Origin of the sequence: Enterobacter cloacae complex sp., from assembly GCF_900322725.1 — a bacterium.
GTDB lineage: Bacteria > Pseudomonadota > Gammaproteobacteria > Enterobacterales > Enterobacteriaceae > Enterobacter > Enterobacter quasihormaechei.
Map to the genome: position 1 here is coordinate 4,737,497 of NZ_LT991957.1, position 45,762 is coordinate 4,783,258.

A 45,762-nucleotide genomic window follows, 5' to 3' on the forward strand; every position below is an offset into this window, starting at 1 on the left:
TTTTTAGCCCTCAGGTCGTTGATCTGCACATCCTTGCCGTCGTTAAGCTGTGTCAGCCTGTCGTTAGTCGCTGTCAGCTGTTGGTTGCGGGCATTAAGCCCCCACAGGCAGATAGCGACAAGGATGATGAACGCGCAAGGAATGAGAATGTGCGCATTATTTTTGAAAATGCGGAATAAACTGATTAACCCGAACATAAAACCCCCTTAGCTTTAGTCAAGCGGGCTTTCCTGTCCTCCAGTCCGTTGGTACCACCGTTGATGATTCTGGTGATGCGGCTAACATCATCTGAGTCAGCGATAGCATTAAGTCCGTGATTGCTCCACCAGGCAGCTGCGGATTCAGCGGCATATTGAGGCTGAGTAAGTAGTTCCGGGCTCTTCACGATATCAACGCCAAGCTGATTCACCAGCGCGGCGTAATTCGCTTTCCCCGTCACCTGAATCAGGCCGCGCCCGCGGTAACGATATCCATCACCACTGTTGCGATCGCCGTTCCCGTTCCGGTTGGCGTAGATGATGCTGCCAATCATTTTCTGGTCGGCCGGGTGAGCATTCTGGCCCGAGTCAACACGGCCATATTTGAAAGCGTCTTCCTGGCTAATTCGATTGCCGAACATCGCCAGCAACGCGCCGTATCGGTAATTCAGGCTCTCTTCCACATGAACGAAGCCAGATGATTCATGCCCCACCTGTGCGAGGAAGTGCGCCTGCCTTAACGGTGTGCTTATGTCGTACTTCTGCATTGCTGCCAGCACGACAGGAAACCACTTCCCGGCCAGTGCCGCACTGGTGCCGGTTGCTTGCTGGAATTTACTGAGGGTCAGCATTTGCCTTGTCTCCCGGTTCATTCAGGCCAAGGCGACGGCGCGCATAGGCAAAAAGCGAATCCACCCCCACATACCCGACGCCAGCCGAGATAGGCCAGCAAAGCTCAGGGGGGAAATTCCAGTTGAAGATTGCCCATATAGCCGTGAGTGTCGGCTGAGCGAAGAAGCAAAGGATCCCGCACATCGTTGCGCCGGCGATCCGGTCTTTCCACTTTGATTTCGCGCCGCGCGAGGTAGCGAGTATCGACATGACAAAAGCCAGTACCGAATAGCCAGCTTCGTTTTTGTGGTTTACAAGCCACGCAAGCATCACCGCCCAGGTATCTGGTCTGTCTTGCATAGTGGTTTTCTTCATGTTCGCACCTGCTTGGTGCTGGTTGATTAGGTCAGGCCCTCGGGACGATTTAACAAGTAGGCGTGTCGATGATGGTTCCCGGAGCCTGGAATAAAAAACCCGGCGACAGGCCGGGAAGATGAGGGTAAGGCAATGTCGGCTCTCTGGCCGAAGGGTCCCAGGTAGTGGGTTCTGTGTGTGATGACCGGCACTGTTTTTCCGGCATTGGGAGCCACCCCATCATTTTAGGCACTTCTCTGGTCGCTACCCGGCGATCAACCCGGACGACCATCTCATATCCAGCGCATCAGCCTGCGCATTCACCACAACGGTTAGAGCACTGCGCGGCACCTTTCACCAATCCGCGAGGTCTACGGGTTCAATGCTCTTACCTGTTGTGCAGATACGAAAAAGCCCAAGGCGTTAACCTCGGGCTTGAATTCTTTGTGTCGACAATCAAAGCTATGGCGACGATATCAGATTTACATGAAATATATGCGTTTCAGTTCGGTTTTGCAAGACTTACATCTAAATTTGCCGCCTTTTGTTGTGAACGTGATCGCGTTACTGAGATAAGCGCACCGCTATCGAGTCGCTTAAAGCTGTTACGCATAGCCAGCCAGTGAGGCAGATAGGTTTCTGTCCAGGTGGATTTCGCCACGCCCGCCAGTTCCGCGAGCGCCTGGTATTCGTACGTCTCACGCCCTGCAAGATCAGCTTTGACGTCCTGCGCCGCCAGCCATATCAGTTTCTTCAGCCGCTGCATTGTCTTTCCGGCCACCTTCTTAGTTCCGAGCTGCTCCTGGAACTCTGCCCACGCCCACTGGGTGATCGCCACCTGGTGCTCGAAGCTAACGTTCTCACTGTAGTTCCACAGCAGCCAGGCTTTCTGGTGGTCTTCCAGAGACAGCACAGCTCGGCGCCATGACGCGGTACCGAACTCTACCGGGCTGATCAGCGCAATAGATGAGCCCTTAGCGCGGGACTGACTGCCGCTCATCGCCGGGCCATCAGGGTTAACTTTCCGACCGGTGACCGGGTCGGTGATTTTCTTCCGGCCCCGACTGCGCGCCGTCGCGGTGAACTGCGCGTTCTCGGCGAAAGCTACCAGTTGCCCTTTCGTCGCCCCGCTCAAATCTGCGGTCGCCACAATAAGCTGCTGACGTACGTATTCCAGTTGCTGACTGTTCATGCGGCTTCCTTCTGTGGCTGGTTGGTTTTGGTCTGGCTGTGCTTTGCTACTGGCGGCATGCTGGCGCGCTTAACGCTTTCTGCCTGATACCGGAGGAAGTCGGTATAGTTCATGCTGCCTCCCGCTGTTTCAGTGCTTTGAGCTTGGCGCGGTACTCATCGCGGATCCGGATGAAGTCTTCCCGGCGGTAGTTGGTCATTTCGTGGGGACCGTTGAGCCAGTCGACGTATTCCTGACCGTAACGAGCGACCAGGCCAGCTTCGTATTGCTGCGCGACCGTCGCCTCTTTGGCGGTGTACTTGCCGGCCCCGGCATTGCAGGATTTGCACTGCTTATGGGCGTTGCGTTCTTCAAATCGCAGCTCAGGATTAGCGCCGACCGTTTTGAAGTGGCCGCAGTCCCACTGGCCGCCATGCAGATCAGGAGGGTTGGTCTCGCCGCAGCTGATGCATGGCAAACCAGCATCACGCGCGCGGATGTAGGCGTTGAATGCCTGCTGAGCCTGCGCTTTGTAGTAACCTGCTGGCCGTAGCTCTGCCAGCCTCTCCTTACGTCGTTTGCGCCCAGCCTTCTCTGCCTCTTTCTGCTCCTTAATGCGCTTAGCGGCGGCTTTAACCTTCTCCTTCTCGCGTTCTTCCATTGCGAGGATTGCGCCGTGTTCCGGGCAGCACCAGCGGATCCGGATGTCATGGAATTTCGGCACGAAGTATTCGCCGCATACTTTGCACTTACGGCGTGATGGTTTACGCATGATTCCTCCGTGCCGCGAGACGCAGCCATTTCTGATCCACCAGGCGGGCGGTGTAGTCTTTCATCGTCGGGATGTCGGACGGATTAACCGCGGGCTTACGCTTGCGGCGCGCCGGAACGCGGAATATTTCGTTGGTGATGACGCGAGCGAGAGGATTACCCACGGGAAGCCCTCCACTCTTGCGCCCAGGCAATGCGCTTACTGGATGCTTCGGAGAACTTCACGCCGCGGTCGGTGCCGAACCAGTAAATCGCCTCGATGACATCGACCATGTAGCGCTTGCTGGATTTGGATGTGCGGACGCCGAAATAAACGCGGCCGCCGTTGATGCCCGGCGCGGATTTCTGCTCCTGGTCCTGAGTCTGATTCACCAGAACGGTGATGAGGTCCTTCCATTCCTCGCGGGTCAGCTTTTCGCCGTGCCAGACAACCTGGTCAGACAGGTCCTTCAGCAGCGGCCACATAAGACGGTTTTGCTTATCGGTTCGCGTCTCTTCCCGGGCCTCGACCACCATCGGCGCGCGAGGGTTTACCGGCAGGGTGCGAATGTACGCGATGAGGTTCTCTTTAACGGTGTCATTGACGATGCAGTAGTGCTGCTTCATACGCCACCTCCGAGAGGTAACGCAGAATGAAGAAAATCGCAGGTGCATTTCTGCATCTGTGACAAGGTGAGGAGTTCAGATTGTGGTCGCATTTAAGTCCCCTTAAATGCGCAGAAGTCGCAACCGGGTGTTCAGGCCGAATGCGACTTAATTATGGCTAGATGATTTCAGAAAATCAATTATTCTGGGTTAGTCTGAAAAACATACCCATCGGCTGTATCGTGGACGAAATAATAATCTCTATACCCATCTTCGGACCCAACCACGTTCAAACTTACACCCATTTTGTAGGGCGTATCCTGGAAAAGCCCATCACTTAGTTCACTCTTTTCTATAGTGATTTGATGATTTGCTACCGGCCCATTCCTACCCTGCCGGGTAGAATAGATATATTCAGCATCCATATAGTCGCTGAAATGTTCTCGCGTGAAAACCTTCACTTTTTGCATCATTAACTCTCCTGCTTTAGGTAAACCGGATCGGTACCTTTCGGTAAAGTTATCGACTTCTCACGATAAAACTTCAGGCGTTCAAGGAAGTAATCGCGTAAATGCTCGGGCTGCTCGCGCATCACAACTTCGGCAATAACCGGCATGTTCAGGCGCTCTTTGTACACTACTCCGGAGGCCGCGAGGTCAACATTAACCTTGTCACGTTCTTCCTGGCTCTTTGATGCTATGTTGATTTCTGACATGATAAAGGCTCTCAAAAGTCCTCAATTTCATACATATCATCATAAGGAAAATGACATGGCCATTAAGGCAAAGGATATAGAAATTCTACACCAGTATGCCCAAGGAGTAATGGAACGATCCGAACATCACGCTAAAAATGTTGGTGTCGTTGCCCTTACGCTAATTGGCGGCGTCATTTGGAAAGCGATGCCTGGCTCTATGGAAATTAGAACCCATAAAGGCAGCCTTGCAAATATGGTGTGGTGGAAAAGCGAAGATACCAACAAAAAATACGCAATTTCATACAACCACGATACTCTTGAAATCGAAATAAGGGGTGACTCAGCAAAAGGCGAGGTTTTATTTAGCTTAAGCAACAGCACTAAACCTGAGGATGTATTAAAAATGCTGTCGCAACTTTAAAAAAAGGCGGCATATGGCCGCCTTTAGAACATCCTAGTTCGGTGCCGCAGGCAGTGGCATCCAGTGGGTTATCTCATTGCTCTGGAATTGCGCTTGTAATTCGCTCTTGATGAACCACACAGGTCCTTGCCGTTTGCTTTCGCTCCACCACCCCCAATAACTTCCGTCATCGTCCGGCATCCACTCACTGCAAGCCACCAAACCGTCTGGTAACTTGTTAGCCGTCGTTACAGGTTCGGCACCCCGAAGCATGGAGGCGCGGCAGGATAAGATGCCGGCCTTAGCCTTGTGCCATGCGTCGTGGTCACGGTCTGAGATATGCAGAACTTCTTCCATTGCTGATAGCAGTTCATCATGCTCAGATACCGGCGCTGGCGGGGCGGTGTAAAGCGGCGTTTTACCCATAGGATGATGATTGCATTTCGGGCAGACGTCGTTTTCTCGCCAGTCCTCAATTGTTTCCCAGCCACAGCAACCGCAGTCATAGCGCATGTAATCTGGCTCCGCTTCGAGCGATGCCAGCGCCAGCTTCATCGCAGCCAGAGCATTGGTCGCGTCTTCGTTTACAGCGCCTGGCGTCGCATCACGCTCTTCTTCAAGCTCCGCGATGGTCGTCAGGAGCCATTCTTTGGTTAATGTCATGGGTTAGTCCTCAACCTTTCTACCGCACATTGGGCAATGGTTAAACTTATTGGCAAAACCCGGGTGAGGGATCGCGTAATGACGCGTGCGCTCATTCCAGTCGGCGATTTTCTTTTCAAACAAGGCAACGCTTTGCTCCCAGTCGCCCTGATAAATCTTCGTCGCGCCGATCATCCCTGTTACACAGCGGAGGCATTTTTCAGCCATATCACTCTCCTTTACCGGCTGCGGCGGCCACCTTCACGCCAGCTGCATGAATCTCGTGAATGGCATTGTCGTTACCAGAACACCACCCCTCGGCATAATCCCGACTGAATCCGCTCATGTGCATCACTTCGCCAACGCTGAGCTTTGGAAGGTTCACCTCCCGCGCCTCCAGCTCAGCAATCCGCGACTCTGCGGCTTCCAGCTCATCCAGCAGCGCCAGGATGTAGTCATCTCCATGTTTTTCGGCGGTTTTACGTAATGCGCGTTTGTCGATGTTGCTCATGACTGCACTCCTTTTCGAAGCTGAAGTGCATAGATTTCCATAGCGTCAATTGCCGCTACCATCCCATCACCTTCTCGCTCATCCCAGGTTTGTTTCTGTATCTCGGCTGAGCACATCTCCACACCCTGCGCACGCACTTCAGCCAGGAAGGCGTCGGTCGCCGGGGTTTCATTCAGGGCACGACAGACATCATCATTTCCGGATATGTTTTCTTCCCCACAAGCTTCGCAGACAGTAAATCCAGCGGCATGGCAGCTAATGGCATCTTTTAGCCCAGCGTTCTCAGAAGCCAGCTTTTCGTAATCTGCATAACTCACCAAGCCGCCTTTGTCGTCTGCAACAAGGCCAGACTGAAAATCGTATCTATAACGTTTCACGCTCATACCCCTACCCTCCCCCAAACCATCAATACCCTTCTCATCGCCGGACTGTTGCGGCACTCCTGGCAGATCACGTTCGTCTCTGTGCGCTGCACCAGCTTCGAATTTCCCTTTGGCATGGCCGGTATGGTTTCCGGTGCGTATTTCATGCCGTAATCGGTCAGCCGATAAAGCCGCTGGCCGTGCTTTCCCTCACAGGTGATCAGGCCGTCTGCCAGGAGCGAGCTGACCGTGCCTGACATCTTTTTGGTGGTCATGCCGATCATCTTGGCAATACGCCCACTGTTCAGGCCCGGATTATTACGAAGGGCTGCAAGAATCTGCCCACGGATTGTTATGGTCATCAGAACCCCCCTTTCTTTTTCGGCTGCTGCTCACGCCCGCGGCGTTCTGCGGCGGCGGCCTGCTGGTCTGTGTCGTAAATTGCCCCGTTGATCTGATTGCAATAAACCGTGCCGGTACTGCCATGGCGGTTGAGTCGCAGGATTAACTCTGTTTCGCCAGGCGGAACGCTGTCATCGAAAGCACCTTCTCGGTGGATACCAACCCAGTAGTCGCAGTCCTGCTCAATCTGTCCTGTGTCGCGGGAATCACTCGGCAACGGGCGTTTATTCACTCGCTTCTCCAGTTCGCGGTTGAGCTGGGTCAGCAGCACGACGACGCAGCCAAGCTCTTTGGCGAGATTCTTCAGACCTTTGGTGATCATCCCGTAGGCCAGGTCATTACGGTCGGCTTTTTCGGCGGTCATCAGAGTCAGGTAGTCAACCAGAATCATTCCTACGCAGCCCTTCTCGCGCTTGATTCGGCGGCTTTCGCTAACGATGTGCGCCAGTGACAGGCCAGGAGTATCGTCGATGTACAGCATGTCGATTTCACTCAATCGCCCGGCGGTGGCGATCGCCTTCTTAAAGTCGCCGTCGTAATCGCCCTGGTACTGGTCATCGGCGTCATCCGTGGCTGGCATGTAAAAAATGCTCGGGTTAACTCCAGACTTCTGACCAACCAGTTTTTCGAGGATCTGGTCGCCTGGCATTTCCAGGCTGAACATCAGAGCTGGCTTTTTCTCACGAACCGCGCAGTTGATCGCCATCTGCCCGTACAGGGTTGTCTTGCCCATCTTTGGCCTTGCGCCAATTACGAACAGAGAGCCTTTAACCAGACCTTTCGGCGCCAGCAGTCGGTCGAGTGACGGGATGCCGGTGCTCATGCCGCGCTGTTCGCCTGAAGGGTCAAAGCGTTTCTCCAGATCTGCTACCCAGTCATCCATAACCTCGCCAAACGATCTCAACCCTCGGCGGCTGCCGGTTTTTGAATGGTCTGCGAGCTGGGTGAAAATACCCTGAATGGCCTCGTACTTCTGCGTGGCGGTCATGCCGTTGCGGGAATACAGCAGCTCAGTAGCTTCGGTCAGGCGGCTGATACCGTAGCGCTCCATTGCAGCTTCCCGGACTGATGCAGCGTATGCCACGATGTTTGCAGCGCTCGGTGTGTTTTTTGCGATCTGCGCGATGTAGGCGAAACCGCCGATCTGCTCCGTAAGTCCTTTGCTCTCCAGAGCGTCGAAAAGCGTCAACCCATCGACTGGCTTGTTAGCTCGGAACATGTCACGTAATTCAGCAAAGACGATCTGATGAACCCGGATGTAAAACGACTCAGGCTTGAGCATTGTCAGCACTTTTTGAACACGCTCGCTGTTGTCATCGTCCAGCAGGAGTCCGCCGATGACGCTCTGCTCTGCTTCGACGTTGTGAGGTACGGTCAGGATTTCAGAGGTCATCACAGGCCCCCTCTCGCGTTTTTGCGTAGACATCGACATTCAGGAAGTATTCGAGAGCCTTGCGGCGCCATGTGCGCCCGGTGCGCTGGTCTGGGCGGTTCTCCAGCATCCAGCGGCAGTTGGTGGCGATGTAGCTCAGATAGGATTCCCAGTCACTCAGGGTGAATTTATGGCCATCCAGTTGCTGAGTTACTTTCCCGGCCTTCTGCCAGAACGAGCGAATCAGGGCCCGGCGTTTGTCAGTAAGGATTCTGATGCTCTGTGCTTCCGGCAGTACGCGATGGTAAACCTCGACCACCTGCTCGCAACTGAGAGACGGTTTTTTCTGCTCTGGTTTTTCTGCTGCTGATGCACTCTCTCTTACGTTAGTAAGAGAGTTATTTAATATATTGTTATCTGTGGACACTGGCTGGACATCGGCTGGACACTCCACCTCCACAGGCATTGGTACGACTGCGTTTGCGCTGGACACTGGCTGGACATCGGCTGGACAAAAATTTGACTGATATTCATCATATTTGACCACTTTCAGAACAGTAAAACGGTTGTTCGATTTGGTGGTGATCATGCCCAGGTTCTGGAATTTACGGAGCAGTGATTTAACGCGATCAGCGGTTAAACCGGTTTCCATTGCCAGTGTGTTGCGCCCAGTGATGAACTCTCCGCGTTCGCAGATCACATCGCCGACATCAGTCGATACCAGTGTCTGTTCGTGATTAGCGCGCAGGAGCAGGTGAACCCATAGATGAGCCGCTTCAGCGTCCTTGTAGAACGGCACATCCATAATTTTACGGTGCAGCAAGGCAAACCCCTTACCGCCATTCGTACGCGGTTTCTGGAGCCTTCTGGCCTCTCTGGCTTCGGCTAAATTGGATACGTTACCCACGGCCACTCTCCTTACGTTTCAGTTCTTCCAGGATGGCGCGCATCTTCTCTGCAACAATCGGGTTAACCGAGCGGATGAAGCGGTCGCGGGTTATGTTTTTATGTACAGCGGTATGGTAATAGCGTGGATTTTTTGCCATTATTCCTCCTGCAATGAGTGCACACGATTTGCATCTGAAGGCCAGTTCTGTTCGCGCAGACTGGCTTTCGCCATTTTTGATACTTCCCATCACATAACCCCCAGCATCGATGTAACCATCGTCATCAGTGGGCCTACCTGCTCCGGCATGAGGCGGAACAGCGACGCTATACCCTCGCTCACCTCTTTCAGCTTCTGATGCTCTGGAGCGTCCAGAAGCACGGCCTGTTTAGCCTCTGCGAGTTCTTTCTCGGCCTCAGCCAGGCGAGACATTTTGCAATCGGCACCGATCAGGCGAGTGCGATACTCAACCGGCAGGACCGCCATGATTGCGGGTGTCAGCTGGCGCACGTTCTCGCGGTACTGTTCGGAGTCGAAACGGTTATCCAGGAAGCGAAAAAGTTTCTGGCGCGCCCGGCTAATGTCTTCCGGAAAGCTGATAGCGGTCCCGCCCTGCTCCCGGTATTCGTTGATGATCAGCGCCGAAACGACGTCCTGATTGTCCAGCGCCGACGACCATGCCCGGACCGCATCGCGGATCTTTTCGTGGTTCGGCGCCGATTTAGCTTGAGCGCGGTTTATCATCGCTCCCGGGTGTATTCCGGTATTGTGTTGATACGCAAGTGAATGCATTGCTTTCCCTTTCGTTGTTAGGGCCGCCGTTAAGCGGCTGTGTTATTCGCCCCAAGCAGTTGGGCGAGATCAGGACGGATATCTGCTGGTTTAAGCTTGCCGTTGGTTGCAGTGACAATCTTCATTACGTAGCGGGCATCAATGCCGCCACCGTGCAACCAGCGCCATACCGTCGGCTGCGCCACACCGCACAGGTCGGCTAATTTCTTCTGGCTACCAGCTATATCAATGGCGCGCTGGATGGTTTTGTTCGTCATATTCCAATTCCTATGAGTATTGGTGTGGATTGATAATAGCAATGCGTATTGATTTAGGCAATAGCTAAACGTGTTTTGACCATCAATACGCAAGCGTATAAATTTAAACTCATGAAAAAAGAAACTCTTGCAGAACGCCTGAATCAGGCGATGGAACTATCTGGCATGTCTCAGGGTGCTTTGGCTAAGGCGTCTGGAGTAGCTCAGCCCACTATCTGGAGGCTGACCAGTGGCAATGCCCGTGGTTCAACTAAAATCGTTGAGATAGCCAACGCGCTTGGCGTTCGCTCTGAGTGGCTTTCAACCGGAGTTGGCCCGATGCGTGACGATGGTCAAATGCCCGCAAGTTCTCAGCCAAAAACCGAGCCTGGACCTACTGACACATTCCGTATTGAGGCGCTAGACTTCTACGTAAGCGCTGGGCCTGGAGCCATCAACAGCGAGTTCGTAGAGGTGCTTAGATCCGTGGAATATTCAGTCGAAGACGCTCGCCGGATGTTCAATGGCAGGAAGGCAGAGCAGATCAGAATTATCAACGTTCGCGGTGACAGCATGTCTGGGACAATTGAGCCAGGTGACTTACTGTTCGTAGACATCAGCGTCCAGCACTTTGATGGTGATGGCATCTACGCCTTCATCTACGACGACACATCTCACGTGAAGCGCCTGCAGAAGATGAAGGATAAGCTCCTGGTCATTTCCGACAACCAGACTTATCGCCCGTGGGAACCGATAGAAAAAGAAGAAATGAACCGGATACTCGTGTTTGGCAAGGTGATAGGCAGCATGCCGCAGACGTACAGAAAACACGGATAACATACCCAGCTACCAATCAAGCCCAGCCATAGCGCTGGGTTTTTTATTGCCTGCAGCTAGCCCGCTCATCACAGCAATCCCCGGCCCATTGAAAACACGGCCCGAATCTCACTCACACGAAAAAATATCAAATTAAATTCCTTTAGCTATCAACACATTAATAGCAATTGCTATTATTTAATATCAATACGTATTGCTATAAACAATACTCATCGCTATTATCAACTCATCGAAACGAAACATCGACAGCTGAGCGAAGTTAGCCAGCGGCGGACAGCAAGTCGCCTGCTTTTTAACAACATGCAGATTTACAGCGTCAATGACCTGTTAAGACCCCTACACGTAAACGTGCTGTATCACCGGGTGCGATCCGGTCGGTGAGAGAGTATCCCCGCGCGAGAGCGAGAACGGCGTGAGAACGGGCAACACTGGCAGGGAGTTGGCGCTGACCAAAACAGGGAATGTTTTGGGATTAGATGAATGCGCAGGCTGATGCGCGGGGTGGAGCGGCCCGGGTGGCTAGTGAATCAAGACAGGCTGTAAGACAAGCTGTGTAAATAACTGGTAAGCCGTAGTAGCCAATAAAGCAGGTGAAAATCATAACGTCTATCCCGCTTCGGCGGTGGCAGCTAACACCTGTGATAGTCAATGCTGGAGATCAGCGCCGGCCATCCAATCACCAAAGCATTTCGATTCATCAACCCACGCAACAAAGGAGCTTCTATGCGACGGCAAAGCTATATCGCTCACAAATAATCGGTACCACAAATGCTTTCGGAAACCCCGGCGATGTCGGGGTTTTTGGTGAGTGCTTTGGGCTGGCAGACGGTTATCAGCTAGTTGGTGAGGTAATGGCTCACCAAGGCGACGACGGCCTTCCCTGCTTCATTGTGGGGAGCCAGCACCAAAGCATTTATCCCGCATCAGCGGGTAACGACAGAGGATAAGGCGATGAAAACAAGTAGCGGACAAGAGATTTTAAAGGGCTTCAATGTTCGGGATATCTCTGCTGATTATGACGAGCCAAGGTTTGATGTTTTGTTTGTCCATGATGATGGCAAATGCCGGTATTCAAACGATGTTTTTGGTTCTGAGCAAGAAGCCATCAGTTACGCAGAAACATGTAATGCCAACACAGCAGACGATGAGTGCTGGGACTACTACCAGCACTCTTCAACCAGCAACGACTGGAAGCTGATTCAACACATTGAAGCTAAAGCCGCCTAACCAGCGGCTTTTTTCATACCTCACCGTTCTCGATGAGTGCGGTTAGTTATGACAACCGGCGGCCATCCACCGCCCATTGAAACACTGAATAAATGCGTTGAAGTCTTGTATTAACCGTTCCGTTCGCCGCGATAAGGCCAAGAGGAAATCATGGTAAATCAGCAGCAGATCAGAGAGGCCCAACGGCTCGCGTCGTTCGCGGTACTCCATCGCAATGCTCCGGCGTGGGAAGAAGCAAAGCGCCTTTACGCCGTCGCTATCGGGAGGACTCTTCACTGATGGAAACTTTATTCGCTCTCGTCCTGACCGTGGCAATGACCAACGGTGATTATCAGGATGTCATTCTTGGCGTTTACGACAGCCCGCAGGAATGCAGCCAGGCAGCTTCAGAGCAAAAAGTAACAGCCGAATGCTGGCCGGTAGAAAGCATTCTCCGCAACGGCGAGTTCCCGGCGAAAGACATCGCGCAGCAGTAACCACCCTATTCAACCGATCGGCCTGGCATTACGCGGGCGGGATCTGCACATCCAAATTTCAGGAGAAACCATGAGCGAAATAACGGACTTAACTGTCATCGAAATCAAGCCGGAACAGGCGCCGGTGCTGTACGTAGCGGGCGGCCTTGATGCTTACCTCGAGCAAATCCGCCAGGCAGTAAACGAAGTGCCGGACCTGTCTACGAAGAAAGGTCGTGACCGTGTCGCTTCTCTTGCGGCGCAGGTGTCCCGCAGCAAGACGGCAATTGAAAAGCCGGGGCGAGAGTACCTGAAGCGGCTGAAAGAAGCCGTGCGCCCGGCTGAGGCAGAAATTAAGCGATTCGTTGATGCATGTGACGAACTGCGCGATGCAACCCGCCGCCCACTCACCGAATGGGAAGCCGAGCAGGAACGCATTAAGGCTGAAGAAGCCATGAACGCGCTGCACGCCGAAGCGCTGGAAATGAACGAAGAGTTCGACCGCCAGCGCGCCGCGCAGATCGAAGCAGACCACGAAATGGCTCTGCTGATGAATGACAAGTTTGACCGCGACCGGGAAGAGCAGAGCCGCCTAGCGGAACAGGAACAGCGTGACCACGAAGAACGCATTAAGCGCGAAGCGGCAGAACAGGCCCGCCGCGATGCCGAAGCGAAGCACAAAGCGGAGATTGAAGCCGCAGCGCGCCGTGAAGCCGAAGAGAAAGCCCGCGCTGAACTGGCGGAACGTCAGCGCATCGAAACGGAGCAGCGTGCAGCACGTGAGAAGCAGGAAGCGGAAGAGCGTGCACGACGTGAAAAAGAAGAAGCCGTTGCCGCCGAGCGCCGCCGCCTGAAAGAGGCAGAAGCAGCCCGTCTGGCCGAAGAGCAGCGTATAGAGGAAGAAGAAGCGCGCCGCGCCGCAGACAAAGAGCACCGCCGCACCGTCAACCGTCGCGTCATCGCCGACCTTATAGCTCAGGGTATCCCCGAAGAATTCGCGCAGAAAGCACTGCTGGCGATTGCTGGCGGCAAAGTGCAGGACGCGCACATCAAATATTGAGGTGAATCATGAATATCACATGCGAGTGCGTAGACATGCGCACGTCCGTTGGCCCCCACAACACCATCAAAGTTGAGATGGAGGGAGTTGTGCTGGCCGGTACCGTTAAAACCCGTGACGTCCTCCCCCAGCTCGACGGAGCAGAAGTCATCGAGTGGCTGGCTGAGCAGGGTTACGTCATCACTCATCAGGAGCGCGCAGTATGACGGCCGCAGAACGGTGGGATGAAGAGTCATTCCTGCGCCTTATGCGCGACGTGCTGCCGGAAAAGCCGGAGGGTGATGACGAGCCAGTTAACCTGGCCGCCGAACGGCAGAACCCTGTCATTAGCTGGGATGAATTTGCGGGGAATTACACATGAACCTTGATGATTTAGATGCGCCATTTGCCAGTGAGGATATTGAGTGGCGCATTCAGCAGGTGGGTAAAAACAATAACGGAATCTGGGCAAAGGTGCTGGCCTATGTAACTAACCGCGCAATCATGAAGCGGCTGGATGAAGTATGCGGCAAAGCTGGCTGGCGTAACGAATACCGCGATATTCCGAACAATGGCGGCGTTGAGTGCGGTATTTCCATCAAGGTTGAAGGCGAGTGGATCACCAAGTGGGATGCGGCAGAAAACACACAGGTTGAAGCTGTGAAAGGTGGTCGCTCTGGCGCCATGAAGCGCGCCGCCGTGCAATGGGGGATCGGTCGTTACCTCTACAACCTGGAGGAAGGGTTCGCAGTGGTTTCAGCAACGCGCGCGCCCGGGTTCCAGTACGCCAAATCAAAAGAGGTTGGTCAGTTCTACTGGAAAGCTCCCGCACTGCCTGCCTGGGCACTGCCATCAGGAACTCCAATCGAGCAGGACCAACAACCGCATGATGGTCACCAGCAGCGAGACCAGGCACCGCAGTCAGTGGATGCGGACAAAATCCTCGCCGAATTCTCTGACTACGCCAACTCGGAAAATGATAGCGATCGGCTTAAGCATCGTTATGAAGAAACATGGAAATTGCTGAACGGCTTTGCTGAGCACCAGGGCAAATGCAAAGACGTAACTGGCATTCGACTCAAAGAACTTAAACAGGCGGCGTAAATGGCTAGCAAAGGCGTAAATAAAGTGATCCTCGTCGGCAACCTCGGGCAAGACCCCGAGGTCCGTTATCTTCCGTCCGGCGGCGCAGTGTGCAGCCTGACGCTGGCGACATCTGAGTCATGGCGAGATAAAGCCACTGGCGAGCAAAAAGAGCAAACGGAATGGCATCGCGTTGTTCTGTTCGGAAAGCTGGCTGAGGTGGCCGGGGAGTACCTGCGCAAGGGCTCTCAGGTTTATATCGAGGGTCAACTGCGCACCCGAAAATGGACAGATCAGGCTGGCGTGGAGAAGTACACCACGGAGGTAGTGGTAAACGTCGGCGGCACAATGCAGATGCTTGGTGGCCGTCAGGGCGGTGGAGCGGCACCGGCGGGTGGCAGTCAAACGCAGGGCGGGAATCAGTTCAGCGGCGGCGCACAGTCTCGTGCACAGCAGCACTCGGCACCCGCCCAATCTAACGAACCGCCAATGGACTTCGACGACGATATACCCTTTTGAATCATCTCCCGGTCAGGAGAAACCAATGAACAAATTTACCCCCGAATATCGAAAACATCTTCTCCGGCCAATCCCTGACCGGAAACTTAGCCCGCAAGAACGCGCCGATCGCAAAGAGCTTTACCAGATCATCCGTGAGGAGCGTGAGAACGATACATCACCGGCAAAACCATCGACTTACAGGCCATGTGATCCATATCTGAATGACAACCGCAAAGGTCTTGGCGGTGCTTCAAGGAGTGACTAATGACTCACGCTCACGACGACATCAGGGTTGGCACACTCTGCCTTCCCTTCATTGGTAACGGCTGGCTAATGCCATGGGGTGAAGTGGTCAGCAATCCATTAAAGGCGCAGCGGCTCGCTGAGGAATATCGGGTAAGGCAGGAGGTGGCATGACAGCGAAATACTCACTTCTGTATGTTGACCCGCCATGGGCTTACGGCAACACCATCAGTAACGGGGCTGCCGCCGATCACTACTCCACCATGAAGCTCATCGACATCAAGCGCCTGCCAGTCTGGGAGCTTGCCGCCGAAAACGCGGTGCTGGCGATGTGGTACACCGGCACGCATAACCAGGAGGCCATCGAACTGGCCGAAGCCTGGGGCTTTACCGTTCGCACGATGAAAGGCTTTACCTGGGTGAAGTTGAATCAGAATGCCGAACTGCGCATCAACAAGGCGCTGGCCGAGGGTGAAGTCACCGACTTTTACGACTTCCTCGATCTGCTTAACGCCGAGACGCGCATGAACGGCGGAAACCACACCCGGGCCAACACCGAAGACTTGCTGATTGCTACCCGCGGCGCCGGGCTGGAACGAACGCACGCCGGGATTAAGCAGGTGGTCTACAGCCCGCTCGGCGCGCACAGCGAAAAGCCGTGGGAAGTGCGCAACCGGCTGGAGCTGCTTTACGGTGATGTGCCGCGCATTGAGCTGTTTAGCCGCAGCGCGGTTCCGGGCTGGCATCACTGGGGAAATCAGGCTGAATCACCGGATGTTGAGCTTTTCCCAGGTAACATCCAGCCCATCTTCAAAGACGGGTGGAGGGCAGCTTGATGCACACGACCCCAGAAACAGACAACGCCGTCCGCGCCGCCTGCCGCCGCTGCACCGAAGAGATCCAGCAGGCCATGCGCAAGAAGCCAAAGCCTAACTGGAACGAAACTGTGCCTCCCATCATCAACAAGCATCACAAGAAAATTGAAGCTCTGGGAGTTAGCCTCCTGGAGTTCGTCGTATACACAGGGCGGCTTAATCGCCGCTTCGGAGTTGAGTCGTGACCAAATACGCGAAACTGGATAGCGAGGTGTTAAGCGCTATCGGTGCTCAGCCAACCTCGTTTTCGGAGCTATTTAGCCCTTCTGTCAGACAGGAATGCCTCGTCATTGCTGAAGCAGAAGGAAAGCATCCAATGGACGTCTTCCGCATCCTTGACCGCAGGCTCCAGTCACTCAGGAAGCTTGGAGTTATTCAGCACGTCAAAGGTAAAGGGTGGATACAGCCATGAAATCACAAATCACCAGGTCGCTAAAGCGGCCTTTTTTATTGCTGGCATTCACATTCAACCGAATTAACCGACAGTTCGCGGAGTGAGTATGGAAGAGTTTAAAGGCACTAAAGGTCGCTGGGTTTATAGCGCAGAGACAGGAACAATCCGCAGCGATGGTGGGCTTCTCGCTGAGTTACTGATCAATGGCTCAGAAGACGATAACGGCGCGCTCATGGCCGCCGCACCAGATTTACTGGAAGCGCTACAGCTAACCGAAAAAGCAATGGCAGAAGGTCGAAACATTACATACCCGGAATGGTACGGCGTAATCAACAAAGCCCGCGCGGCCATCCACAAAGCCCTCGGCAAGGAGTGACCATGGCAGATATCATCGATACCGCAGCAGAGATTGAAGAGCTTCAGCGTAATGCTGCCCTTTCCGCTCACCGGCTCAACCGCAACGCAGTATCAGCTGAACATTGCGCGGAGTGCGACGAACCAATTCCCGAGCCGCGGCGCGCTGCCGTACCCGGCTGCCACACCTGCGCGGAGTGCCAATCCGTCATTGAACTGAAGAATAAGCAGAGGGGGATGTGATGGAGTACAGCAAGCTAAGCGACTTTGAAATTAACAAACGAGTGGCGATCGCAAATGGGCTTTTGGTTCAGGAAATTGACGATAGCAAAGCCACTGGCATGACGAGCAAATATCACGAACTCCGCCCACACACTGTTTGGGTGAGTGATGGTGAAAACCCATGGGAGCAATATTCGCCACCTCTTTGCTGGGAGGATGCGGGTCCGATCATCCTGAAGAATCGCATTAGTCTGGTTTGGGATTGCGCTGAAGATGCCAGTTCTGAGTGGTGGAATGCTGTTGACCAGTTCGATGAATGCCGCGTTCAGTATCAGTCCAACCCGCTGCGTGGTGCAATGATCGTGTTCCTCATGCTTCGGGAGCAAGCCAATGTTCAGGATAATACAGCCTAATACCTGGTACGCCGATCCCCACGGCGCGCCCTGCAAAATACTCCGCGTTACCCACGAAGTCATCCACTACATCCGCAACGGTCGCACCTGCATCGCCAGCATGGGACGCTTTCAACACGAATTCGAACCGCTGACCAAAGCACAGGCCGAGCGGATCGCCGGGGAAATCGAAACAGCAGTACACCTGAAGAAACTGCGCGCCCAGCGTGCGGCATGAGGAGAGATTATGAACTTAACGATTAAGCAGATTTATGACCTGGCATCTTTCGCCGGGCTAATGTGTAGCTCACCAGAAGAATCTCAGGTTGATGAGAAAACAGAAATCAGCATCGACAACGGCGTAATTCATGGTGATGACGGTCAGGTAGAATATGAAGGACTGCGGGCATGCTGCGCAGATTACCCAGAAGAAGGCTACATACCACTTGAAGACTAACGCAACTGATAGCCAGTTATGAGCTGGCTATTGGGTGCGAAAGCACCACCTCGTGATCCCTTTTGCCCGGCCCCGCGCCGGGCTTCTTTTTACCTGATTTCGATTAATCAACACGTCAACGCGGCCTCGCATATAATGCCAGGTGGCTAAGGAGTTCTCATGGCTAAGCTTCTCAACTTGCAGGAATGGGCTGCTGAGGTCTACACGACTCCGCCCTCCCTTTCTACTCTGCGTCGATGGACGCGGGAGGGGCGAATTTATCCCGCGCCGGAGCTGCACGGAAAGGAATATAAGGTTCAGCCTGACGCTATCTACGTGGATCCGCGCAAGAAGAATCTGCGCGCTAAACCGAAACACACCAAACTGCCGTCCGGCGGCACCTTACTGGAGAGACTGACTCATGGCGAAAAGGCCAGTACGTTACGACGCTAACCTGCCCCGTAACCTGACCTATCGTAAAAGAGACAGACTTTACAGCTGGCGCAATCCGGTGACCGGGCAGGAGATTTCTCTTGGCCGGATTGATCGCAAGGATGCTGTTGCCCAGGCCATTGAGGCCAACAACTACATTGACCAGAATTACCTTCCCTCTTCTCTCCTGGATCGCATAAAAGACGTGCCCACTTTCACAGTGGCCGCATGGTTGGAGCGTTACGAGGTAATTCTCGAACGGCGTGAGCTGAAACCAAACACGATGAAGGTCAGGCGAAACCAGATCGCCACCATTAAGGAAGAGTTCGGCAAAATTCCCCTCGCTTCTGTCACGACAAAGGACATCGCCTCATTCCTTGAAGCGTACATTCTCTGCGATAAAAAGAGCATGGCTTCCGGGCTCAGGTCTGTGCTGATGGATATCTTCAGGGAGGCGATTGTGGAAGGACATGTCGACAGGAACCCGGCAGAACCGACGCGAACGCCGACACCGAAAGTTAAGCGAGAACGCTTGCTGCTCGAACAATTCACGCTCATCCGCCAGGCTGCATTAACTCATTCTGAATGGGCGCCCAACGCATGCGATCTGGCACTGGTCACCGGCCAGCGGCGGGAGGATATATCACTGTTCAGGTTCAGTGACATTAAAGATGGGAGGCTTTTCGTTACGCAGGAGAAAACAGGTCACAAACTGGCACTTCCACTTGATTTGAGGCTGGACGTCGCCGGGCTTGTGTTACAGGATGTCATTGATCGATGCCGGGTGAACAACCCTTCCGACTTCATGCTTTACTCTCCGGTCCGCCGCGGGGGAAGAAAGCCGGGGCCGCTAACTCCTGACGGACTCACCCAGGCCTTTGCAGAGATAAGGGATTCGACCGGGTTAAAATTCGGACCTAATCCACCTCCTTTCCATGAGATCAGAAGTCTGGCGAGCAGGCTCTATGAAAAGGAGCGCGGGGAGGAATTTGCTCAGCGCTTACTCGGCCACAAAAATTTAACAATGACCAAAAAATACCTGGACGCACGTGGTGCAGAGTATGTTATGGTTTAGACAGGATATGGAATATTCGAGTAATTTTCGGGGGATTTCGTGTTAATACCTGAAAAACCTTTGAAAAACAAATAGATAAAAAGAGACCGAATACGATTCCTGTATTCGGTCCAGGGAAATGGCTCTTGGGAGAGAGCCGTGCGCTAAAAGTTGGCATTAATGCAGGCTCAATCGCCTTGCCCTTTAAGAATAGATGACGACGTCAGGTTTTCCAGTCCACAGTAAAAGTGGCCTGAAAAAAAGCGTTAAAACATCACTAAATGTGAAAAACCGCAGAGCTATTACAAGCACCTGCGGTTTTTTTTATTGGAAACCTGACTGCTAACAGAGTTTTTCAGCGCGCTCAATAAACGGCGCCAGGCTCTTCTTCTGCCCGGGGTTTGCCGGATCGTCGACCTGGATCACGCTGACAGGCTGTCCGTTACTTTTGCCGCTGGCAACCTGCTGCTCCGCAACGTCATTTAACGGATACTGCACAAGCGTGCTGGGATTAATGACGTACAGCGCGTGGCCGGGACGGCAGGTGAGCATGACCTCTTCACGGTTGAAAGCCCAGTTGTCCTTGCCCACCTCGAACCGGCTGACGGTGATGACCTGCGGCGCGGCCAGCGCACTGCTGGCACAGGTGAGAAGTAAAAGAGAAAGCAGCGTCTTTTTCATATGTTATTTAACCTTGTCAGAAGGGTTCCCAGGTCGCGAACAGGCTGACGGCCGCCAGTACCAGCGCGCCCAGCACCACTTCTGCCTGTGTCATCCTGATAAAAATCTGTTGTTCCCGCCCGGCATCAGGGCGAAAGCGTGGCACAAGAAAATACCGATTCGCCAGCGCAATTGCCACCATCATGATGACCAGCGCACATTTGAACAACAACAGCCGTACATAAGGCGCCTGCCACGGCACGTCTATGCCCACAATAAAGAGCGTGTTGATGATCCCGGTCAGCAGCACGCCGCCAACGGCGTAATGCCCCACGCGGGAGAAGCGCATCATGGTGAAGATAGCGGCTGGCTGCCAGCGGCCTTTCGCCAGACGCATACAGAACAGCAGCGGCAGTAACCCGCCCACCCAGGTCGCGGCGCACAGCAGATGAAGCGCATGGTTCAGACGATGCAACGCTCCCGGTGCGCCGCCGTTCATTGCGGCATGTCCGACGCCCGCCAGCAGCACAAGTTGCCCCATGGCAAGCAGTAACAGCCGCGAGCCTTTCTGTGGAGTAAGCCATGCTGCGCCCACGGTCACAGCGGCCAAAACCATTTGCCACAGCCAGACGCCACCAAACTGCGTTCCCAGCACGCTGCGCCAGACCGACGGGCTAATGACGTCGCCCCAGCCGTTACCCATTAACCCACTTTGCAGGCCGAACATCAGCAGAGCAGCCATCAGGCTGATTAAAGCCGCGATTTTCTGCTGGCGCTGGAAACGTTGCGTCATGAGGCGCTGCAACGAAGACGGTGCAAACCAGACGCTGTAAAGCGCGTTGCCGAAAAGCAGCATCAGCGCAGCAAAATGGATAAAGCGTAACGCTACGTAGCTCAGGGCCAGCATACTATTTCACGCTAAAGTGATAGCTGCCCTTGGTTTTGTGGCCGTCCACGGAGACCACGTGCCAGTCCACCGTGTAGGTGCCGGTCGGTAACGGTTTCTCAAGGGGAACAATCAGCTTTGCGTTATCCTTCTCGTCACGCTTCACCGCACCGGTCTGGATCGTGTGCTTCTGCGCGTCCGTCACCACAACGCCGCTAAAGGCTGGCTCAATGCCTTCCGAGAAATTCAGGGTAATGACGTCGGGTGCCGTCGCGACGGTATTCTCCTGCGGGGATTGTTGCTTGAGGTGCGCATGGGCCAGAGCTGAGGGCGCGGTTGCTGAAGAGAGCAGAAAAACCAGCGCGCACGCGACGCGGGAAGGGGTAAAGTGCATCACAATCATTCCTTTTCGTTATGCCTGAATGCTAAAGAATAACTCTGTATAATTAACGAGTCGAGGAACATCCTTTGCTCCCTTGTCATCGTTGAACAATCGCGGTAACGTTGCCGCCGCAGAAAAAGGAGAAGGAAATGAACGTTAACCTGGCCGCCCTTCCTCAGGACGAGATGGACAAAGTGAATGTCGATCTCGCCGCCGCGGGTGTCGCATTCAAAGAGCGTTACAACATGCCCGTCGTGGCTGAAGTGGTAGAGCGTGAACAGCCTGCGCATCTGCGCGACTGGTTTCGCGAACGTCTGATCGCGCATCGCCTCGCTTCCGTCAACCTCTCACGCCTGCCGTACGAACCTAAAGTTAAATAAGCTTAACGTCTCGTTACACTTCCTTACGCGTTATGTGGCAGGATAAGAAAACCCTGATAAATTTAGGTGTAATCTTAAAATCCCAGCGACTTAGTGTATAAGGAAGTCACGATGTCACGATGGAATATAGCCGCGGCCCAGTATGCTCCGCGGCACAACTGTGTTGATGAACACGTAAAACACCACCTGCACTTCATTGACGAGGCGGCCTGCCAGGGGTGCGATTTAGTGGTCTTTCCCGAGCTTTCCCTTACCGGCCCTGGCGGGGCAACTTTACCCCCACCGCCTGACGATTTGCAGCTTGCTCCCCTCCTTCACGCCGCGCAGTCACGTTTCATCACGGTGATTGCCGGTATTACGCTCCAGCAACACGGCCAGCGTCAGAAAGGACTCGCGCTTTTCACGCCCAGCCTGTCGACCATCCGGCGTTATCCGCAGGGCAACGGTGCGGGTGTGATCCCTGGCGATAAACGACTATCCATCGTTGATAAGCAGGCTGACGCCCCGGAACTGGACCCGGAGGCAACCCTGTTCACCAGCAGCCTGGCGGTGGGCGAGCACCGCTGGCGGCAGTCCATCGGTTCGTTACAACGCTTCGCGCATAAATACTCCATCGCGGTGTTAATGGCGAACGCGCACAGCGGCAGCGCGTTATGGGATGAAAAAGGTCAGCTTATCGTGCGTGCCGACAAGGGCGAACTGCTGTTAACCGGTTCTTTAGGCCGACAGGGTTGGCAAGGCGATATCATTCCATTAGGCTAAGCCCTTTAGGATCAGGAGCGATCAATGCTACGCGTTATTGATACCGAAACTTGCGATTTGCAGGGCGGAATTGTGGAAGTCGCTTCTGTCGACGTGATTGACGGAAAGATAGTCAACCCTATGAGCCACCTGGTGCGCCCGGATCGTCCCATCAGTGCGCAGGCGATGGCCATTCATCGCATTACGGAATCGATGGTGGCGGACAAGCCGTGGATTGAAGAGATCATCCCCCTCTACCACGGCAGCCAGTGGTACGTCGCGCATAACGCCAGTTTTGACCGCCGTGTGCTGCCGGAGATGCCCGGCGAATGGATTTGCACCATGAAGCTGGCGCGCCGCCTGTGGCCAGGGATCAAATACAGCAATATGGCGCTGTATAAGTCGCGCAAACTCAGCGTGCGGACGCCGGAAGGGCTACACCATCACCGCGCCCTGTATGACTGCTACATCACCGCGGCGCTCCTGATTGATATCATGAATACATCCGGCTGGACGCCAGACGATATGGCGACCATTACCGGCCGCCCCGCACTACTGACCACCTTCACGTTCGGTAAATACCGGGGGAAACCGGTAGCGGAAGTGGCGGACAACGATCCGGGCTACCTGCGCTGGCTGTACAACAACCTCGACAGAATGAGCCCGGAACTGCGCCTGACGCTGAAGCATTATTTAGGCGAAGCCTGAGTTCCCGCGCGGCCTGGCAGCGTATCCTGCGCCAGGCCAATCAAAAAGGCATACTCCAGCGCCACCCCTTCATAGGATTTAAATCGCCCTGATTTCCCCCCGTGCCCCGAGTCCATATCGGTACACAGCAGCAGCAGATTATCGTCTGTTTTCAGCTCGCGCAGCTTCGCCACCCATTTCGCTGGCTCCCAGTACTGCACCTGGGAATCGTGCAGGCCGGTGGTCACCAGCATATGCGGATAGGCTTTCGCCTCGACGTTATCGTACGGGCTGTACTCTTTCATGTAACGGTAATATGTTTCATCCTGTGGGTTCCCCCACTCCTCAAACTCACCGGTGGTCAGCGGAATAGACTCATCCAGCATGGTCGTCACCACGTCCACAAACGGCACCTGGGCGATAACGCCTTTAAAAAGTTCAGGCCGCTGGTTAATCACAGCGCCCATTAGCATGCCTCCGGCGCTGCCCCCCATGCCAAAGCAGAGCTGCGGATCGCCATACCCCTGGGCGAGCAGCGCATCGCAGACGTCCAGGTAATCATTGAAGGTATTTTTCTTTTTGAGAAATTTTCCGTCTTCATACCAGTGCTGCCCCAGCTCGCCGCCGCCGCGAATATGGGCAATCGCATAAACAAAGCCACGGTCGAGCAGGCTCAGCCTGCTGCTGCTGAAATCGGCGTCCATGCTGGATCCGTAGGAGCCGTAACCGTAGACGAGGATGGGGTTTTTGCCTTTGTTGAAGTGGTCCTTGTGGTAGACGAGAGACACGGGGACTTCGACGCCGTCGCGCGCGGTCACCCACAGGTGCTCACTGCGATAATTCTCCGACTCAAATCCCCGAACCTCCGCCTGCTTAATCACCTGACGCTGCCCGGTGTCCATATCCAGTTCAAACAACGTGTCCGGGGTAGTCATCGACGAATAGCCATACCGCAGGCGGGACGATTCCGGTTCCGGGTTAAAGCCAATCCACGTGACGTAAGCCGGGTCATCAAACGCAATACCCACCACCTCGCGGGTTTTGCGGTTGATTTGTCGGATACTGGTCAGCCCGCGCTGGCGCTCTTCCACCACCAGCCAGTCTGTAAACAGGGTGAACCCCTCCAGCATCACCTGATCGCGCGCGGGAATTAACACTTCCCACTTCCGTTCATCGCGCACTTTGGTTTTATAAAGACCAAAGTTTTTGCCCTCGCGATTTGAACGCAGGTAAAAGCTGTGCTGGAAGTGATCCAGGCTGTACTCATGATCTTTACGGCGCGGCAGGAAGCACAGCGGCTGCGCATCCGGCAGTTCGGCATCCAGCAGCAACACCTCAGAGGTGGTGGCGCTGGCAAGGAAGATAGTCACGTAGTGGCGAGATGAGGTTTTATGCAGGCTGACGTAGAACGTCTCGTCTTTTTCCTCGTACACCAGCTCGTCGTCGGCGGAATCGGTCCCCACCGTGTGGCGCCAGACCTGATAAGGCAGCAGCGTTGAGGCATGCTTTTTAACGTAGTAGACCGTTTCTGAATCGTTGCCCCAGACAAAATCGGGGGAAACATTATCCAGCATTTCGGGATACCAGTTTCCCGTTTCAAGATTGCGGAAGCGCAAACCGTACTGCCGGCGGGAAAGATAATCCTCCGCCAGCGCCATAATGGCGTTATCAGGGGAAATCGACATGCCGCCCAGCGTGTAAAACTCACTGTGGGCCGCACGTTTATTAGCATCAAGCAGGATATCCCATTCGTCCCACTCGGCACTCAGCACCGACTGGCGCTGATAGATGGGATATTCGTTTCCCGGCTCGTAAATATGGCGATAGCGATAGCCGTTTTTGCACCACGGGGCTGAGACATCGCGCTGGGGAATACGCTGCACCATTTCGCTCAGGAGCCTGTCCTGAAGCGCCTGCTGGCTGGCCATGACCTTTCGGCCATAGTCGTTTTCCTCGTGCAGATAGTCGAGCACCTCTGGCCGGGAACGAGAATCGTCCCGCAGCCAGTAGTAGTTATCTATACGCGTATCGCCATGCGTGACGATCGCATAAGGAGTACGTCGGGCTTTTGGAGGCATGGCATTCTTACTTTTTCGTTTTACATCCTATAAGGTTGGCAAAACGCGCGTATGATGCAAGCGAAACATGCCCTTCTAGCCCGCGAGGGTCTGTTTCTGCTGCTGAATATCCTGCTCGATCCCCTCACGAACGTCCTGCGGGATCTTCAGCGCATCGCCGAGGGCGTTCAGGTAGCTGCGCTCCATAAAGTGATCGACATCGATGGCGGCACAGCTCAGAAAATAGAGTTCCAGCGCCTCTTCTTCGTTTTTCACGCTTTGCGCCAGGCGCTGCGGATCGAGCGGCTGTTCAATGGCCTGCGCCACCAGCGCCCTGCCCTGCTCCTCGACGCCCGCTTCCCGCATTTGCTGTTCGATCGCGGCGCGTTCACTGGCATCGATATGCCCGTCGCTTTTGGCCGCGAACACCAGCGCGAGGATCAGACGCTCGGTGCGTACGTCTAGCGACGTCGCCTGCTTCCCGTACTGCGGTTCATCCTGATGCGCGTTGCGCACTTTGTCCTTGTATTTATTCCATAAAACGCTGCCCGCAATAGCTCCTCCGCCCGCCAGCAGCGCGCCGGTGCCATATTTCGTCAGCAGCTTCCGCGATGATTTATTGGCAACCAGCAAACCGGCCAGCCCGCCGAGCGCTCCCGGCACCAGCAGCTTGCTTAGACCCTGCTCGCCGGACGACGAGCCTTTTTGTCCCAACAGGGATTGCAGTTGATTCATCCAGCCTGACATATTTTTCCTCACGTTACGGTGCGTACTTTCACAGCCTAAGCGAGCAGGTGTCAGGAAATGTCTGTCAGTGCTAAAGAAGCGCAAATTTCTCCCCTGCCCTGGCTATCCCCATACAAGACAGACGCAAACGTTTTCGTTTATACTGCCCGCAACTTTTTCAGGGGGATTTTATGACTCGTTTAGGAACCGCGCTGCGCCCTGCCGCGACGCGCGTAATGCTGTTGGGATCGGGTGAACTGGGTAAAGAAGTGGCCATTGAATGCCAGCGTTTGGGCGTGGAGGTGATTGCGGTGGACCGTTACGCGAATGCCCCAGCGATGCACGTCGCGCATCGCTCGCACGTCATTGATATGCTTGACGGCAATGCCCTGCGGGCGTTGATTGCCGAAGAAAAACCGGATTTCGTGGTGCCTGAAATTGAGGCCATTGCCACTGAGGTGTTGGTGGCCCTTGAGCAGGAAGGCCAGCGCGTAGTGCCTTGCGCCACAGCAGCAAAACTGACCATGAACCGGGAAGGCATTCGTCGCCTGGCCGCAGAAGAATTACAGCTCCCGACGTCAAGCTACCGTTTTGCCGGGGATAAAGCTGCGTTTCTCCAGGCCGTCGTAGAGATTGGCTACCCGTGCATCATTAAGCCGGTAATGAGCTCCTCCGGCAAAGGGCAGAGCTTTATCCGCGACAGCAGCACGCTGGACAAGGCCTGGGACTATGCCCAGCAGGGTGGTCGTGCCGGTGCCGGGCGCGTCATCGTGGAAGGCGTGGTGAAGTTTGATTTCGAAATTACCCTGCTTACCGTCAGCGCCGTGGACGGCGTTTATTTCTGCGACCCGATTGGTCATCGTCAGGAAGACGGCGATTATCGCGAATCCTGGCAGCCGCAGCAGATGAGCGCGCTGGCGCTGGCGCGCGCGCAGGAGATCGCCCGCAAGACGGTGCTGGCGCTGGGCGGCTATGGCCTGTTCGGCGTGGAACTGTTTGTTTGCGGCGACGAGGTGATTTTCAGCGAAGTCTCCCCTCGCCCGCACGATACCGGGATGGTCACGCTGATTTCACAGGATCTCTCCGAGTTTGCGCTGCACGTGCGCGCTTTCCTCGGCCTGCCGGTTGGCGGCATTCGTCAGTACGGCCCGGCTGCCTCCGCGGTGATCCTGCCGCAGCTGACCAGCCAGAATGTCACTTTTGATAACGTCGAAGGTGCGGTTGGCGCAGGCTTGCAGGTTCGACTGTTCGGCAAACCGGAGATCGACGGCACCCGTCGTCTGGGCGTGGCGTTAGCAACCGGGGATAACGTGGACGAAGCCGTTGCAAGAGCGAAAAGAGCGGCTGCGAACGTCAGCGTTGCAGGATAAAAAAAACGGGCCACGTGGCCCGTTTTTCTTACTGCGAATCGCTTACTGTTTCGCGCCTTCTACCGCTTCGCGAGCCAGTTTAGTGATGCGATCCCAGTCGCCCGCTTCCAGCGCATCCGCAGGAACCAGCCAGGAGCCGCCGATGCACAGCACGCTTTTCAGCGCCAGGTAGTCGCGGTAGTTGGCTGGAGAGATACCGCCCGTTGGGCAGAAACGCACCTGCGAGAATGGACCCGCAATCGCCTGCAATGCTTTGGTGCCGCCGTTCGCTTCAGCCGGGAAGAATTTAAACTCTTTCAGGCCGTAATCCATGCCCAGCATCAGTTCAGAAACGGTGCTGATACCCGGGATCAGAGGAATAGTGCCTTCGGTTGCGGCTTTCAGCAGCGGCTCGGTCAGACCCGGGCTGATGGCAAACTGTGCGCCCGCTTCGGTCACTTCCGCCAGCTGCTGCGCATTCAGAACCGTACCTGCACCAACGATCGCGTCCGGCACTTCTTTGGCGATAGCGCGGATCGCATCCATCGCACAGGCAGTACGCAGGGTCACTTCCAGAACGCGAACGCCACCCGCAACCAGCGCCTTCGCCATCGGAACAGCGTGCTCCAGTTTATTTACCACAATAACCGGCACGACAGGGCCAGTGGTCAGGATTGCTTCTGCACTTGTTTTCCAGTTTTTCATCAGAGTTTTCTCTCGCCAGATCGTTAAAATCAAGTCGTCTTAAAACGTAATACAGGTTGCGCCCTGCTCCGCACCGGAGAGTTTCTCGCGCAACGCACCAAACATTTCACGCCCGGTACCCACGCGCGACGCGCTCAGGTCAGGAATATGTGGCTGACGTGCCGCCAGCTCTGCTTCATCCACCAGCAGGGTTAACTCGCCTGTCTGACCGTTAACGCGGATCATGTCACCATCACGGACTTTCGCCAGCAGGCCACCGTCGTAGGCTTCCGGGGTGACGTGGATAGCTGAAGGCACTTTACCGGATGCCCCGGAGAGGCGTCCATCGGTGACCAGCGCAATTTTGAAACGGCGGTCCAATAATACACCAAGCGGCGGCATAAGTTTATGTAATTCTGGCATCCCGTTCGCTTTTGGTCCCTGATGACGCACAACGACCACGCAGTCTTTATCCAGCAGACCCGCGTCAAAGGCAGGTAAAACGTCGTGCTGGCTTTCGAACACCACGGCCGGGGCTTCAATCACCTGATTCTCTTCCGGCACGGCAGAGGTTTTCATCACCGCACGCCCAAGGTTACCGCTCAGCACTTTGGTGCCGCCGTGAGGAGAGAACGGTTTCTCGAAGGTGGCAATGACCTGCGGATCGAGCGAGTCGCTCGCCCCTTCACGCCAGTCCAGCTCACCGTTGTTCAGCCATGGCTCAAGGGTATAGCGATGCAGGCCAAAGCCCGCCACCGTGTTGACATCCTCATGCAGCAGGCCGCCTTTCAGCAGCTCGCGCATCAGCACCGGCACGCCGCCCGCCGCCTGGAAGTGGTTGATGTCCGCCGGACCGTTCGGGTACAGACGCGCCATCAGCGGCACCACGGAGGAGATATCGGAGAAGTCATCCCAGTTGATCAGAATGCCCGCCGCGCGCGCCATTGCGACCAGGTGCATGGTGTGGTTGGTTGAACCGCCGGTTGCCAGCAGGGCAACGATACCGTTGACGATGACTTTTTCATCCACCATTTTGCCCATCGGCATCCATTCGTTGCCGTTACCGGTCAGGCGGGTGACCTGACGGGCTGCGGCTTCGGTCAGCGCCTTACGCAGCGGCGCGTCCGGCTGAATGAACGAGGAGCCCGGCAGCTGCATTCCCATAAACTCCACCACCATCTGGTTGGTGTTGGCCGTACCGTAGAACGTACAGGTGCCCGGCGCGTGGTAGGACGCGGCTTCCGCTTCCAGCAGCGCCTTACGATCCGCTTTTCCTTCGGCATACAGCTGGCGAATGCGCACTTTTTCCTTATTCGGCAAACCGCTTGCCATCGGGCCTGACGGCACAAAAATCGCTGGCAGATGGCCAAACGACAGCGCGGCCATCACCAGCCCCGGGACGATTTTGTCGCACACGCCCAGATAGAGCGCGCCATCAAACATATTGTGCGAGAGGCCAACCGCCGCAGACATGGCGATCACTTCGCGGCTCAGCAGCGACAGCTCCATGCCGTCCTGCCCCTGGGTGACGCCGTCGCACATGGCCGGCACGCCGCCCGCAACCTGGCCCACCGCGTTTACGCTATGCAGTGCGTTGCGAATGATGTTCGGGTAAACCTCGTACGGCTGGTGGGCAGAGAGCATGTCGTTATAGGAGGTAATAATGGCGATGTTGTTACGCAACATGCTTTTCAGCGCGTCTTTATCGCCAGGCTGACAGGCGGCGAAGCCGTGGGCCAGATTCCCGCAGGCCAGCTGCGAGCGGTGGACCGTTTCGCTCTTCGCCTGTTCAATGCGGGCGAGATAGGCAGAACGGGTCTCTTTCGAGCGCTCAATTATGCGTTGTGTTACGCGTAACAATGTCGGATTCATAAAAGCTCCTCTAATTTATCTGTCCGGGCTCGGGAGTTTACACAGGTTCTGACGGTTGTTAACAACGCTGAAACGCCTGTTATCCGGAGCGCAGGGGCAAAATGTCTAAGAGGAGTGTAATAAAAAAAGCTCCGCGGGTGAATCCACGCGGAGCTTAAAAAGTAAAAATGATGCCACTTGCTGTGTTAGATCATGTTACCGGTAAAATAACACCAATGGGCTAGAGAGCTTTACTCAAACTCGTTCCAGGAGCGGCCATCGCGGGTGATCATCGCAACGGAGGCAACTGGTCCCCATGTTCCCGCCTGATACGGTTTTGGCGCATCCTGATCGGCAGCCCACGCTTCGGTAATGGAGTCGACCCATTTCCACGCCTCTTCCACTTCATCGCGACGGACGAACAGCGCCTGGATACCGCGCATGGTTTCCAGCAGCAGACGCTCGTAAGCATCGGCCAGATGCGTCTGGTTGAAGGTTTCAGAGTAGCTCAGGTCCAGCTTGGTGGTTTGCAGGTTGTGCTTGTGATCAAGACCCGGCACTTTGTTCAGGATCTGAATATCCACACCCTCGTCCGGTTGCAGACGGATGGTCAGTTTGTTCTGCGGCAGCTCCTGCCAGGATTCTTTGAACAGGTTCAGTTCCGGGTTTTTGAAGTAGACCACCACTTCGGAGCATTTTGCCGGCAGACGCTTACCGGTACGCAGGTAGAACGGCACGCCGGCCCAGCGCCAGTCGTCGATATCCACGCGGATAGCCACAAACGTCTCGGTATTGCTGGACTTGTTCGCGCCCTCTTCTTCCAGATAGCCAGGGACTTTTTTCCCCTGGGCAAAACCTGCGGTGTACTGACCGCGAACGGTTTTCTCACGCACGTTGGAGCGATCGATACGGCGCAGTGATTTCAGCACTTTCACTTTGGCGTCACGAATGCTGTCGGCCGTCAGATCCGACGGTGGAGACATGGCAATCATGCACAGAATTTGCAGCAGGTGGTTCTGGATCATGTCGCGCATCTGGCCGGCCTGGTCAAAGTAACCCCAGCGGCCTTCGATACCCACCTCTTCCGCCACGGTAATTTCCACATGGTCGATGGTGCGGTTGTCCCAGTTGTTCACAAAAAGGGAGTTAGCAAAGCGCAGCGCCAGCAGGTTCAGAACCGTCTCTTTGCCCAGGTAGTGGTCAATACGGTAAACCTGGCACTCCTCAAAGAACTCGCCCACCTGGTCGTTGATTTCACGAGAGGTTGCCAGCGACGTGCCCAGAGGCTTTTCCATCACCACGCGTGCCGGTTTGGCGTTCAGCTTCGCTTCGCCCAGACCTTTGCAGATGGCGCCGAAGGTGCTTGGCGGCATGGCGAAATAGTTAATGGTGACGCGATTTTCCTGGTCCAGCATTTCACCCAGACGGGTAAAGGCGCTGACATCATTGACGTCCAGGTTACAAAAATCGAGGCGCCCGCTCAGCTTATCCCACAGGCTTTCATCGATTTTTTCTTTCATGAACGTTTCGAGCGCCTCGCGCACGACTTTGGTATAAGCTTCTTTATCCCAGTCGGCGCGCCCTACCCCAAGGATTCGGGTGTCGGGATGGATCTGGCCCGCTTTTTCCAGCTGATACAGGGAAGGCAGCAATTTTCGGCGTGCAAGATCGCCTTTCGCGCCGAAAATGACCAGGTCACATGCCTGGGCTGTTTGCGTTACCGCCATGTCATTCTCCTCAGTTAGATCGCCTGGTACTCTGCCAGGTATCGTTGTAATTTTATTACAATGCACTGTACTGCTTTTACGCATTTCCTGAAACCATTAGCGCTTAACGTCACGTGCGATACGGCGATTTTTCGTCGTCCAGACCTTTAAGCCCGCCTAATGACGCAACAAACGTCGATTCTTTGCGCAACGGAGTCAGGGCAAAACCCGACGTCGATCAAGTAATGAAAAAAAACAACAACATTTCTTGTCGACGGTTACCCTTTCGGAAGTCCCGGGGGTAATATCGGCTAAATCGAATCAGGGTTTCATCTCTGTATGAAATCGTTTATGCCCTCATGAGCGTCTTGTTAACAATGAACATGCTGGAAAAAATCCAGTTTCAACTGGAACACCTTAGCAAATCCGAGCGCAAAGTGGCTGAAGTTATTCTCGCCGCCCCCGCTCAGGCGATTCATTCAAGCATCGCCGCTCTGGCACAGGAATCGGGCGTCAGCGAACCGACGGTTAATCGATTCTGTCGTAGTCTGGACACGCGCGGCTTTCCTGATTTTAAACTGCATCTGGCCCAAAGTCTGGCAAACGGCACCCCGTATGTTAATCGCAATGTGGATGAAGACGACAGCGTTGATGCTTACACTGCGAAAATATTTGAGTCGGCTATGGCGACGCTCGACCACGTGCGCCAGTCTCTGGATATGAGTTCGGTGAACCGCGCGGTTGATTTACTCACGCAGGCCAAACGGATTGCCTTCTTTGGCCTTGGCTCGTCGGCTGCCGTAGCACATGACGCCATGAATAAATTCTTTCGCTTCAACGTGCCGGTGATTTATTCCGATGACATTGTGCTGCAACGCATGAGCTGTATGAATTGTAGCGAAGATGATGTCGTGGTCCTCATCTCCCACACGGGCCGCACCAAGAGCCAGGTCGAGCTGGCGCAGCTCGCGCGTGACAACGATGCGATGGTCATCGCCCTGACGACGGCGGGTACGCCGCTGGCCCGGGAAGCGACGCTCGCCATTACCCTGGACGTACCGGAGGACACCGACGTCTACATGCCGATGGTCTCCCGCCTGGCGCAGTTGACGGTCATTGACGTGCTGGCGACCGGTTTTACCTTACGCCGGGGCGCAAAATTCCGGGATAACTTGAAGCGGGTCAAGGAAGCCCTGAAAGAATCGCGTTTTGATAAAGAATTGCTTATAAAGAGCGATGTTCCCTAATAACGACGAAGTACGATTTACGGCATTCGGTCCCCTCGCTACTGCCTTGCAATAGATGAAGTCCGATTCAATGTTCACGCAACACCAAAGTTGTTTCAGTCAACGGAGTATTACATGTCCAGAAGGCTTCGCAGAACCAAGATCGTTACCACCTTAGGCCCGGCCACTGACCGCGATAATAACCTCGAGAAGATTATCGCCGCGGGTGCCAACGTGGTGCGTATGAACTTCTCTCACGGTACGCCAGAAGATCATAAATTACGTGCCGATAAAGTGCGTGAAATCGCAGCTAAACTGGGACGCCATGTTGCTATCCTCGGCGATCTTCAAGGTCCAAAAATTCGCGTATCGACCTTCAAAGAAGGCAAAGTCTTCCTCAACATCGGCGACAAATTCCTGCTGGATGCCAACCTGAGCAAAGGTGAAGGCGATAAAGAGAAAGTGGGTATCGACTACAAAGGTCTCCCTGCTGACGTTGTGCCAGGCGACATCCTGCTGCTGGACGACGGTCGCGTACAGCTGAAAGTGCTGGAAGTTCAGGGTATGAAGGTGTTCACGGAAGTGACCGTCGGCGGCCCGCTCTCCAACAACAAAGGCATCAACAAGCTCGGCGGTGGCCTGTCTGCCGAAGCGCTGACCGATAAAGACAAAGCGGATATCGTGACCGCTGCACAAATCGGCGTAGATTATCTGGCCGTCTCCTTCCCGCGCTGCGGCGAAGATCTGAACTATGCTCGCCGTCTGGCGCGCGACGCGGGCTGCGATGCGAAAATCGTTGCGAAAGTTGAACGCGCGGAAGCAGTCTGCGATCAGGACGCGATGGATGACGTGATCCTGGCGTCTGACGTCGTGATGGTTGCCCGTGGTGACCTGGGTGTAGAAATCGGCGATCCTGAGCTGGTCGGCATCCAGAAAGCGCTGATCCGTCGCGCGCGCCAGCTGAACCGTGCGGTGATCACCGCCACCCAGATGATGGAATCCATGATCACCAACCCAATGCCGACCCGTGCGGAAGTGATGGACGTGGCTAACGCCGTGCTGGACGGAACCGATGCGGTGATGCTGTCAGCCGAAACCGCTGCCGGTCAGTACCCGGCGGAAACCGTGGCCGCCATGGCGCGCGTCTGCCTGGGCGCAGAGAAGATCCCAAGCATTAACGTCTCCAAGCACCGCCTGGATATCCAGTTCGACAATGTGGAAGAAGCGATTGCGATGTCCGCGATGTACGCCGCAAACCACCTGAAAGGGGTCACGGCAATCATCACCATGACCGAATCTGGCCGTACCGCGCTGATGACGTCCCGCATCAGTTCCGGGCTGCCGATCTTCGCCATGTCCCGTCACGAGCGTACGCTGAACCTGACGGCGCTGTATCGCGGCGTGACGCCGGTGCACTTCGACAGCACTAACGACGGCGTGGCCGCTGCGCACGATGCGGTAAATCTGCTGCGCGACAAAGGTTATCTGGTGTCCGGCGATATCGTTATCGTGACGCAGGGTGACGTGATGAGCACCATCGGCTCAACCAACACCACCCGCGTACTGACCGTAGAGTAAGACCCGATCCCCTCTCCCCTAAGGGAGAGGGTTTCCTATTTCTTAGGGAACAGCTCTTTACGCTTGTACGGCTCCGTTTCGCCAGGCTTACGCGTTTTGAGCAGCTTAAGGATCCACGTATATTGCTCCTTATGCGGCCCCACCAGCACTTCCACCTCTTCATTCATACGGCGCGCAATGGTGCGATCGTCTGCGGTCAGCAGATCGTCCATCGGCGGACGTACCTCAATGCTCAGGCGATGCGTTTTGCCGTCATACACCGGGAACAGCGGGATCACGCGGGCGCGACAGACTTTCATCAGGCGACCAATCGCGGGTAGCGTTGCTTTATAGGTCGCGAAGAAATCAACAAACTCGCTGTGCTCAGGGCCGTGGTCCTGATCGGGCAAGTAGTAGCCCCAGTAGCCCTGACGCACGGACTGAATGAAGGGCTTGATGCCATCGTTACGCGCGTGCAAACGTCCGCCAAAGCGACGGCGTACGGTATTCCAGACGAAATCGTAGATTTTGTTTCCCTGGTTATGGAACATCGCCGCCATTTTCTGGCCCTGCGAGGCCATCAGCATCGCCGGAATGTCGACTCCCCAGCCGTGCGGCACCAGGAAAATCACCTTTTCATCATTGCGACGCATCTCGTCGATGATCTCCAGCCCTTTCCAGTCAACGCGGTCAACAATCTTCTCCGGCCCTTTCAGCGCCAGTTCCGCCATCATCGCCATCGCCTGTGGCGCGGTGGTATACATGTCATCAATAATTGCTTCGCGTTCGGCGTCGGTTTTATCCGGGAAGCAGTACAGAAGATTGATTTGCGCACGACGGCGCGCGCTTTTTCCTAAGCGGCCGGCCAGTCGCCCGACCTTGCCGAGCACCGGATCGCGGAGGGAAGCAGGTAGCAACGCCATGCCAGCAAACGCGTATACGCCAAGCCAGGCGCCCCAGTTACGCGGGTGGCGAAAAGATTTTTCAAACTCGGGAATGTACTCAATATTGTTTTTTTTGGTTTCCATGCGGGTTCCAGGGTCTGGTGACGCAAAAATATATTCAGATAGTGTAGCGAGGCAGCCGTCCGCGTACAAAAGAAAAAGCCGGCGCACACTGACGCCGGCTTATTTTTGAGGGTGTTAGCTTAGTCGAAGCGCAGCTGTGGCATCACCTCTTTCACCTGCGCCAGGTAATCTTTGCGATCTTTCCCGGTCAGCCCTTCGGTGCGCGGCAGTTTCGCCGTCAGCGGGTTAACCGCCTGCTGGTTGATCCACACTTCGTAGTGCAGGTGCGGGCCCGTCGAACGGCCGGTGTTCCCGGACAGCGCAATGCGGTCGCCGCGTTTCACTTTCTGGCCCGGTTTGACCAGCAGTTTACGCAGGTGCATGTAGCGGGTGGTGTACGTACGACCGTGACGGATAGCCACGTAATAGCCAGCAGCGCCGCTGCGTTTCGCCATCACCACTTCACCATCCCCTACCGCCAGCACTGGCGTACCCTGCGGCATGGCGAAGTCAACGCCACGGTGCGGCGCTACGCGGCCCGTTACCGGGTTCAGACGACGCGGGTTGAAGTTGGAGGAGACGCGGAACTGTTTAGCCGTTGGGAAACGCAGGAAGCCTTTTGCCAGGCCCGTACCGCTGCGGTCATAGAACTTACCGTCTTCCGCGCGAATGGCGTAGTAGTCTTTGCCATCTGAACGCAGACGTACGCCCACCAGCTGGCTCTGCTCGCGCTTGCCGTCCAGCATTTCGCGGGACATCAGGACAGAGAACTGATCGCCTTTTTTCAGTTTGCGGAAATCCATCTGCCACTGCATGGCTTTGATCACCGAGCTGATTTCAGCGCTGGTCAGGCCGGCATCGCGTGCACTGGAAACAAAGCTGCCGCCAACGGTCCCTTTCATGACGCTATTCACCCAGTCGCCCTGCTGCATTTCACTGGTCATTTTGAAACCGTTTGCCGTGCGATCGTAGGTGCGGGTTTCGCGGCGGGACATTTCCCAGGTCAGACGTTGCAGATCGCCATCGGGGGTTAAGGTCCAGGAAAGCTGCTGACCAATTTTCAGATTACGCAGTTCTTTATCGGAGGCGGCAAGCTGGCTGATGTTGCCCATGTCGATACCGTACTGGTTCAGCACGCTGCTCAGCGTGTCGCCCGTCGAGACCACATATTCATGAATGCCGGCTTCATTCTGGATTTTGTCATCCAGCTCGTCCTGGGGAATCGCTTCATCTTCCTGAGCGGCCTGATCGATAGGCTCGCTGGCCTCGGGCAGCAGAGAGCGGATTTCGCTCTTCTCCAGTTCGATGGTTTTGATGATAGGGGCAGAACTCGGGTGGTAAACATAGGGCCGCCAGACGGCGACCGCTAAGGTGAGAACTGTAAGCGACCCCAGCATAACGCGGTGGGGTCGAGGCAGATTGTTAAATGCCAGGGCGACAGAGCGGGCTATCTGTTGCACGTATTCACTTCCTCGTTAATCTCCTTTCAGGCAGCTCGCATACTGATTCGCCAGTTGGCTGAGGAACTGCGAATAGCTCGCTTTGCTCAACTGGATGTTCGTACCTAGCGGGTCAAGGGTTCCCATGCGCACGGATGTTCCCCTGGCCACGGCTTCTACGACCGCTGGCCTGAACTGTGGCTCAGCAAAAACGCATGTCGCTTTTTGCTCAACCAACTGTGTTCTGATTTCATGTAAACGCTGCGCACCAGGCTGAATTTCAGGGTTGACGGTAAAATGCCCCAGCGGGGTCAGACCGTAATGTTTTTCGTAATAGCCGTAAGCATCATGAAAAACGAAGTACCCTTTTCCTTTAAGCGGTGCGAGCTCGTTACCTACCTGTTTATCGGTTGCGGCTAACTGAGCCTCAAAATCCTTCAGGTTGGCGTCGAGTTGGACTCGACTTTGCGGCATAAGTTCCACTAATTTGTCGTGGATTGCAACCGCTGAAAGCCGCGCTATCTCTGGGGAAAGCCAGAGATGCATGTTGTACTCGCCGTGATGGTGATGGTCGTCACCTTTTTCGTCGTGAGCATGACCGTGGTCGTGTTCGTCACCGTCATCCTCAGATCCTTTCATCAGCAACGGTTTCACGCCGGACAGCTCACCAATCGCCACCTGTTTCGCGGCGGGAACCTGTTTCGCCGTTTTCTGCATGAAGGCTTCCATCTCAGGACCGATCCAGACAACTAAGTCCGCGTTCTGTAAGCGTTTTACGTCGGACGGGCGTAAAGAATAATCATGTTCGGAGGCGCCGTCAGGCAGCAGAACCTGGGTCTCCGTGACCCCATCGGCGATGGCAGCGGCGATAAAGCCTAGCGGTTTAAGCGAAGCGACAACGGCAGCGTTAACATCTTGTGCGGTTGTACCCCAAAGTGCAGCGGATAAAGCAGCGAAAAGAAGCGTATTTTTCTGTAACATAATGCGACTAATCATCGTAATGAATGTGTGGAATGTGATATTATAACATTCGATAACTTCTGCAAGCTTAAATTGACATGACGACTTTAGTTTCTCTTGAAAATGTGTCGGTCTCATTCGGCCAGCGCCGCGTCCTTTCTGACGTGTCGCTGGTTCTGAAGCCCGGCAAAATACTGACGCTGCTCGGCCCTAACGGGGCGGGTAAATCTACGCTGGTGCGCGTCGTGCTAGGCCTGGTCACGCCTGATGAAGGGCTGATCGCCCGCGAAGACAAGCTGCGTATCGGCTATGTGCCGCAAAAACTGCATCTCGACGCCACGCTGCCCCTGACGGTGAGCCGCTTCCTGCGCCTGCGCCCCTGTACGCGAAAAGCGGATATCCTCCCTGCCCTGAAGCGCGTTCAGGCGGGCCACCTCGTCGATGCCCCTCTGCAAAAGCTTTCGGGCGGGGAAACCCAGCGCGTATTGCTTGCCCGCGCCCTGCTCAGCAGCCCTCAGCTGCTGGTGCTGGACGAGCCGACGCAGGGCGTTGACGTTAACGGTCAGGTTGCGCTGTACGACCTCATCGACCAGCTTCGCCGTGAACTGAACTGTGCGGTGCTGATGGTTTCCCATGACCTGCATCTGGTGATGGCGAAAACCGACGAAGTGCTGTGCCTGAACCACCACATCTGCTGTTCCGGTACGCCGGAAGTGGTGTCAATGCATCCTGAATTTATCTCCATGTTTGGCCATCGTGGCGCTGAACAGCTGGGCATTTATCGCCATAATCACAATCACCGCCATGATTTACAGGGACGAATTGTCCTGCGTCGGGGAAATGGACACTCATGATTGAACTGTTACTGCCCGGCTGGCTGGCCGGGATTATGCTTGCCTGCGCCGCGGGTCCACTCGGCTCGTTTGTCGTGTGGCGCAGAATGTCCTATTTCGGCGATACGCTGGCCCATGCTTCACTGCTGGGCGTCGCGTTTGGTTTGCTGCTGGACGTGAACCCCTTCTATGCGGTGATAGTCGTCACGCTGCTGCTGGCCGCCGGTCTGGTCTGGCTGGAAAAACGCCCTCACCTCGCAATTGATACCCTGCTCGGCATTATGGCGCACAGTGCCCTGTCGCTGGGCCTGGTGGTGGTGAGCCTGATGTCAAACATCCGCGTTGACCTGATGGCCTATCTGTTTGGCGATCTGCTTGCCGTTACGCCCGAGGATCTGGTTTCCATTGCCATTGGCGTAGTGGTGGTGCTGGGCATACTTCTGTGGCAGTGGCGAAATTTGCTGGCGATGACCGTCAGCCCGGATCTGGCCTTTGTCGACGGCGTGAAGCTTCAGCGCGTGAAGCTGCTGCTGATGCTGGTCACGGCATTAACCATTGGCGTGGCGATGAAGTTTGTCGGGGCACTGATTATCACGTCGCTGCTGATTATCCCTGCCGCCACGGCGCGCCGTTTTGCACGTACCCCAGAGCAAATGGCCGGTATCGCGGTGGTTATCGGGATGATCGCCGTGACGGGCGGGCTAACCTTCTCAGCGTTTTATGACACGCCGGCAGGACCGTCGGTGGTATTGAGCGCGGCGGTATTGTTTGTTTTCAGTATGATGAAAAAGACCGCGCAGTAGTCAGCATGTCCCCGGTAGCGCTTCGCTTACCGGGGCTACAAAAACGTTCCGCCACCCGGCATGATTTAAGGCATCGCCGGCGGCGTTATCCCGAAATGATTCCACGCTCGCACCGTCGCCATACGACCGCGCGGGGTACGCTGTAAGAAGCCCTGCTGGATAAGATACGGCTCCAGCACGTCCTCAATGGTTTCACGCTCTTCGCCAATCGCCGCCGCCAGGTTATCCAGCCCTACCGGCCCGCCAAAGAACTTATCCAGCACCGCCAGCAGCAGCTTGCGGTCCATATAGTCAAAGCCTTCGGCATCCACGTTCAGCATGTCCAGCGCCTGGGCGGCAATCTCAGCCGAAATGGTGCCATCGTGCTTCACTTCAGCGAAGTCACGCACGCGACGCAGCAGGCGGTTGGCAATACGCGGCGTACCGCGGGAACGCTTCGCCACTTCAAACGCCCCCTCTTCGCTCATATCCAGCCCCATGTAGCGCGCGCTGCGGCCCACAATGTGCTGGAGATCGGGCACCTGATAAAACTCCAGACGCTGGACAATGCCAAAGCGGTCGCGCAGCGGAGAGGTCAACGACCCGGCGCGCGTCGTGGCGCCAATCAGGGTAAATGGCGGCAGATCGATTTTAATTGAGCGCGCCGCCGGCCCTTCGCCAATCATGATATCCAGCTGGTAATCTTCCATTGCCGGATAGAGCACTTCCTCCACCACCGGCGACAGACGGTGGATTTCATCGATAAACAGCACGTCGTGCGGTTCGAGGTTGGTCAGCATCGCCGCCAGATCGCCCGCTTTTTCCAGCACCGGGCCGGAAGTGGTACGTAAATTTACGCCCATCTCGTTGGCGACGATGTTTGCCAGGGTGGTTTTACCTAAGCCCGGCGGACCAAAAATCAGCAGGTGATCGAGCGCATCGCCGCGCAGCTTTGCCGCCTGGATGAAAATCTCCATCTGGGAACGAACCTGCGGCTGGCCGATGTACTCATCCAGCAGTTTTGGACGGATCGCGCGATCCACCACGTCATCTGGCTGAATGGTGCCTGCCGATACCAGGCGGTCTGCTTCAATCATCCTTTACCTCACAATGCAGCGCGCAGCGCTTCACGAATCAGGGTTTCACTGCTGGCGTCCGGTTTAGCGATTTTGCTCACCATCCGGCTGGCCTCCTGAGGTTTATATCCCAGCGCTACCAGCGCGGCAACCGCTTCCTGCTCGGCATCGTCATCCGTCGCTGGCCCGCCCGGTGACGTCAGCACCAGATCGGCGGCCGGGGTGAACAGATCGCCATGCAGGCCTTTAAAGCGGTCTTTCATCTCGACGATAAGGCGCTCGGCGGTTTTCTTGCCGATGCCCGGGAGTTTAATCAACGCAGCCGGATCTTCGCGCTCAACGGCGTTCACAAACTGCGGGGCTGACATACCGGATAAAATCGCCAGCGCCAGCTTCGGCCCGACGCCGTTGGTTTTGATTAATTCGCGGAACAGGGTGCGTTCCTGTTTATTATTGAAGCCGTACAGCAGCTGAGCGTCTTCACGCACGACAAACTGGGTAAAAACAATCGCCTCTTTGCCCGCGTCAGGCAGCTCGTAGAAGCAGGTCATCGGCATATGGACTTCATAGCCCACGCCACCCACTTCCAGCAGCACTAACGGGGGTTGTTTTTCAATGATGATGCCTCTGAGTCTGCCTATCACATGACGCTCCTGCGTTCTGGAAAAGTGTTAACTGGCGACATAATAAAAAAAGGCTGGATAAACATCCAGCCTGATTTCTTATTATCGTAACCTGCCTCGCGCCAGATTGAGCCGCGACTCGCTCATTTGCATCGCGTTCTGGCTGACGTGGCAGTGGGTAATCGCAATCGCCAGCGCATCCGCGGCGTCGGCCTGCGGGTTCGCGGGAAGCTTCAGCAGGGTGCGCACCATATGCTGCACCTGACTTTTCTCCGCGCTACCGATGCCCACTACCGTCTGTTTAACCTGACGGGCCGCGTACTCAAATACCGGCAGGTCCTGGTTCACGGCGGCAACAATCGCCACGCCGCGCGCCTGACCGAGCTTTAACGCCGAATCCGCGTTCTTCGCCATAAAGACCTGCTCAATGGCGAAATAGTCCGGCTGGAACTGGGTGATAATCTCCGACACGCCCGCATAAATGAGCTTCAGGCGCGACGGCAGATCGTCCACTTTAGTGCGAATACAGCCGCTGCCGAGGTAGGTTAGCTGGCGTCCCACCTGACGGATAACGCCATAGCCGGTGACGCGCGAGCCGGGGTCAATCCCAAGGATAATCGACATCACGCGTCTCCCGTAAACGGTTCAGGCTGGCGCATTACAGCGTCGCAGCCACCTCATCAGAGATTTCACCGTTGTGATACACTTCCTGTACGTCGTCGCAGTCTTCAAGCATGTCGATCAGACGCAGCAGCTTAGGCGCGGTTTCCGCATCCATATCCGCTTTGGTGGACGGGATCATGGACACTTCAGCGTTATCCGCCTTCAGGCCAGCCGCTTCCAGCGCATCGCGCACGGCACCCATCTCTTCCCACGCGGTGTAAACGTCAATCGCACCGTCGTCGTAAGTCACCACGTCTTCCGCGCCCGCTTCCAGCGCCGCTTCCATGATGACGTCTTCGTCGCCTTTCTCGAAGGAGATGACGCCTTTTTTGCTGAACAGGTAAGCTACGGAGCCGTCAGTGCCCAGGTTACCGCCGGTTTTGGTGAACGCGTGGCGCACTTCCGCAACGGTACGGTTACGGTTGTCAGACAGACATTCAACCATTACCGCCGTACCGCCAGGGCCGTAACCTTCATAAATGATGGTTTCCATGTTCGCGTCTTCGTCACCGCCCACGCCACGTGCGATGGCGCGGTTCAGGGTGTCACGCGTCATGTTGTTGGACAGGGCTTTATCCACCGCCGCACGCAGGCGCGGGTTAGAGGCCGGATCGCCGCCGCCCAGACGCGCCGCTGTTACCAGCTCACGAATGATTTTGGTAAAGATTTTACCGCGCTTGGCATCCTGTGCCGCTTTACGGTGTTTGGTGTTGGCCCACTTACTATGACCTGCCATAAAAAGTTCTCCAAAAATCGCGCCTTCTCAGGCAGCGTTAATTACAAATTCTTCAATCGCCTGCCGGTTGCTCCATGACTTGGTCAGTGCGGCGGCATCCGCCGCATCGACCCAGCGGTAGGTCAGATGTTCAGTGAACACGATCTCCCGCTCATGGGGAAGCGCAAGGCAGAACCACGATTCCGTATTGCGCTCAATGCCCGGCGCATAGCGATGACGTAAATGGCTAAAAATTTCAAACTCCACCGTGCGCTGACAGTCCTTCAGGGTCAGTTGCTCGCGAGCAACGTCAATGGCGACCTCTTCCTTTACTTCACGCGCGGCGGCCTGCGGCGCGGTCTCCCCCTCTTCCAGGCTGCCGGTAACCGACTGCCAGAAATCAGGATCGTCGCGCCGCTGCAACATCAGCACCCGCTTCGTGTCCAGGGCATAAATGACAACTAAGACAGAAACGGGAAGCTTGTATGCCATATCAGTTTTTCTCTTCCTTCTTCACCACCTCAATGCCCAGCTCGGCCAGCGCGGCCGGGTTGGCAAAGCTTGGCGCTTCGGTCATCAGACACGCCGCTGCGGTGGTTTTCGGGAAGGCGATAACATCACGGATGTTGTCGGTGCCGGTCAGCAGCATGGTCAGACGGTCAAGACCGAAGGCCAGACCCGCGTGCGGAGGCGTACCGTACTTCAGGGCGTCCAGCAGGAAGCCAAACTTCTCGCGCTGCTCCTGCTCGTTAATGCCCAGAATGCCGAACACGGTTTGCTGCATTTCACCGCTGTGAATACGCACGGAGCCGCCGCCCACTTCATAGCCGTTGATAACCATATCGTAGGCATTCGCTACCGCATCTTCCGGTGCTGCCTTCAGCTCCGCCGCCGTCATGTCTTTTGGCGAGGTGAACGGGTGGTGCATCGCGGTCAGGCCGCCTTCACCGTCGTCTTCAAACATCGGGAAGTCGATAACCCACAGCGGCGCCCATTTGCTTTCGTCGGTCAGATTCAGGTCTTTACCGAGCTTCAGACGCAGCGCGCCCATTGCGTCAGCAACAACTTTCTTGTTGTCTGCGCCGAAGAAGATCATGTCGCCGTCCTGGGCACCGGTGCGCTCAAGGATCGCTTCCACGATGTCCGCGTTCAGGAATTTCGCCACCGGGCTGGTGATGCCTTCCAGACCTTTCGCGCGCTCGGTCGCTTTAATATAGGCCAGACCTTTCGCGCCGTAGATCTTGATGAAGTTGCCGTAGTCGTCAATTTGCTTACGGCTTAAGGACGCGCCGCCCGGTACGCGCAGGGCAGCCACGCGGCCTTTCGGATCGTTAGCCGGGCCAGCAAAGACCGCGAACTCCACGTCTTTAACCAGGTCAGCCACGTCCACCAGCTCCATCGGGTTACGCAGGTCTGGTTTGTCGGAACCGTAGCGACGCTCGGCTTCCGCGAAGGTCATGATCGGGAAATCGCCCAGCTCAACGCCCTTGACGTCGTTCCACAGGCTACGCACCAGCGCTTCCATCACTTCACGCACCTGCTCGGCGGTCATGAAGGAGGTTTCCACATCGATCTGGGTAAATTCTGGCTGACGGTCAGCGCGCAGGTCTTCGTCGCGGAAGCATTTTACAATCTGGTAGTAGCGGTCGAAGCCGGACATCATCAGCAGCTGTTTGAACAGCTGCGGAGACTGCGGCAGCGCATAGAATTTGCCTTTATGGACGCGGGATGGCACCAGGTAATCGCGCGCGCCTTCCGGCGTGGCTTTGGTCAGCATCGGGGTTTCAATATCGAGGAAACCGTGATCGTCCATAAAGCGACGCACCAGGCTGGTGATTTTCGCACGGGTTTTCAGGCGCTGAGCCATTTCCGGACGACGCAGATCCAGGTAGCGGTATTTCAGACGCGCTTCTTCGGTGTTGACGTGGTTGGAGTCCAGCGGCAGCGCTTCCGCGCGGTTGATAATCACCAGATCGGACGCCAGCACTTCGATAGCGCCGGTCGCCATCTCGGCGTTGATGTTTTTTTCGTCACGCGCACGCACGGTGCCCGTCACCTGAATGCAGAACTCATTACGCAGCTCAGAAGCCAGCTTCAACGCATCAGCGCGATCCGGATCGAAGAACACCTGAACGATACCTTCGCGGTCACGCATATCAATAAAGATAAGGCTACCAAGATCGCGACGACGATTGACCCAACCACACAGGGTAACCTGCTGCCCGACGTGGGACTGACGCAGCTGCCCGCAATATTCTGTACGCATGAGATATCCCTTAATTAGCCGCAGGCTGATTGTTGCCTGTCTTGCAGGCTACGATGTCGCAGCTTTCTGTATGTCACAACTGGATGAAAAAAGGCGGCTATTATACTGGAAATTCTGCCGGACGATAAGAGCGAAGCACGGCCTGACGCGCGTTTGCTGTGCTCTTATTGCCTATTCTCACAAAAATTAACAAAATTATCCGACCGATAACAGGCCATACCGTCGTAAGGTGTAGAAAAGCAACTGATTTGACTGGAGTAACAATGTTGACGCTTGATGCCACCAAAACCGCCCTCGTGGTCATTGATTTACAGGAAGGGATCCTGCCTTTTGCCGGGGGTCCGCACACCGCTGACGATGTCGTAAGCCGCGCTGCGCGTCTGGCGGAAAAATGCCGTGCCAGCGGTGCGCCGGTGGTCATGGTGCGCGTCGGCTGGTCCGCTGATTTTGCCGAAGCGTTAAAACAGCCGGTTGATGCTCAGGCCCCGGCGCAGGCGCTGCCGGACAACTGGTGGACGTATCCGGTCTCGCTCGGTAAACGCGACAGCGATATTGAAGTCACCAAACGCCAGTGGGGCGCCTTCTACGGCACCGATCTGGAGCTTCAGCTGCGCCGTCGCGGAATCGACACGATCATTCTGTGCGGGATCTCCACCAACATCGGTGTGGAATCCACCGCCCGTAACGCCTGGGAGCTGGGCTTTAACCTGGTCATCGCGGAAGACGCGTGCAGCGCAGCCTCTGCGGACCAGCATCAGGGCAGCATGACCCATATTTTCCCGCGTATCGGTCGCGTGCGCAGCACGGATGAGATCCTGAGCGCGCTATGATGTACGTGGGCCTGCCCCAGTGGTCGCACCCGAAATGGGTGCGCCTGGGTATTACCAGCCTTGAAGAGTATGCCCGACACTTTAACTGCGTGACGCGGCAATTTTGAAAATCACTAAAGAACGCCCAAGAGCATGTGTATTC

The 45,762-nt window shown here is 55.5% G+C and carries 65 protein-coding genes and 2 pseudogenes (1 of these 67 running past the window's edge); 30 read left to right on the plus strand and 37 right to left on the minus strand.

Features of this window, described 5'->3' with window-relative positions; translation table 11 throughout:
* From DBR02_RS23220 to DBR02_RS23265, 10 genes are all read right to left on the minus strand, one after another.
* Window positions 1–197: the start of an Rz lytic protein gene (locus tag DBR02_RS23220; RefSeq protein ID WP_107535578.1), read on the minus strand. Its footprint begins 280 nt before the window's first position; 197 of the gene's 477 nt are visible here — the first part of the coding sequence; its start codon is at window positions 195–197; its stop codon lies off the left edge, out of view.
* Window positions 185–829 carry a glycoside hydrolase family 19 protein gene (locus DBR02_RS23225; RefSeq protein WP_063864135.1) on the minus strand — a complete coding sequence of 215 codons (645 nt, stop codon included), beginning with the start codon at window positions 827–829 and terminating at the stop codon, window positions 185–187. The genes DBR02_RS23220 and DBR02_RS23225 overlap by 13 nt, the downstream gene beginning before the upstream one ends.
* A complete protein-coding gene (locus tag DBR02_RS23230; protein WP_048961198.1) occupies window positions 813–1,184 on the minus strand; it encodes a phage holin family protein in 372 nt (123 codons plus the stop codon). The genes DBR02_RS23225 and DBR02_RS23230 overlap by 17 nt, the downstream gene beginning before the upstream one ends.
* Before the next feature lie 481 nt (window positions 1,185–1,665).
* A complete protein-coding gene (locus tag DBR02_RS23235) occupies window positions 1,666–2,355 on the minus strand; it encodes a bacteriophage antitermination protein Q (RefSeq protein ID WP_107535579.1) in 690 nt (229 codons plus the stop codon).
* Entirely contained in the window at window positions 2,352–2,468 is a 117-nt protein-coding gene (locus DBR02_RS27040) for a hypothetical protein (protein ID WP_096205110.1), read from the minus strand. Before DBR02_RS27040 ends, DBR02_RS23235 begins: the two co-directional genes overlap by 4 nt.
* Entirely contained in the window at window positions 2,465–3,106 is a 642-nt protein-coding gene (locus DBR02_RS23245) for a recombination protein NinG (RefSeq protein WP_063659663.1), read from the minus strand. Before DBR02_RS23245 ends, DBR02_RS27040 begins: the two co-directional genes overlap by 4 nt.
* Window positions 3,099–3,269 carry a NinE family protein gene (locus tag DBR02_RS23250; RefSeq protein WP_107535580.1) on the minus strand — a complete coding sequence of 57 codons (171 nt, stop codon included), beginning with the start codon at window positions 3,267–3,269 and terminating at the stop codon, window positions 3,099–3,101. The genes DBR02_RS23245 and DBR02_RS23250 overlap by 8 nt, the downstream gene beginning before the upstream one ends.
* Window positions 3,262–3,711 carry a recombination protein NinB gene (locus tag DBR02_RS23255; RefSeq protein WP_032647533.1) on the minus strand — a complete coding sequence of 150 codons (450 nt, stop codon included), beginning with the start codon at window positions 3,709–3,711 and terminating at the stop codon, window positions 3,262–3,264. The genes DBR02_RS23250 and DBR02_RS23255 overlap by 8 nt, the downstream gene beginning before the upstream one ends.
* A gap of 179 nt (window positions 3,712–3,890) precedes the next feature.
* Window positions 3,891–4,163, minus strand: a complete 273-nt coding sequence (locus tag DBR02_RS23260) for a hypothetical protein (RefSeq protein WP_107535581.1) — start codon at window positions 4,161–4,163, stop codon at window positions 3,891–3,893.
* The gene (locus tag DBR02_RS23265; RefSeq protein ID WP_107535582.1) at window positions 4,163–4,405 is read right to left on the minus strand and encodes a DNA polymerase III subunit theta; all 243 of its coding nucleotides are present in this window, start codon (window positions 4,403–4,405) and stop codon (window positions 4,163–4,165) included. Before DBR02_RS23265 ends, DBR02_RS23260 begins: the two co-directional genes overlap by 1 nt.
* A gap of 55 nt (window positions 4,406–4,460) precedes the next feature.
* On the opposite strand from DBR02_RS23265, the gene DBR02_RS23270 reads away from it, so the two are divergent.
* Window positions 4,461–4,808 (plus strand): hypothetical protein, encoded by a 348-nt coding sequence (locus tag DBR02_RS23270; RefSeq protein WP_107535583.1) that lies wholly within the window; start codon window positions 4,461–4,463, stop codon window positions 4,806–4,808.
* A gap of 33 nt (window positions 4,809–4,841) precedes the next feature.
* On the opposite strand, the gene DBR02_RS23275 is transcribed toward DBR02_RS23270, so the two are convergent.
* From DBR02_RS23275 to DBR02_RS23315, 10 genes and pseudogenes are all read right to left on the minus strand, one after another.
* Window positions 4,842–5,450, minus strand: coding sequence for a DUF551 domain-containing protein (locus tag DBR02_RS23275; RefSeq protein ID WP_107535584.1), 609 nt, complete (start codon window positions 5,448–5,450; stop codon window positions 4,842–4,844).
* Between the two features lie 3 nt (window positions 5,451–5,453).
* Window positions 5,454–5,657, minus strand: a complete 204-nt coding sequence (locus tag DBR02_RS23280; protein WP_094089647.1) for a hypothetical protein — start codon at window positions 5,655–5,657, stop codon at window positions 5,454–5,456.
* 1 nt (window position 5,658) lies between these two features.
* A pseudogene (locus DBR02_RS23285) lies at window positions 5,659–5,850 on the minus strand (hypothetical protein); the annotation flags it as partial.
* 86 nt (window positions 5,851–5,936) lie between these two features.
* A complete protein-coding gene (locus tag DBR02_RS23290) occupies window positions 5,937–6,323 on the minus strand; it encodes a hypothetical protein (RefSeq protein ID WP_107535586.1) in 387 nt (128 codons plus the stop codon).
* The gene (locus tag DBR02_RS23295; protein WP_107535587.1) at window positions 6,320–6,664 is read right to left on the minus strand and encodes a winged helix-turn-helix domain-containing protein; all 345 of its coding nucleotides are present in this window, start codon (window positions 6,662–6,664) and stop codon (window positions 6,320–6,322) included. The genes DBR02_RS23290 and DBR02_RS23295 overlap by 4 nt, the downstream gene beginning before the upstream one ends.
* Window positions 6,664–8,097, minus strand: coding sequence for a DnaB-like helicase C-terminal domain-containing protein (locus DBR02_RS23300; RefSeq protein WP_107535588.1), 1,434 nt, complete (start codon window positions 8,095–8,097; stop codon window positions 6,664–6,666). Before DBR02_RS23300 ends, DBR02_RS23295 begins: the two co-directional genes overlap by 1 nt.
* On the minus strand, window positions 8,087–8,983 hold the full coding sequence (locus DBR02_RS23305) for a DNA replication protein (protein WP_107535589.1): 897 nt from the start codon (window positions 8,981–8,983) through the stop codon (window positions 8,087–8,089). Before DBR02_RS23305 ends, DBR02_RS23300 begins: the two co-directional genes overlap by 11 nt.
* The gene (locus DBR02_RS26800) at window positions 8,976–9,122 is read right to left on the minus strand and encodes a hypothetical protein (protein WP_015571544.1); all 147 of its coding nucleotides are present in this window, start codon (window positions 9,120–9,122) and stop codon (window positions 8,976–8,978) included. The genes DBR02_RS23305 and DBR02_RS26800 overlap by 8 nt, the downstream gene beginning before the upstream one ends.
* An 89-nt stretch (window positions 9,123–9,211) precedes the next feature.
* The gene (locus DBR02_RS23310; protein WP_107535590.1) at window positions 9,212–9,754 is read right to left on the minus strand and encodes a toxin YdaT family protein; all 543 of its coding nucleotides are present in this window, start codon (window positions 9,752–9,754) and stop codon (window positions 9,212–9,214) included.
* 29 nt (window positions 9,755–9,783) lie between these two features.
* Entirely contained in the window at window positions 9,784–10,011 is a 228-nt protein-coding gene (locus tag DBR02_RS23315; RefSeq protein WP_045348771.1) for a helix-turn-helix domain-containing protein, read from the minus strand.
* A 111-nt stretch (window positions 10,012–10,122) separates the two neighbouring features.
* Here DBR02_RS23315 and DBR02_RS23320 point away from each other — a divergent pair, with 111 nt between their 5' ends.
* The 19 genes from DBR02_RS23320 to DBR02_RS23410 all read left to right on the plus strand — a co-directional run bounded on the left by DBR02_RS23320 (window position 10,123) and on the right by DBR02_RS23410 (window position 19,555).
* Window positions 10,123–10,827, plus strand: a complete 705-nt coding sequence (locus DBR02_RS23320) for an XRE family transcriptional regulator (protein WP_107535686.1) — start codon at window positions 10,123–10,125, stop codon at window positions 10,825–10,827.
* A gap of 951 nt (window positions 10,828–11,778) precedes the next feature.
* Window positions 11,779–12,054, plus strand: a complete 276-nt coding sequence (locus DBR02_RS23325; RefSeq protein ID WP_048206837.1) for a hypothetical protein — start codon at window positions 11,779–11,781, stop codon at window positions 12,052–12,054.
* Window positions 12,055–12,332: 278 nt separating this feature from the next.
* Complete coding sequence (locus DBR02_RS23330; RefSeq protein ID WP_063163918.1) at window positions 12,333–12,530, plus strand: DUF1482 family protein; 198 nt, start codon at window positions 12,333–12,335, stop codon at window positions 12,528–12,530.
* A 70-nt stretch (window positions 12,531–12,600) separates the two neighbouring features.
* The gene (locus DBR02_RS23335; RefSeq protein WP_107535591.1) at window positions 12,601–13,569 is read left to right on the plus strand and encodes a hypothetical protein; all 969 of its coding nucleotides are present in this window, start codon (window positions 12,601–12,603) and stop codon (window positions 13,567–13,569) included.
* A gap of 8 nt (window positions 13,570–13,577) precedes the next feature.
* Entirely contained in the window at window positions 13,578–13,775 is a 198-nt protein-coding gene (locus DBR02_RS23340; RefSeq protein ID WP_058689411.1) for a hypothetical protein, read from the plus strand.
* Window positions 13,772–13,930 carry a hypothetical protein gene (locus tag DBR02_RS26655; protein ID WP_157959561.1) on the plus strand — a complete coding sequence of 53 codons (159 nt, stop codon included), beginning with the start codon at window positions 13,772–13,774 and terminating at the stop codon, window positions 13,928–13,930. Before DBR02_RS23340 ends, DBR02_RS26655 begins: the two co-directional genes overlap by 4 nt.
* Window positions 13,927–14,652 (plus strand): Rad52/Rad22 family DNA repair protein, encoded by a 726-nt coding sequence (locus DBR02_RS23345; RefSeq protein WP_058689412.1) that lies wholly within the window; start codon window positions 13,927–13,929, stop codon window positions 14,650–14,652. Before DBR02_RS26655 ends, DBR02_RS23345 begins: the two co-directional genes overlap by 4 nt.
* Window positions 14,653–15,150 (plus strand): single-stranded DNA-binding protein SSB1, encoded by a 498-nt coding sequence (gene ssb1 / locus DBR02_RS23350; RefSeq protein WP_058652700.1) that lies wholly within the window; start codon window positions 14,653–14,655, stop codon window positions 15,148–15,150.
* A gap of 25 nt (window positions 15,151–15,175) precedes the next feature.
* Window positions 15,176–15,397 (plus strand): hypothetical protein, encoded by a 222-nt coding sequence (locus tag DBR02_RS23355; protein ID WP_058689413.1) that lies wholly within the window; start codon window positions 15,176–15,178, stop codon window positions 15,395–15,397.
* Window positions 15,397–15,549, plus strand: coding sequence for a DUF1317 family protein (locus DBR02_RS23360; RefSeq protein ID WP_058689414.1), 153 nt, complete (start codon window positions 15,397–15,399; stop codon window positions 15,547–15,549). Before DBR02_RS23355 ends, DBR02_RS23360 begins: the two co-directional genes overlap by 1 nt.
* Window positions 15,546–16,211: an MT-A70 family methyltransferase gene (locus DBR02_RS23365; protein ID WP_107535592.1), complete on the plus strand. Its 666-nt coding sequence runs from the start codon at window positions 15,546–15,548 to the stop codon at window positions 16,209–16,211. The genes DBR02_RS23360 and DBR02_RS23365 overlap by 4 nt, the downstream gene beginning before the upstream one ends.
* Window positions 16,211–16,435, plus strand: a complete 225-nt coding sequence (locus DBR02_RS23370) for a hypothetical protein (protein ID WP_058689424.1) — start codon at window positions 16,211–16,213, stop codon at window positions 16,433–16,435. The genes DBR02_RS23365 and DBR02_RS23370 overlap by 1 nt, the downstream gene beginning before the upstream one ends.
* Window positions 16,436–16,750: 315 nt before the next feature.
* Window positions 16,751–17,020, plus strand: a complete 270-nt coding sequence (locus DBR02_RS23380) for a hypothetical protein (protein ID WP_107535593.1) — start codon at window positions 16,751–16,753, stop codon at window positions 17,018–17,020.
* A 2-nt stretch (window positions 17,021–17,022) separates the two neighbouring features.
* Window positions 17,023–17,241, plus strand: a complete 219-nt coding sequence (locus DBR02_RS23385) for a TraR/DksA family transcriptional regulator (RefSeq protein ID WP_107535594.1) — start codon at window positions 17,023–17,025, stop codon at window positions 17,239–17,241.
* The gene (locus DBR02_RS23390; RefSeq protein WP_107535595.1) at window positions 17,241–17,633 is read left to right on the plus strand and encodes a phage protein NinX family protein; all 393 of its coding nucleotides are present in this window, start codon (window positions 17,241–17,243) and stop codon (window positions 17,631–17,633) included. The genes DBR02_RS23385 and DBR02_RS23390 overlap by 1 nt, the downstream gene beginning before the upstream one ends.
* Window positions 17,611–17,850, plus strand: a complete 240-nt coding sequence (locus tag DBR02_RS23395; protein WP_058689421.1) for a DUF4222 domain-containing protein — start codon at window positions 17,611–17,613, stop codon at window positions 17,848–17,850. The genes DBR02_RS23390 and DBR02_RS23395 overlap by 23 nt, the downstream gene beginning before the upstream one ends.
* Before the next feature lie 9 nt (window positions 17,851–17,859).
* On the plus strand, window positions 17,860–18,069 hold the full coding sequence (locus DBR02_RS23400) for a hypothetical protein (RefSeq protein ID WP_058689420.1): 210 nt from the start codon (window positions 17,860–17,862) through the stop codon (window positions 18,067–18,069).
* A 159-nt stretch (window positions 18,070–18,228) separates the two neighbouring features.
* Window positions 18,229–18,501 carry an excisionase gene (locus DBR02_RS23405; protein ID WP_023300430.1) on the plus strand — a complete coding sequence of 91 codons (273 nt, stop codon included), beginning with the start codon at window positions 18,229–18,231 and terminating at the stop codon, window positions 18,499–18,501.
* Window positions 18,470–19,555: a tyrosine-type recombinase/integrase gene (locus tag DBR02_RS23410; protein WP_063158908.1), complete on the plus strand. Its 1,086-nt coding sequence runs from the start codon at window positions 18,470–18,472 to the stop codon at window positions 19,553–19,555. The genes DBR02_RS23405 and DBR02_RS23410 overlap by 32 nt, the downstream gene beginning before the upstream one ends.
* 321 nt (window positions 19,556–19,876) lie before the next feature.
* Here the strand turns inward: DBR02_RS23410 and DBR02_RS23415 are convergent, their stop codons facing one another.
* From DBR02_RS23415 to yobA, 3 genes are read right to left on the minus strand one after another with little or no spacing between them, the layout of a single operon-like run.
* Entirely contained in the window at window positions 19,877–20,215 is a 339-nt protein-coding gene (locus DBR02_RS23415; protein WP_063868473.1) for a YebY family protein, read from the minus strand.
* A 16-nt stretch (window positions 20,216–20,231) separates the two neighbouring features.
* Entirely contained in the window at window positions 20,232–21,101 is an 870-nt protein-coding gene (gene copD / locus DBR02_RS23420) for a copper homeostasis membrane protein CopD (protein WP_107535596.1), read from the minus strand.
* A 1-nt stretch (window position 21,102) separates the two neighbouring features.
* The gene (gene yobA / locus DBR02_RS23425; protein WP_107535597.1) at window positions 21,103–21,474 is read right to left on the minus strand and encodes a CopC domain-containing protein YobA; all 372 of its coding nucleotides are present in this window, start codon (window positions 21,472–21,474) and stop codon (window positions 21,103–21,105) included.
* 137 nt (window positions 21,475–21,611) lie between these two features.
* Between yobA and DBR02_RS23430 the strand changes: the two genes are divergently transcribed.
* The 3 genes from DBR02_RS23430 to exoX all read left to right on the plus strand — a co-directional run bounded on the left by DBR02_RS23430 (window position 21,612) and on the right by exoX (window position 23,291).
* Window positions 21,612–21,842, plus strand: a complete 231-nt coding sequence (locus DBR02_RS23430; protein WP_003859784.1) for a DNA polymerase III subunit theta — start codon at window positions 21,612–21,614, stop codon at window positions 21,840–21,842.
* A 111-nt stretch (window positions 21,843–21,953) separates the two neighbouring features.
* The gene (locus DBR02_RS23435) at window positions 21,954–22,604 is read left to right on the plus strand and encodes a carbon-nitrogen hydrolase family protein (RefSeq protein WP_107535598.1); all 651 of its coding nucleotides are present in this window, start codon (window positions 21,954–21,956) and stop codon (window positions 22,602–22,604) included.
* A gap of 24 nt (window positions 22,605–22,628) precedes the next feature.
* On the plus strand, window positions 22,629–23,291 hold the full coding sequence (exoX, locus tag DBR02_RS23440; protein WP_063450101.1) for an exodeoxyribonuclease X: 663 nt from the start codon (window positions 22,629–22,631) through the stop codon (window positions 23,289–23,291).
* Here exoX and ptrB read toward each other — a convergent pair.
* Entirely contained in the window at window positions 23,273–25,348 is a 2,076-nt protein-coding gene (gene ptrB / locus DBR02_RS23445) for an oligopeptidase B (protein ID WP_107535599.1), read from the minus strand. The two genes, exoX and ptrB, sit on opposite strands and share 19 nt — an antisense overlap.
* A gap of 75 nt (window positions 25,349–25,423) precedes the next feature.
* Window positions 25,424–26,074 (minus strand): tellurite resistance TerB family protein, encoded by a 651-nt coding sequence (locus DBR02_RS23450; protein ID WP_063450103.1) that lies wholly within the window; start codon window positions 26,072–26,074, stop codon window positions 25,424–25,426.
* A 170-nt stretch (window positions 26,075–26,244) separates the two neighbouring features.
* Between DBR02_RS23450 and purT the strand changes: the two genes are divergently transcribed.
* Window positions 26,245–27,423 carry a formate-dependent phosphoribosylglycinamide formyltransferase gene (gene purT, locus DBR02_RS23455; RefSeq protein ID WP_107535600.1) on the plus strand — a complete coding sequence of 393 codons (1,179 nt, stop codon included), beginning with the start codon at window positions 26,245–26,247 and terminating at the stop codon, window positions 27,421–27,423.
* 42 nt (window positions 27,424–27,465) lie between these two features.
* Here the strand turns inward: purT and kdgA are convergent, their stop codons facing one another.
* From kdgA to zwf, 3 genes are all read right to left on the minus strand, one after another.
* Window positions 27,466–28,107: a bifunctional 4-hydroxy-2-oxoglutarate aldolase/2-dehydro-3-deoxy-phosphogluconate aldolase gene (kdgA, locus tag DBR02_RS23460; RefSeq protein WP_063450105.1), complete on the minus strand. Its 642-nt coding sequence runs from the start codon at window positions 28,105–28,107 to the stop codon at window positions 27,466–27,468.
* 39 nt (window positions 28,108–28,146) lie between these two features.
* Window positions 28,147–29,958, minus strand: coding sequence for a phosphogluconate dehydratase (edd, locus tag DBR02_RS23465; protein WP_107535601.1), 1,812 nt, complete (start codon window positions 29,956–29,958; stop codon window positions 28,147–28,149).
* A gap of 230 nt (window positions 29,959–30,188) precedes the next feature.
* Window positions 30,189–31,664 (minus strand): glucose-6-phosphate dehydrogenase, encoded by a 1,476-nt coding sequence (zwf, locus tag DBR02_RS23470; RefSeq protein WP_022648481.1) that lies wholly within the window; start codon window positions 31,662–31,664, stop codon window positions 30,189–30,191.
* Between the two features lie 356 nt (window positions 31,665–32,020).
* Between zwf and DBR02_RS23475 the strand changes: the two genes are divergently transcribed.
* Together DBR02_RS23475 and pyk are read left to right on the plus strand one after the other, a co-directional pair.
* Window positions 32,021–32,890, plus strand: a complete 870-nt coding sequence (locus DBR02_RS23475; protein WP_063450107.1) for a MurR/RpiR family transcriptional regulator — start codon at window positions 32,021–32,023, stop codon at window positions 32,888–32,890.
* Window positions 32,891–33,004: 114 nt separating this feature from the next.
* A complete protein-coding gene (gene pyk, locus DBR02_RS23480) occupies window positions 33,005–34,447 on the plus strand; it encodes a pyruvate kinase (protein WP_010432595.1) in 1,443 nt (480 codons plus the stop codon).
* 35 nt (window positions 34,448–34,482) lie between these two features.
* On the opposite strand, the gene lpxM is transcribed toward pyk, so the two are convergent.
* From lpxM to znuA, 3 genes are all read right to left on the minus strand, one after another.
* Window positions 34,483–35,454, minus strand: coding sequence for a lauroyl-Kdo(2)-lipid IV(A) myristoyltransferase (gene lpxM, locus DBR02_RS23485; protein WP_063868466.1), 972 nt, complete (start codon window positions 35,452–35,454; stop codon window positions 34,483–34,485).
* A 119-nt stretch (window positions 35,455–35,573) separates the two neighbouring features.
* Window positions 35,574–36,893, minus strand: a complete 1,320-nt coding sequence (gene mepM, locus DBR02_RS23490) for a murein DD-endopeptidase MepM (RefSeq protein ID WP_006811031.1) — start codon at window positions 36,891–36,893, stop codon at window positions 35,574–35,576.
* A 15-nt stretch (window positions 36,894–36,908) separates the two neighbouring features.
* A complete protein-coding gene (znuA, locus tag DBR02_RS23495) occupies window positions 36,909–37,853 on the minus strand; it encodes a zinc ABC transporter substrate-binding protein ZnuA (RefSeq protein WP_129741652.1) in 945 nt (314 codons plus the stop codon).
* Between the two features lie 77 nt (window positions 37,854–37,930).
* Between znuA and znuC the strand changes: the two genes are divergently transcribed.
* On the plus strand, window positions 37,931–38,686 hold the full coding sequence (gene znuC, locus DBR02_RS23500; protein ID WP_107535603.1) for a zinc ABC transporter ATP-binding protein ZnuC: 756 nt from the start codon (window positions 37,931–37,933) through the stop codon (window positions 38,684–38,686).
* Entirely contained in the window at window positions 38,683–39,468 is a 786-nt protein-coding gene (znuB, locus tag DBR02_RS23505; RefSeq protein ID WP_063450110.1) for a zinc ABC transporter permease subunit ZnuB, read from the plus strand. Before znuC ends, znuB begins: the two co-directional genes overlap by 4 nt.
* 65 nt (window positions 39,469–39,533) lie before the next feature.
* On the opposite strand, the gene ruvB is transcribed toward znuB, so the two are convergent.
* The 6 genes from ruvB to aspS all read right to left on the minus strand — a co-directional run bounded on the left by ruvB (window position 39,534) and on the right by aspS (window position 44,790).
* Entirely contained in the window at window positions 39,534–40,544 is a 1,011-nt protein-coding gene (ruvB, locus tag DBR02_RS23510) for a Holliday junction branch migration DNA helicase RuvB (RefSeq protein ID WP_003859753.1), read from the minus strand.
* Between the two features lie 8 nt (window positions 40,545–40,552).
* The gene (gene ruvA, locus DBR02_RS23515; protein ID WP_023312236.1) at window positions 40,553–41,167 is read right to left on the minus strand and encodes a Holliday junction branch migration protein RuvA; all 615 of its coding nucleotides are present in this window, start codon (window positions 41,165–41,167) and stop codon (window positions 40,553–40,555) included.
* Between the two features lie 81 nt (window positions 41,168–41,248).
* Window positions 41,249–41,770, minus strand: a complete 522-nt coding sequence (ruvC, locus tag DBR02_RS23520) for a crossover junction endodeoxyribonuclease RuvC (protein ID WP_003859749.1) — start codon at window positions 41,768–41,770, stop codon at window positions 41,249–41,251.
* A 34-nt stretch (window positions 41,771–41,804) separates the two neighbouring features.
* The gene (locus DBR02_RS23525) at window positions 41,805–42,545 is read right to left on the minus strand and encodes a YebC/PmpR family DNA-binding transcriptional regulator (RefSeq protein WP_006176049.1); all 741 of its coding nucleotides are present in this window, start codon (window positions 42,543–42,545) and stop codon (window positions 41,805–41,807) included.
* A gap of 27 nt (window positions 42,546–42,572) precedes the next feature.
* On the minus strand, window positions 42,573–43,016 hold the full coding sequence (nudB, locus tag DBR02_RS23530) for a dihydroneopterin triphosphate diphosphatase (RefSeq protein ID WP_063450111.1): 444 nt from the start codon (window positions 43,014–43,016) through the stop codon (window positions 42,573–42,575).
* A 1-nt stretch (window position 43,017) separates the two neighbouring features.
* A complete protein-coding gene (aspS, locus tag DBR02_RS23535) occupies window positions 43,018–44,790 on the minus strand; it encodes an aspartate--tRNA ligase (RefSeq protein WP_107535604.1) in 1,773 nt (590 codons plus the stop codon).
* 263 nt (window positions 44,791–45,053) lie between these two features.
* Between aspS and DBR02_RS23545 the strand changes: the two genes are divergently transcribed.
* Together DBR02_RS23545 and DBR02_RS27045 are read left to right on the plus strand one after the other, a co-directional pair.
* On the plus strand, window positions 45,054–45,620 hold the full coding sequence (locus tag DBR02_RS23545) for a hydrolase (protein ID WP_063450113.1): 567 nt from the start codon (window positions 45,054–45,056) through the stop codon (window positions 45,618–45,620).
* Window positions 45,617–45,712, plus strand: a pseudogene (locus DBR02_RS27045) (DUF72 domain-containing protein); the annotation flags it as partial. The gene DBR02_RS23545 and the pseudogene DBR02_RS27045, both read left to right, overlap by 4 nt.
* Between the last annotated feature and the right edge of the window lie 50 nt (window positions 45,713–45,762).

Excerpts from the sequence above, each read along its gene's own strand:
- aspS (WP_107535604.1), bottom strand. The coding sequence starts at position 44,790 with ATGCGTACAGAATATTGCGGGCAGCTGCGTCAGTCCCACGTCGGGCAG.
- DBR02_RS23525 (WP_006176049.1), bottom strand. The coding sequence starts at position 42,545 with ATGGCAGGTCATAGTAAGTGGGCCAACACCAAACACCGTAAAGCGGCA.
- DBR02_RS23435 (WP_107535598.1), top strand. The coding sequence starts at position 21,954 with ATGTCACGATGGAATATAGCCGCGGCCCAGTATGCTCCGCGGCACAAC.
- zwf (WP_022648481.1), bottom strand. The coding sequence starts at position 31,664 with ATGGCGGTAACGCAAACAGCCCAGGCATGTGACCTGGTCATTTTCGGC.
- znuB (WP_063450110.1), top strand. The coding sequence starts at position 38,683 with ATGATTGAACTGTTACTGCCCGGCTGGCTGGCCGGGATTATGCTTGCC.
- DBR02_RS26655 (WP_157959561.1), top strand. The coding sequence starts at position 13,772 with ATGACGGCCGCAGAACGGTGGGATGAAGAGTCATTCCTGCGCCTTATG.
- DBR02_RS23370 (WP_058689424.1), top strand. The coding sequence starts at position 16,211 with ATGCACACGACCCCAGAAACAGACAACGCCGTCCGCGCCGCCTGCCGC.
- DBR02_RS23325 (WP_048206837.1), top strand. The coding sequence starts at position 11,779 with ATGAAAACAAGTAGCGGACAAGAGATTTTAAAGGGCTTCAATGTTCGG.
- DBR02_RS23235 (WP_107535579.1), bottom strand. The coding sequence starts at position 2,355 with ATGAACAGTCAGCAACTGGAATACGTACGTCAGCAGCTTATTGTGGCG.
- DBR02_RS23275 (WP_107535584.1), bottom strand. The coding sequence starts at position 5,450 with ATGACATTAACCAAAGAATGGCTCCTGACGACCATCGCGGAGCTTGAA.
- DBR02_RS23320 (WP_107535686.1), top strand. The coding sequence starts at position 10,123 with ATGAAAAAAGAAACTCTTGCAGAACGCCTGAATCAGGCGATGGAACTA.
- kdgA (WP_063450105.1), bottom strand. The coding sequence starts at position 28,107 with ATGAAAAACTGGAAAACAAGTGCAGAAGCAATCCTGACCACTGGCCCT.
- DBR02_RS23345 (WP_058689412.1), top strand. The coding sequence starts at position 13,927 with ATGAACCTTGATGATTTAGATGCGCCATTTGCCAGTGAGGATATTGAG.
- DBR02_RS23360 (WP_058689414.1), top strand. The coding sequence starts at position 15,397 with ATGACTCACGCTCACGACGACATCAGGGTTGGCACACTCTGCCTTCCC.
- DBR02_RS23330 (WP_063163918.1), top strand. The coding sequence starts at position 12,333 with ATGGAAACTTTATTCGCTCTCGTCCTGACCGTGGCAATGACCAACGGT.
- DBR02_RS23225 (WP_063864135.1), bottom strand. The coding sequence starts at position 829 with ATGCTGACCCTCAGTAAATTCCAGCAAGCAACCGGCACCAGTGCGGCA.
- edd (WP_107535601.1), bottom strand. The coding sequence starts at position 29,958 with ATGAATCCGACATTGTTACGCGTAACACAACGCATAATTGAGCGCTCG.
- purT (WP_107535600.1), top strand. The coding sequence starts at position 26,245 with ATGACTCGTTTAGGAACCGCGCTGCGCCCTGCCGCGACGCGCGTAATG.
- DBR02_RS23310 (WP_107535590.1), bottom strand. The coding sequence starts at position 9,754 with ATGCATTCACTTGCGTATCAACACAATACCGGAATACACCCGGGAGCG.
- DBR02_RS23390 (WP_107535595.1), top strand. The coding sequence starts at position 17,241 with ATGGAGTACAGCAAGCTAAGCGACTTTGAAATTAACAAACGAGTGGCG.
- DBR02_RS23280 (WP_094089647.1), bottom strand. The coding sequence starts at position 5,657 with ATGGCTGAAAAATGCCTCCGCTGTGTAACAGGGATGATCGGCGCGACG.
- DBR02_RS26800 (WP_015571544.1), bottom strand. The coding sequence starts at position 9,122 with ATGGCAAAAAATCCACGCTATTACCATACCGCTGTACATAAAAACATA.
- DBR02_RS23365 (WP_107535592.1), top strand. The coding sequence starts at position 15,546 with ATGACAGCGAAATACTCACTTCTGTATGTTGACCCGCCATGGGCTTAC.
- DBR02_RS23255 (WP_032647533.1), bottom strand. The coding sequence starts at position 3,711 with ATGAAGCAGCACTACTGCATCGTCAATGACACCGTTAAAGAGAACCTC.
- exoX (WP_063450101.1), top strand. The coding sequence starts at position 22,629 with ATGCTACGCGTTATTGATACCGAAACTTGCGATTTGCAGGGCGGAATT.
- DBR02_RS27040 (WP_096205110.1), bottom strand. The coding sequence starts at position 2,468 with ATGAACTATACCGACTTCCTCCGGTATCAGGCAGAAAGCGTTAAGCGC.
- DBR02_RS23385 (WP_107535594.1), top strand. The coding sequence starts at position 17,023 with ATGGCAGATATCATCGATACCGCAGCAGAGATTGAAGAGCTTCAGCGT.
- lpxM (WP_063868466.1), bottom strand. The coding sequence starts at position 35,454 with ATGGAAACCAAAAAAAACAATATTGAGTACATTCCCGAGTTTGAAAAA.
- DBR02_RS23230 (WP_048961198.1), bottom strand. The coding sequence starts at position 1,184 with ATGAAGAAAACCACTATGCAAGACAGACCAGATACCTGGGCGGTGATG.
- DBR02_RS23355 (WP_058689413.1), top strand. The coding sequence starts at position 15,176 with ATGAACAAATTTACCCCCGAATATCGAAAACATCTTCTCCGGCCAATC.
- nudB (WP_063450111.1), bottom strand. The coding sequence starts at position 43,016 with ATGGCATACAAGCTTCCCGTTTCTGTCTTAGTTGTCATTTATGCCCTG.
- pyk (WP_010432595.1), top strand. The coding sequence starts at position 33,005 with ATGTCCAGAAGGCTTCGCAGAACCAAGATCGTTACCACCTTAGGCCCG.
- znuC (WP_107535603.1), top strand. The coding sequence starts at position 37,931 with ATGACGACTTTAGTTTCTCTTGAAAATGTGTCGGTCTCATTCGGCCAG.
- DBR02_RS23380 (WP_107535593.1), top strand. The coding sequence starts at position 16,751 with ATGGAAGAGTTTAAAGGCACTAAAGGTCGCTGGGTTTATAGCGCAGAG.
- DBR02_RS23260 (WP_107535581.1), bottom strand. The coding sequence starts at position 4,163 with ATGATGCAAAAAGTGAAGGTTTTCACGCGAGAACATTTCAGCGACTAT.
- ssb1 (WP_058652700.1), top strand. The coding sequence starts at position 14,653 with ATGGCTAGCAAAGGCGTAAATAAAGTGATCCTCGTCGGCAACCTCGGG.
- ruvB (WP_003859753.1), bottom strand. The coding sequence starts at position 40,544 with ATGATTGAAGCAGACCGCCTGGTATCGGCAGGCACCATTCAGCCAGAT.
- DBR02_RS23450 (WP_063450103.1), bottom strand. The coding sequence starts at position 26,074 with ATGTCAGGCTGGATGAATCAACTGCAATCCCTGTTGGGACAAAAAGGC.
- DBR02_RS23340 (WP_058689411.1), top strand. The coding sequence starts at position 13,578 with ATGAATATCACATGCGAGTGCGTAGACATGCGCACGTCCGTTGGCCCC.
- DBR02_RS23415 (WP_063868473.1), bottom strand. The coding sequence starts at position 20,215 with ATGAAAAAGACGCTGCTTTCTCTTTTACTTCTCACCTGTGCCAGCAGT.
- DBR02_RS23300 (WP_107535588.1), bottom strand. The coding sequence starts at position 8,097 with ATGACCTCTGAAATCCTGACCGTACCTCACAACGTCGAAGCAGAGCAG.
- DBR02_RS23430 (WP_003859784.1), top strand. The coding sequence starts at position 21,612 with ATGAACGTTAACCTGGCCGCCCTTCCTCAGGACGAGATGGACAAAGTG.
- znuA (WP_129741652.1), bottom strand. The coding sequence starts at position 37,853 with ATGTTACAGAAAAATACGCTTCTTTTCGCTGCTTTATCCGCTGCACTT.
- ruvC (WP_003859749.1), bottom strand. The coding sequence starts at position 41,770 with ATGTCGATTATCCTTGGGATTGACCCCGGCTCGCGCGTCACCGGCTAT.
- yobA (WP_107535597.1), bottom strand. The coding sequence starts at position 21,474 with ATGCACTTTACCCCTTCCCGCGTCGCGTGCGCGCTGGTTTTTCTGCTC.
- ptrB (WP_107535599.1), bottom strand. The coding sequence starts at position 25,348 with ATGCCTCCAAAAGCCCGACGTACTCCTTATGCGATCGTCACGCATGGC.
- DBR02_RS23400 (WP_058689420.1), top strand. The coding sequence starts at position 17,860 with ATGAACTTAACGATTAAGCAGATTTATGACCTGGCATCTTTCGCCGGG.
- DBR02_RS23245 (WP_063659663.1), bottom strand. The coding sequence starts at position 3,106 with ATGCGTAAACCATCACGCCGTAAGTGCAAAGTATGCGGCGAATACTTC.
- DBR02_RS23475 (WP_063450107.1), top strand. The coding sequence starts at position 32,021 with ATGAACATGCTGGAAAAAATCCAGTTTCAACTGGAACACCTTAGCAAA.
- DBR02_RS23410 (WP_063158908.1), top strand. The coding sequence starts at position 18,470 with ATGGCGAAAAGGCCAGTACGTTACGACGCTAACCTGCCCCGTAACCTG.
- DBR02_RS23290 (WP_107535586.1), bottom strand. The coding sequence starts at position 6,323 with ATGAGCGTGAAACGTTATAGATACGATTTTCAGTCTGGCCTTGTTGCA.
- DBR02_RS23395 (WP_058689421.1), top strand. The coding sequence starts at position 17,611 with ATGTTCAGGATAATACAGCCTAATACCTGGTACGCCGATCCCCACGGC.
- DBR02_RS23295 (WP_107535587.1), bottom strand. The coding sequence starts at position 6,664 with ATGACCATAACAATCCGTGGGCAGATTCTTGCAGCCCTTCGTAATAAT.
- copD (WP_107535596.1), bottom strand. The coding sequence starts at position 21,101 with ATGCTGGCCCTGAGCTACGTAGCGTTACGCTTTATCCATTTTGCTGCG.
- DBR02_RS23545 (WP_063450113.1), top strand. The coding sequence starts at position 45,054 with ATGTTGACGCTTGATGCCACCAAAACCGCCCTCGTGGTCATTGATTTA.
- DBR02_RS23315 (WP_045348771.1), bottom strand. The coding sequence starts at position 10,011 with ATGACGAACAAAACCATCCAGCGCGCCATTGATATAGCTGGTAGCCAG.
- DBR02_RS23405 (WP_023300430.1), top strand. The coding sequence starts at position 18,229 with ATGGCTAAGCTTCTCAACTTGCAGGAATGGGCTGCTGAGGTCTACACG.
- DBR02_RS23270 (WP_107535583.1), top strand. The coding sequence starts at position 4,461 with ATGGCCATTAAGGCAAAGGATATAGAAATTCTACACCAGTATGCCCAA.
- DBR02_RS23265 (WP_107535582.1), bottom strand. The coding sequence starts at position 4,405 with ATGTCAGAAATCAACATAGCATCAAAGAGCCAGGAAGAACGTGACAAG.
- DBR02_RS23335 (WP_107535591.1), top strand. The coding sequence starts at position 12,601 with ATGAGCGAAATAACGGACTTAACTGTCATCGAAATCAAGCCGGAACAG.